The organism is Erythrobacter alti, assembly GCF_037996805.1.
Lineage (GTDB): Bacteria > Pseudomonadota > Alphaproteobacteria > Sphingomonadales > Sphingomonadaceae > Alteraurantiacibacter > Alteraurantiacibacter alti.
The window spans coordinates 281,236-338,469 of the sequence record NZ_JBBNAX010000007.1 but is presented as its reverse complement, the minus strand read 5'-3'; the positions used below and the strand labels follow the sequence as shown (position 1 = coordinate 338,469).

The 57,234-nt window shown below is 62.5% G+C and carries 54 protein-coding genes (1 of these 54 only partly in view); 34 read left to right on the top strand and 20 right to left on the bottom strand.

Translation table 11 applies throughout. The annotated features are described in order from the left end of the window. The first annotated feature begins 410 nt into the window (after window positions 1-410). The 3 genes from gyrB to AAC850_RS09390 all read left to right on the top strand — a co-directional run bounded on the left by gyrB (window position 411) and on the right by AAC850_RS09390 (window position 4,824). On the top strand, window positions 411-2,903 hold the full coding sequence (gene gyrB / locus AAC850_RS09400; RefSeq protein WP_340588558.1) for a DNA topoisomerase (ATP-hydrolyzing) subunit B: 2,493 nt from the start codon (window positions 411-413) through the stop codon (window positions 2,901-2,903). Between the two features lie 25 nt (window positions 2,904-2,928). Continuing rightward, on the top strand, window positions 2,929-4,020 hold the full coding sequence (locus AAC850_RS09395) for an AI-2E family transporter (protein ID WP_340588475.1): 1,092 nt from the start codon (window positions 2,929-2,931) through the stop codon (window positions 4,018-4,020). 78 nt (window positions 4,021-4,098) lie between these two features. Further along, entirely contained in the window at window positions 4,099-4,824 is a 726-nt protein-coding gene (locus AAC850_RS09390) for a M50 family metallopeptidase (protein WP_340588474.1), read from the top strand. Here AAC850_RS09390 and AAC850_RS09385 read toward each other — a convergent pair. From AAC850_RS09385 to AAC850_RS09365, 5 genes are all read right to left on the bottom strand, one after another. Next, a complete protein-coding gene (locus AAC850_RS09385; RefSeq protein WP_340588473.1) occupies window positions 4,808-5,941 on the bottom strand; it encodes an endonuclease/exonuclease/phosphatase family protein in 1,134 nt (377 codons plus the stop codon). The genes AAC850_RS09390 and AAC850_RS09385 overlap by 17 nt on opposite strands. A 31-nt stretch (window positions 5,942-5,972) precedes the next feature. Beyond that, complete coding sequence (locus AAC850_RS09380) at window positions 5,973-6,797, bottom strand: DUF1295 domain-containing protein (protein ID WP_340588472.1); 825 nt, start codon at window positions 6,795-6,797, stop codon at window positions 5,973-5,975. Beyond that, window positions 6,790-7,425, bottom strand: a complete 636-nt coding sequence (locus AAC850_RS09375) for a 1-acyl-sn-glycerol-3-phosphate acyltransferase (protein WP_340588470.1) — start codon at window positions 7,423-7,425, stop codon at window positions 6,790-6,792. Before AAC850_RS09375 ends, AAC850_RS09380 begins: the two co-directional genes overlap by 8 nt. Before the next feature lie 63 nt (window positions 7,426-7,488). Beyond that, entirely contained in the window at window positions 7,489-8,007 is a 519-nt protein-coding gene (locus AAC850_RS09370) for a hypothetical protein (RefSeq protein ID WP_340588468.1), read from the bottom strand. A gap of 88 nt (window positions 8,008-8,095) precedes the next feature. Continuing rightward, window positions 8,096-9,697: a carboxyl transferase domain-containing protein gene (locus tag AAC850_RS09365; protein ID WP_340588467.1), complete on the bottom strand. Its 1,602-nt coding sequence runs from the start codon at window positions 9,695-9,697 to the stop codon at window positions 8,096-8,098. Window positions 9,698-9,885: 188 nt separating this feature from the next. Here AAC850_RS09365 and AAC850_RS09360 point away from each other — a divergent pair, with 188 nt between their 5' ends. Then, entirely contained in the window at window positions 9,886-10,518 is a 633-nt protein-coding gene (locus AAC850_RS09360) for a hypothetical protein (protein ID WP_340588466.1), read from the top strand. 15 nt (window positions 10,519-10,533) lie between these two features. Here AAC850_RS09360 and AAC850_RS09355 read toward each other — a convergent pair whose 3' ends face one another. Next, window positions 10,534-10,842: a DUF1330 domain-containing protein gene (locus AAC850_RS09355; protein ID WP_340588465.1), complete on the bottom strand. Its 309-nt coding sequence runs from the start codon at window positions 10,840-10,842 to the stop codon at window positions 10,534-10,536. After that, on the bottom strand, window positions 10,842-12,008 hold the full coding sequence (locus AAC850_RS09350; RefSeq protein WP_340588464.1) for an acyl-CoA dehydrogenase family protein: 1,167 nt from the start codon (window positions 12,006-12,008) through the stop codon (window positions 10,842-10,844). Before AAC850_RS09350 ends, AAC850_RS09355 begins: the two co-directional genes overlap by 1 nt. A 146-nt stretch (window positions 12,009-12,154) precedes the next feature. On the opposite strand from AAC850_RS09350, the gene AAC850_RS09345 reads away from it, so the two are divergent. The 3 genes from AAC850_RS09345 to AAC850_RS09335 are packed head-to-tail and all read left to right on the top strand — an operon-like array spanning window position 12,155 to window position 15,986. Beyond that, window positions 12,155-13,666, top strand: a complete 1,512-nt coding sequence (locus tag AAC850_RS09345; protein WP_340588463.1) for a PAS domain-containing protein — start codon at window positions 12,155-12,157, stop codon at window positions 13,664-13,666. Window positions 13,667-13,680: 14 nt separating this feature from the next. After that, window positions 13,681-14,445, top strand: coding sequence for an ATP-binding cassette domain-containing protein (locus AAC850_RS09340; protein WP_340588462.1), 765 nt, complete (start codon window positions 13,681-13,683; stop codon window positions 14,443-14,445). Continuing rightward, the gene (locus AAC850_RS09335) at window positions 14,445-15,986 is read left to right on the top strand and encodes an ABC transporter permease/substrate-binding protein (RefSeq protein ID WP_340588461.1); all 1,542 of its coding nucleotides are present in this window, start codon (window positions 14,445-14,447) and stop codon (window positions 15,984-15,986) included. Before AAC850_RS09340 ends, AAC850_RS09335 begins: the two co-directional genes overlap by 1 nt. Here the strand turns inward: AAC850_RS09335 and AAC850_RS09330 are convergent. Next, a complete protein-coding gene (locus tag AAC850_RS09330) occupies window positions 15,983-17,038 on the bottom strand; it encodes a class I SAM-dependent methyltransferase (protein ID WP_340588460.1) in 1,056 nt (351 codons plus the stop codon). The genes AAC850_RS09335 and AAC850_RS09330 overlap by 4 nt on opposite strands. Further along, window positions 17,035-17,970, bottom strand: coding sequence for a prolipoprotein diacylglyceryl transferase (lgt, locus tag AAC850_RS09325; RefSeq protein ID WP_340588459.1), 936 nt, complete (start codon window positions 17,968-17,970; stop codon window positions 17,035-17,037). Before lgt ends, AAC850_RS09330 begins: the two co-directional genes overlap by 4 nt. 158 nt (window positions 17,971-18,128) lie before the next feature. Here lgt and AAC850_RS09320 point away from each other — a divergent pair, with 158 nt between their 5' ends. Beyond that, window positions 18,129-20,897 (top strand): [protein-PII] uridylyltransferase, encoded by a 2,769-nt coding sequence (locus AAC850_RS09320; protein WP_340588458.1) that lies wholly within the window; start codon window positions 18,129-18,131, stop codon window positions 20,895-20,897. Between the two features lie 15 nt (window positions 20,898-20,912). Here the strand turns inward: AAC850_RS09320 and AAC850_RS09315 are convergent, their stop codons facing one another. The 3 genes from AAC850_RS09315 to AAC850_RS09305 form a co-directional block, all read right to left on the bottom strand. Then, window positions 20,913-21,245, bottom strand: a complete 333-nt coding sequence (locus AAC850_RS09315; RefSeq protein WP_340588456.1) for a PilZ domain-containing protein — start codon at window positions 21,243-21,245, stop codon at window positions 20,913-20,915. 110 nt (window positions 21,246-21,355) lie between these two features. Continuing rightward, window positions 21,356-21,835 carry a hypothetical protein gene (locus tag AAC850_RS09310; RefSeq protein ID WP_340588455.1) on the bottom strand — a complete coding sequence of 160 codons (480 nt, stop codon included), beginning with the start codon at window positions 21,833-21,835 and terminating at the stop codon, window positions 21,356-21,358. 93 nt (window positions 21,836-21,928) lie between these two features. Next, a complete protein-coding gene (locus tag AAC850_RS09305; protein ID WP_340588454.1) occupies window positions 21,929-22,609 on the bottom strand; it encodes a YggS family pyridoxal phosphate-dependent enzyme in 681 nt (226 codons plus the stop codon). A 20-nt stretch (window positions 22,610-22,629) separates the two neighbouring features. Between AAC850_RS09305 and AAC850_RS09300 the strand changes: the two genes are divergently transcribed. Next, complete coding sequence (locus AAC850_RS09300; protein ID WP_340588453.1) at window positions 22,630-23,172, top strand: thiamine phosphate synthase; 543 nt, start codon at window positions 22,630-22,632, stop codon at window positions 23,170-23,172. Between the two features lie 110 nt (window positions 23,173-23,282). Next, window positions 23,283-25,634: an FtsK/SpoIIIE family DNA translocase gene (locus tag AAC850_RS09295; RefSeq protein WP_340588452.1), complete on the top strand. Its 2,352-nt coding sequence runs from the start codon at window positions 23,283-23,285 to the stop codon at window positions 25,632-25,634. Between the two features lie 230 nt (window positions 25,635-25,864). Here AAC850_RS09295 and AAC850_RS09290 read toward each other — a convergent pair whose 3' ends face one another. Then, window positions 25,865-26,944: a helix-turn-helix transcriptional regulator gene (locus AAC850_RS09290; RefSeq protein ID WP_340588451.1), complete on the bottom strand. Its 1,080-nt coding sequence runs from the start codon at window positions 26,942-26,944 to the stop codon at window positions 25,865-25,867. A 93-nt stretch (window positions 26,945-27,037) separates the two neighbouring features. Between AAC850_RS09290 and AAC850_RS09285 the strand changes: the two genes are divergently transcribed. The 7 genes from AAC850_RS09285 (at window position 27,038) to AAC850_RS09255 (ending at window position 33,451) form a co-directional block, all read left to right on the top strand. Next, a complete protein-coding gene (locus tag AAC850_RS09285; protein WP_340588450.1) occupies window positions 27,038-27,511 on the top strand; it encodes an ATP-dependent zinc protease family protein in 474 nt (157 codons plus the stop codon). After that, a complete protein-coding gene (gene rimK / locus AAC850_RS09280; RefSeq protein ID WP_340588449.1) occupies window positions 27,508-28,413 on the top strand; it encodes a 30S ribosomal protein S6--L-glutamate ligase in 906 nt (301 codons plus the stop codon). Before AAC850_RS09285 ends, rimK begins: the two co-directional genes overlap by 4 nt. 77 nt (window positions 28,414-28,490) lie before the next feature. Then, entirely contained in the window at window positions 28,491-29,444 is a 954-nt protein-coding gene (locus tag AAC850_RS09275; RefSeq protein WP_340588448.1) for a hypothetical protein, read from the top strand. After that, window positions 29,434-30,606, top strand: coding sequence for a 7TM domain-containing protein (locus AAC850_RS09270; RefSeq protein WP_340588447.1), 1,173 nt, complete (start codon window positions 29,434-29,436; stop codon window positions 30,604-30,606). The genes AAC850_RS09275 and AAC850_RS09270 overlap by 11 nt, the downstream gene beginning before the upstream one ends. Continuing rightward, window positions 30,521-31,294 (top strand): sugar-transfer associated ATP-grasp domain-containing protein, encoded by a 774-nt coding sequence (locus tag AAC850_RS09265; protein WP_340588446.1) that lies wholly within the window; start codon window positions 30,521-30,523, stop codon window positions 31,292-31,294. Before AAC850_RS09270 ends, AAC850_RS09265 begins: the two co-directional genes overlap by 86 nt. A gap of 110 nt (window positions 31,295-31,404) precedes the next feature. Continuing rightward, the gene (locus AAC850_RS09260; RefSeq protein ID WP_340588445.1) at window positions 31,405-31,917 is read left to right on the top strand and encodes an SRPBCC family protein; all 513 of its coding nucleotides are present in this window, start codon (window positions 31,405-31,407) and stop codon (window positions 31,915-31,917) included. Between the two features lie 85 nt (window positions 31,918-32,002). Continuing rightward, window positions 32,003-33,451 (top strand): helicase HerA domain-containing protein, encoded by a 1,449-nt coding sequence (locus AAC850_RS09255; protein ID WP_340588444.1) that lies wholly within the window; start codon window positions 32,003-32,005, stop codon window positions 33,449-33,451. A 4-nt stretch (window positions 33,452-33,455) separates the two neighbouring features. Here the strand turns inward: AAC850_RS09255 and AAC850_RS09250 are convergent, their stop codons facing one another. Then, window positions 33,456-34,763 carry an amidohydrolase family protein gene (locus AAC850_RS09250; protein WP_340588443.1) on the bottom strand — a complete coding sequence of 436 codons (1,308 nt, stop codon included), beginning with the start codon at window positions 34,761-34,763 and terminating at the stop codon, window positions 33,456-33,458. 184 nt (window positions 34,764-34,947) lie between these two features. Here AAC850_RS09250 and ald point away from each other — a divergent pair, with 184 nt between their 5' ends. Further along, window positions 34,948-36,063 (top strand): alanine dehydrogenase, encoded by a 1,116-nt coding sequence (gene ald / locus AAC850_RS09245; RefSeq protein ID WP_340588442.1) that lies wholly within the window; start codon window positions 34,948-34,950, stop codon window positions 36,061-36,063. Window positions 36,064-36,161: 98 nt separating this feature from the next. Continuing rightward, window positions 36,162-37,814, top strand: a complete 1,653-nt coding sequence (locus AAC850_RS09240) for a GGDEF domain-containing protein (RefSeq protein WP_340588439.1) — start codon at window positions 36,162-36,164, stop codon at window positions 37,812-37,814. On the opposite strand, the gene AAC850_RS09235 is transcribed toward AAC850_RS09240, so the two are convergent. Together AAC850_RS09235 and AAC850_RS09230 are read right to left on the bottom strand one after the other, a co-directional pair. After that, window positions 37,811-38,230: an acyl-CoA thioesterase gene (locus AAC850_RS09235; RefSeq protein WP_340588438.1), complete on the bottom strand. Its 420-nt coding sequence runs from the start codon at window positions 38,228-38,230 to the stop codon at window positions 37,811-37,813. The genes AAC850_RS09240 and AAC850_RS09235 overlap by 4 nt on opposite strands. Beyond that, on the bottom strand, window positions 38,227-40,377 hold the full coding sequence (locus AAC850_RS09230; RefSeq protein WP_340588437.1) for a S9 family peptidase: 2,151 nt from the start codon (window positions 40,375-40,377) through the stop codon (window positions 38,227-38,229). Before AAC850_RS09230 ends, AAC850_RS09235 begins: the two co-directional genes overlap by 4 nt. A gap of 116 nt (window positions 40,378-40,493) precedes the next feature. On the opposite strand from AAC850_RS09230, the gene AAC850_RS09225 reads away from it, so the two are divergent. From AAC850_RS09225 to AAC850_RS09200, 6 genes are all read left to right on the top strand, one after another. Continuing rightward, entirely contained in the window at window positions 40,494-42,299 is a 1,806-nt protein-coding gene (locus AAC850_RS09225) for an aminopeptidase P family protein (protein ID WP_340588435.1), read from the top strand. A 71-nt stretch (window positions 42,300-42,370) separates the two neighbouring features. Then, a complete protein-coding gene (locus tag AAC850_RS09220; protein ID WP_340588434.1) occupies window positions 42,371-42,754 on the top strand; it encodes a VOC family protein in 384 nt (127 codons plus the stop codon). Further along, a complete protein-coding gene (locus tag AAC850_RS09215; RefSeq protein ID WP_340588433.1) occupies window positions 42,754-43,149 on the top strand; it encodes a cupin domain-containing protein in 396 nt (131 codons plus the stop codon). The genes AAC850_RS09220 and AAC850_RS09215 overlap by 1 nt, the downstream gene beginning before the upstream one ends. 206 nt (window positions 43,150-43,355) lie before the next feature. Next, a complete protein-coding gene (locus tag AAC850_RS09210) occupies window positions 43,356-43,916 on the top strand; it encodes an EF-hand domain-containing protein (RefSeq protein WP_340588431.1) in 561 nt (186 codons plus the stop codon). Further along, window positions 43,916-44,653, top strand: a complete 738-nt coding sequence (locus AAC850_RS09205; RefSeq protein ID WP_340588430.1) for a response regulator — start codon at window positions 43,916-43,918, stop codon at window positions 44,651-44,653. Before AAC850_RS09210 ends, AAC850_RS09205 begins: the two co-directional genes overlap by 1 nt. 20 nt (window positions 44,654-44,673) lie before the next feature. After that, window positions 44,674-46,101: a sensor histidine kinase gene (locus tag AAC850_RS09200; protein WP_340588429.1), complete on the top strand. Its 1,428-nt coding sequence runs from the start codon at window positions 44,674-44,676 to the stop codon at window positions 46,099-46,101. Here AAC850_RS09200 and AAC850_RS09195 read toward each other — a convergent pair. Further along, the gene (locus AAC850_RS09195; protein ID WP_340588427.1) at window positions 46,098-47,672 is read right to left on the bottom strand and encodes a helicase HerA-like domain-containing protein; all 1,575 of its coding nucleotides are present in this window, start codon (window positions 47,670-47,672) and stop codon (window positions 46,098-46,100) included. The genes AAC850_RS09200 and AAC850_RS09195 overlap by 4 nt on opposite strands. Window positions 47,673-47,729: 57 nt before the next feature. Between AAC850_RS09195 and pabB the strand changes: the two genes are divergently transcribed. From pabB to AAC850_RS09150, 9 genes are all read left to right on the top strand, one after another. After that, a complete protein-coding gene (pabB, locus tag AAC850_RS09190; RefSeq protein WP_340588425.1) occupies window positions 47,730-49,532 on the top strand; it encodes an aminodeoxychorismate synthase component I in 1,803 nt (600 codons plus the stop codon). Window positions 49,533-49,588: 56 nt separating this feature from the next. After that, on the top strand, window positions 49,589-50,707 hold the full coding sequence (locus AAC850_RS09185) for a pyridoxal phosphate-dependent aminotransferase (RefSeq protein WP_340588557.1): 1,119 nt from the start codon (window positions 49,589-49,591) through the stop codon (window positions 50,705-50,707). Continuing rightward, window positions 50,704-51,363, top strand: a complete 660-nt coding sequence (locus AAC850_RS09180) for an RluA family pseudouridine synthase (protein WP_340588423.1) — start codon at window positions 50,704-50,706, stop codon at window positions 51,361-51,363. The genes AAC850_RS09185 and AAC850_RS09180 overlap by 4 nt, the downstream gene beginning before the upstream one ends. Then, entirely contained in the window at window positions 51,360-51,764 is a 405-nt protein-coding gene (gene arfB / locus AAC850_RS09175) for an alternative ribosome rescue aminoacyl-tRNA hydrolase ArfB (protein WP_340588422.1), read from the top strand. The genes AAC850_RS09180 and arfB overlap by 4 nt, the downstream gene beginning before the upstream one ends. A 122-nt stretch (window positions 51,765-51,886) precedes the next feature. Then, window positions 51,887-52,054, top strand: a complete 168-nt coding sequence (gene rpmG / locus AAC850_RS09170; RefSeq protein WP_047006750.1) for a 50S ribosomal protein L33 — start codon at window positions 51,887-51,889, stop codon at window positions 52,052-52,054. Between the two features lie 115 nt (window positions 52,055-52,169). Next, window positions 52,170-52,838 carry a LolA family protein gene (locus AAC850_RS09165; protein WP_340588421.1) on the top strand — a complete coding sequence of 223 codons (669 nt, stop codon included), beginning with the start codon at window positions 52,170-52,172 and terminating at the stop codon, window positions 52,836-52,838. Between the two features lie 242 nt (window positions 52,839-53,080). Continuing rightward, on the top strand, window positions 53,081-53,875 hold the full coding sequence (gene xth, locus AAC850_RS09160; protein WP_340588419.1) for an exodeoxyribonuclease III: 795 nt from the start codon (window positions 53,081-53,083) through the stop codon (window positions 53,873-53,875). 41 nt (window positions 53,876-53,916) lie between these two features. Beyond that, a complete protein-coding gene (gene ribA, locus AAC850_RS09155; protein ID WP_340588418.1) occupies window positions 53,917-54,942 on the top strand; it encodes a GTP cyclohydrolase II in 1,026 nt (341 codons plus the stop codon). Further along, the gene (locus AAC850_RS09150; protein ID WP_340588417.1) at window positions 54,939-55,436 is read left to right on the top strand and encodes a GNAT family N-acetyltransferase; all 498 of its coding nucleotides are present in this window, start codon (window positions 54,939-54,941) and stop codon (window positions 55,434-55,436) included. The genes ribA and AAC850_RS09150 overlap by 4 nt, the downstream gene beginning before the upstream one ends. Here AAC850_RS09150 and asd read toward each other — a convergent pair. The 3 genes in view from asd to AAC850_RS09135 are tightly spaced (at most 55 nt apart) and all read right to left on the bottom strand, a layout consistent with a single transcriptional unit that may run on beyond the window. After that, a complete protein-coding gene (gene asd, locus AAC850_RS09145) occupies window positions 55,433-56,275 on the bottom strand; it encodes an archaetidylserine decarboxylase (RefSeq protein WP_340588416.1) in 843 nt (280 codons plus the stop codon). The two genes, AAC850_RS09150 and asd, sit on opposite strands and share 4 nt — an antisense overlap. A gap of 13 nt (window positions 56,276-56,288) precedes the next feature. Continuing rightward, window positions 56,289-56,552 (bottom strand): DksA/TraR family C4-type zinc finger protein, encoded by a 264-nt coding sequence (locus AAC850_RS09140; protein WP_340588415.1) that lies wholly within the window; start codon window positions 56,550-56,552, stop codon window positions 56,289-56,291. Window positions 56,553-56,607: 55 nt separating this feature from the next. After that, window positions 56,608-57,234 carry the 3' portion of a right-handed parallel beta-helix repeat-containing protein gene (locus AAC850_RS09135; RefSeq protein WP_340588414.1) on the bottom strand. 360 nt of this gene lie beyond the right edge of the window, so 627 of the gene's 987 nt are visible here — the last part of the coding sequence; its start codon lies beyond the right edge, outside the window; its stop codon occupies window positions 56,608-56,610.

Sequence of the window (57,234 nt, the reverse complement as noted above, 5' to 3'; positions counted from 1 at the left end):
TCAGCTCCACGCTGCTGCTCGGCATTCTCTGAACACTGAGTTGCGCAAGACGCAACACTTGTCGACAATTTCTCATTTGAGTAATGATGTTGCGCCAGCTATTTGACGCTCATCCGGCGTGCCAGGGTAAGTGGCGCGCTCGTCGATTGAACCCCTGACCCGGAATTTCTCTCCCCCCTCCCCATTCCGGGTCAACCCATAAATGGCCGTCACCGCCGCCGAAGAGGCCGCGGGGCGGCCATTTTTGGTTTGCACGGCAATAACTGTGGAACAGTGCCGCGGGGTACAGCGTAGTCCTTCCTATTTGCCCCCGGGAAACCTATATCCCCGGTATGAAAAATACCCCGGAAAACACGACCGAAAATATTGCGGAAACCGCGCCCGAATCCAGCCCGAACGGCGGGAAGCGGATGGGCGAATATGGCGCTGAAAGTATCAAGGTTCTCAAGGGCCTCGACGCGGTGCGCAAGCGTCCCGGCATGTATATCGGTGATACCGACGATGGATCGGGCCTCCACCACATGGTGTTCGAAGTGTCGGACAACGCCATCGACGAAGCGCTGGCAGGCCATTGCGACCTGGTGCTGATCGAGCTTAACGCCGACGGATCGGTCAGCGTCGAAGACAATGGTCGCGGCATTCCGGTCGACATCCACAAGGAAGAAGGCGTTTCCGCCGCAGAGGTCATCATGACCCAGCTGCACGCTGGCGGTAAGTTCGAAAACACCTCGGACGACAATGCCTACAAGGTGTCGGGCGGATTGCACGGCGTGGGTGTGTCGGTGGTCAATGCGCTGTCCGAATGGCTCGAGCTGCGCGTCTGGCGCGACGGCGAGGAGCACTGGATGCGCTTCGAGCATGGCGATGCGGTGGAATCGCTGCGCGTGGTAGACGATGCTCCATCGGTGGCCAGCAATGGTGACGACAACGGCCTGAAAAAGGGCACCCGCGTCACCTTCATGCCCAGCACCGACACGTTCAAGAACGTGACCGAGTTCGATTTCGAGAAGCTGGAGCACCGCTACCGCGAGCTGGCTTTCCTCAATTCGGGCGTGCGCATCATGATTCGCGACAATCGCCACGAAGAACCGCTCGAACATGACCTGTTCTACGAAGGCGGGATCGCTGCATTCGTCAAATATCTTGATCGTAACAAGCAGCCTCTCGTTGCCGAGCCGATTTCGGTGAGCGCGGAGAAGGACGGTATCGGTATCGATGTCGCGCTGGAATGGAACGATTCCTATTACGAAAACGTGCTCTGCTTCACCAACAACATTCCGCAGCGTGATGGCGGCACCCACCTTGCCGCCTTCCGTGCTGCGCTGACCCGCACGCTCAACAATTACGCGCAGAATTCGGGCCTGATGAAGAACGCCAAGGTCTCGCTATCGGGTGAGGACATGCGCGAAGGCCTGACCGCCATCGTTTCGGTCAAGCTGCCCGATCCCAAGTTCGGTTCGCAAACCAAGGACAAGCTTGTCAGCAGCGAAGTGCGCCAGCCGCTCGAAAGTCTGATGGGCGAGAAGATGACCGAATGGCTTGAGGAAAACCCCGCCGACGCCAAGGCGATTGTCGGCAAGATCATCGACGCTGCCGCTGCGCGCGAAGCCGCCCGCAAGGCGCGCGAGATGAGCCGGAAGGGCGCGATGAGCGTCGCCAGCCTGCCGGGCAAACTGTCCGACTGCCGCGAGCGCGATCCGGCGAAATCCGAGATCTTCCTGGTCGAGGGTGATTCCGCCGGCGGCTCTGCCAAGAGCGGGCGTGACAGCAAGTATCAGGCGATCCTGCCGCTGAAGGGCAAGATCCTCAACGTGGAACGCGCACGCTTCGACCGGATCATCAGCTCCAAGGAAGTGGGTACGCTGATCCAGGCGATGGGCACCGGCCTGCGCGATGAATTCAACCTCGAAAAGCTGCGCTATCACAAGATCGTGATCATGACCGACGCCGACGTCGACGGTGCACATATCCGCACGCTGCTGCTCACATTCTTCCACCGCCAGATGCCCGACATCATCAAGGCCGGGCACCTGTTCATTGCGCAGCCGCCGTTGTTCAAGGTCGCCAAGGGCAAGAGCGAGGTCTATTTGAAAGATCAGGGCGCGCTCGATCGCTACCTAGTCGAAAACGGCTTGCAGGACCGCGTGCTGGAAACCGCTGGCGGTGCGCGCTCGGGCGCCGATCTGGCCGATTTGGTCGAGAAGGCGCTGCTGCTCAAGAACCTGATGGCTTTTGCCCCGCGCAAGTATAATCCTGCAGTGATCGAGGCAATGGCGATGGCAGGCGCGCTGGAACCCGGCGTTACCGAAAGCGATCGCAACACGCGCCTTGCCCATGCCGCCAACCAGATGCAGCTCAGCGATCCGGAGGCCGACTGGTCGGCACGGGTTACCGAAACGGGTGATGTCCGCTTTGACCGCGTGTGGCGCGGCGTGACCGATGTCCACCTGATCGAAGCCAAGTTCCTCGACAGCGCCGAGGCACGCAAGCTCCACACCCGCGGTGTCGAGCAGGCCGAAACCTATTCCAGCCCCACACGATTGGTGAAGGCGGGCAGCGGTGAGGCGCAGGCGACCGAAGAGGCCGCTGAGGACAGCGATGGCGATACGCCGCCAATCGATCCCGACAATGCAATCACCCGCCCGTCGCAACTGCTCGAGGCAGTGCTTGCTGCCGGGCGCAAGGGCCTGTCGATCAGCCGCTACAAGGGTCTTGGCGAGATGAATGCCGAGCAGCTCTGGGAAACCACGCTCGATCCGGAAAACCGCGAGCTGTTGCAGGTGAAGGTCGAGGATGCCGACGTGACCGACGAGATCTTCACGCGCCTGATGGGCGACGTGGTCGAACCGCGCCGCGAATTCATCCAGGACAACGCCCTCAACGTCGCCAATCTGGACGTCTGACGCGCATGGCAGGGGGGAAGCGCGTATGAAAACCGCAGAGGGTCGCAAATCGCTCGAGAGCGGCAGCTATCTGGTGTTTCTTGCGCTTGTCACCCTAGCCTTCATCGCGGTTATCTGGCCTTTCGTCATGCCGATCCTGTGGGCGACGCTGGCCGCGATCATGTTCCAGCCTTTGTACCGCTGGTTCTGCGAAAAAATGGGCGGTCGCAACCGGGCGGCTATCGCAACGCTCCTGCTCATCACGATTGCCGTCATCATCCCCGCCATTTTCATCGGCGGTGTCGTGGTGGAACAGGCAACTGCGCTCGTGCTCGCCTTTCGCGAAGGCCGGATCGATGTCGCCGGGTGGTTCACCACGGTCCAGGAGGCGCTGCCACAATTCGTGCGCGACAATCTCGACCTCGAAGGGCTGGGAACCGCCGAACTGGTACAACAACGCGCGCAGGAACTGGCGCGGGAAAGCTCCGGCCTGATCGCACGCGAAGCACTGGCGATCACCGGCAGCGCGCTGGGCTTCGTCCTTGCATTCGGCGTGGGCCTGTATGTCGCCTACTTCCTGCTGCGTGACGGACGCGAAATCGGCACTCGCCTGCTCGCGCATATACCGGTGGCGGGCGATATAGCCGAGCGTCTGGCGGAGCGATTCCTGTCGATCGTGCGCGCCACGGTAAAGGGGTCGATTGTCGTCGGACTGGTGCAGGGAGCATTGGGCGCGGCGACATACTGGATTGCGGGCGTTCCCTCGGTCGTCTTGCTCGGCCTGCTGACCGCGCTGTTTTCCCTGCTGCCCGCAATCGGCCCGGCCATCGTCTGGGCACCGGTCGCGATCTACCTGCTGGCGGTCGGCGATATCTGGCAAGGCGTGCTGGTCATCGTTTCGGGCGTGGCGGTGATCGGGATGGCCGACAATGTGCTGCGCCCCATTCTCGTCGGCCGCGACACCGGCATTCCCGACTGGATGATCCTTATTTCCACCCTCGGCGGGATTGCTGCCATGGGGCTGGCAGGCATCGTAATCGGTCCAATGGTAGCAGGCCTGTTCCTTGCGGGCTGGTCGATCCTGTATCTCGAACGCAATCCGCAACTGGCGCAGGCCAGCAGCGTCGAAACCGCCTGACCGCGCAATGCGGTCATTCGTCGATCTGTTACCGCCGGGGACTTGCACCCGAGCCGGTGCGATACCGATATAGCGCGCATGTCAGCATTTCGCGTGTCTCCCGGAAGCCAGGAAGAGCAGGTCGGTCGCCTGATCATAGCAGCGGTGCTGGTCACCGCTCTGCCCAGCCTGCCGCTCGGCAACTACCTCATCTATCCTTTCACGATCCTCACCACGTGGTTTCACGAGATGGGTCACGGTTTGACCGCGCTGGCGCTGGGACTGGATTTCGATCAGCTCGTTATCCTCTCCGATGGCTCGGGCTATGCCGAAAGCGTGAGCCAAGGCGAGGTGTCGCGTGTTTCGAGCGCCTTGATTGCGGCAGGCGGACCGATTGGCCCGTCGCTTGCCGGAGCGTTGTTGATCCTTGCCAGCAGCCGCCATGATTTTTGGAAACCGGCGCTGTTCGCACTGGCGGGCTTCATTGCCTTGTCGGTGCTGATCTGGGTGCGCAGTGCGACCGGGCTGATCGTCTTGCCGCTGGTAGCCGCAACACTGGGGTGGACCGCATGGCGCGGTGCCAACTGGCTCAGGCTTTTCGTGCTGCAATTCCTCGGCTTGCTCGGCGCGATGAGCATGTTCCGCGACTGGGACTACCTTTTTTCCGAAAGCGCCGTGATCGGCGGACGACCGATGCTGTCCGATACCGGCGCGATCGAGGCAGGTCTGTTCCTGCCGCATTGGGTCTGGGCGATTGTGATCATCGCGCTATCGGCGGCAATGATCGGGGCCAGCCTGAAATACGCGCTTAATCGGCAGGGCTGAGCGCCTCGTGCTCATCGCCGTCGTTGATCGGGGTCAGCCGTTCGGCATCCGGTCCTTCGCCGCCTTCTGCCGCATCGTCCAGTTCCTCGCGCGCGTCATCCATCGCTTCGCCGGTCAGTTCCGGCGCCTCTTGCTGCGGAGCGAAACGAGCCGCCTGCTGGCAGAGCTCGACCTCCAGCGGGAAGTGATCTGAGCCCACCGCAGGACCACGAGCGAAGTTGATCACGCCAAAATCGTCGGTGTGGAACAGGTGGTCGAGCGGCCAGCGCATCAGCGGATTGGTCGCGTCGAAACTCGCGTGATAGCCGCGTCCGATGCGCGGATCGATCACCTGGCCGACGCGCTGGAATGTCTCGGTCACATGCGACCATCCGACATCGTTGAAGTCGCCCACCACGATTGTCGGCCTGCCCGATCCGCGTACGAGATCTGCCAGCAACATCAGTTCCGCATCGCGCTGCCCGCTATCCTGACCCGGATGCGGCGGGCGCGGATGGACTGCGAACAAGGTCGGCATGCTGCCGTCCTCACGCCGGATGCGGGCGCGAATGGAGGGCGTGCCGCCTCCGGCCAGTTCGTTGCGTTCCACATTCACCAGTTCGAGCCGCGACCACAGCGCCATGCCATAGGTGTTGTCCTGCGGTATCTTCACCGAATGGGGGTAGTCGGCATCGAGCGCCGCAGAGAGAGCATCAGTCCACGCCTGGTCGTTTTCCATGGCGAGGATGATGTCCGCATCCTGTTCCAGCAAATACGCAATGGCGCGGTCGAAATCGCGATTGTCCTGCAACACGTTGAGCGAGACGATATGCAGCCGGTCCACCGCCGGGCAATTGACCGCGTCGACCGCCTGCTTGGGCGCAAGGGCCGAATAGGGCAGGATCTGGACGAGCTGGTAGCCAAGCGCCAGCACGCCGACGCCAACCCACAGCACAAGCCTTTTTGACTTGGTGGCGAACAGGAGGACAATTGCCAGCGTCAGCAGGATCGACATTTGCAAGCGCGGAAAGTCGAAAACCCTGACCCACCATTTGTCGACTGCCACCATCCCGACAAGCGTGGCGATGGCGATCAGGATGACGATCAGGCGGGCAATGCGGGCTGTCCAGGTGTTCATCGTGCTGCCCTTGCACGTACGGGCTGGCCTGTCACGTCTGATGGCTCTTTCGCGCGCGCTTCGGCGGCATCGGAATGAATGCGGAAGTGCGGCGCACATAGCTGGCGAATTCTTCGCCGTATTTGTCGCGCATACCGATCTCGGTCATCGCTGCACCTGACCATCTGACGAGCGTGAAGGTCAGGAAAATCGGGCCGGCGACGGTCCAGGCTACTGCGGCAGGATCGACAGTCATCGCCACCAGCCAGATACCCCACCACACGCAGGCGTCGCCAAAGTAATTGGGATGGCGGGTGTAGCGCCATAAACCGCGGTCCATGACCTTGCCCCTGTTCTGCGGATCGGCTTTGAAGCGGGCCAGTTGCCGATCCCCGACCCATTCGAAAATCAGGCCGATTGCGTAGAGCGCAAGGCCGGGAAGCGCCCAGATGGACAGCGATTGCTCCGATGTTGCGGCAAGCACGCCAACCTGCATCGGGCTGCTCACGAGCATGATGAGCACGGCCTGCAGCAGCCAGACTTTCCACAGCGATGTCATGGCGAACTGCCGGAATTCGTCCGGCGGTGGCAGGATGTTCCTGTAGCGCTTATCTTCGCCGCTGTTCATGTACCGGCGTAGCAGGTAAATGCCTAACCGCAGCCCCCAGACAAAGGTCATCAGGAACAGGATAATGGCCACATCCGACGGCTTGGCGGTGCGCAAATGGGCAATGATGCTCGCCAGCGCCAGTCCGGCCATGGCAAAACCCCACACCGCATCGACAAAGCTGACTTCGCGCAGGCCCAGCGACACCAGCCACAGCAGCAACATGGCCACCAGAAGCATCGCGAAATTGGCGAGCAGCCCGTCAATCACTGGGCGCTCGCCCGACATCCTCCACTTCACCGCGCGCCTGCGCTGCCAGTATATCGAATCGCTCGCATTCAGGTCGGTTGGCCTTGTAGAATTCGGCGATTCTGGCGAGGTCGGCGTGGAAGTCACCCGTGGTATGAATGGGCTCACCCAGCCCGCCGCGGCGCGCTTCGTGATTGACCCATGCCGGCACGATAGGGATCCCCGCGCCGTGGGCGATATGGTAGAAACCGCTGCGCCAGCGCCCATCGGAGGAGCGGCTGCCTTCGGGCGCCACGACCAGCGCAATATCTTCTGCCTCGTGGATCGCGCTGATCACGTTCTGCACGTAATTGCCCTTGCGCGTACGATCCACAGGGATACCGCCCATGTCGTACATGAAGCGTGTCATCGGCCATTTGAACAGCGTGTGCTTGCCCACGAAGCTGGGACGAATACCCATTTCCTTCACCGCTCCGGCAAAGAAGATGAAATCCCAATTGGTGGTGTGCGGTGCGCCGACAAGGATATACTTCGGGATATCGGGCGCGCGCCCTTCGAGCCTGAAGCCCTGCAACCTGTAGAGCATGCGCAGGATACGCCAGACAATCCGGGAAAGGATCGTCGCTTTGCGGCTATGTGGTGTGACCAAAAAACATACTCCCCGCCGCTGACCTAGCAGCGACGGGGAGGAAATCCACTCAATAGGAAGGGATCAGTCCTGCGGTGCGACCGGGCTGCCCAGCTCGGGCTCGCGTGAGAAAACCACATCGTCATCCTGCGTGCGCGCATAGCGCTGTCCGGACACTTCGGTGTCGGCCTGGATTTCGACATCCTGCTGCAAGCGGATCAGCTCGCCATTGGTGATGGTGAACATGGCCGGCTCGCCATAGAAGTCGGCAACAGTCATGCGGTAACCGTCATTGGCAATCATGTAGCTGCCGCTGCGCTCGGTCCCGTCGAGATCGACGTAACTATAGGTATTGTCGTTCGCATTGAACGAAATGCGCCGCTCGGTTCCATCTGCATCGGGCGCCGAATAGGTGCCCGAGAAGTCACCGGCGTCGGCCATGGCAGTGGCGGTGCCGCTCGCCATCGTGTCATCGGCTGGCGCGGAATCGTCCATCGCGGTGAGGTCTGCATCGGTATCGGCCGATACATCGGTATCGGAATCGCCACATGCTGCCAGCAAGGCGAGCGGGGCGGCGGCGAGAAGAATGGTAAACTTGCGCATGGTGATGTCTCCTTGTTTTGGAGCATCAACCGTCAAGTCACTGCCTTTGTTCCGATTATGGCGGAAATGGGGCGGGACAAAGCGCTAATTACATGCGGAATACACCAAATTGCGGGCGATCGGGATAGGGCGCTTCAAGACACGCAGCCAAGCTGAGGCCGAGCACATCGCGTGTCTGCACCGGATCGATCACGCCATCGTCCCACATCCGTGCGGTCGCGTAATAGGGGTTGCCCTCGTCCTCGTACTTCTGGCGGATCGGGGCCTTGAATTCCTCGGCCTGTTCCTCGGTCCAGCTATCGGCGTCGCGGTGAACGGTGGCGAGCACGCTGGCCGCCTGTTCGCCGCCCATCACCGAAATGCGCGCATTGGGCCAGGTGTACAGGAACCGCGGTGAATAGGCGCGGCCACACATGCCGTAATTGCCCGCACCGAAGCTGCCGCCGATCACCACTGTCAGTTTGGGTACCTGCGCAGTAGCAACCGCGGTCACCAGCTTGGCGCCGTGCTTGGCTATGCCTTCCGCCTCGTATTTCCCGCCGACCATGAAGCCCGAGATATTCTGCAGGAACAGCAGCGGAATACCGCGCTGGCAGGCAAGTTCGATGAAGTGTGCGCCCTTCTGCGCGCTTTCGGAAAACAGCACGCCGTTGTTGGCGAGGATCGCGACGGGCATCCCCCAGATATGGGCAAAGCCGCACACCAGCGTGGAGCCATACTCGCGCTTGAATTCATGGAATTCGCTGCCGTCGACTATGCGCGCGATCACTTCGTGCACGTCATAGGGAGCGCGTACATCGTCGGGGATGATGGCGTAGAGATCGTCAGCGTCGAATTTGGGTTCGCGCGGCTCCCTCAAGTCAAGTTGAGCTTTTGTGGAAGACCCCAGGTGCGACACGATATCGCGCACGATGGTGAGTGCGTGCTCGTCATTCTCGGCAAGGTGATCGACAACGCCCGATTTCTTCGCATGGAGCGCGCCGCCGCCCAGATCCTCGGCACTTATTTCCTCGCCGGTGGCAGCTTTCACCAATGGCGGACCGGCAAGGAAGATGGTGCCCTGCTCGCGCACGATCACGCTTTCGTCGCTCATGGCAGGAACGTATGCGCCGCCAGCGGTGCAGCTTCCCATGACACAGGCGATTTGCGGGATGCCCTTGGCGCTCATGTTGGCCTGGTTATAGAAAATGCGCCCGAAGTGGTCCCGGTCGGGGAACACCTCGGCCTGGAAGGGCAGGTTCGCGCCGCCGCTGTCGACCAGGTAGATGCACGGCAGGTGGTTGGCCTCGGCGATTTCCTGTGCGCGCAGGTGTTTCTTGACCGTCGTCGGATAATAGGCGCCGCCTTTCACCGTCGGATCGTTGCAGGCGATCATCACCTGCCGACCGGAGACGCGCCCGATTCCCGCAATCATGCTCGCGCCCGAAACATCGCCGCCATACATGTCATAGGCAGCGAGCTGGCCAATCTCGAGGAAGGGCGAACCGGGATCGAGCAGCCGCTCGACGCGTTCTCTCGGCAATAGCTTGCCGCGCGCCACATGGCGTTCGCGATGACGTTCGGAACCGCCCAAAGCGGCCTCGGCAACGCGCTCCCGCAATTCGTCGGCAAGCGCCTTGTTGTGTGCAAAGCGCGCCTTGGCTTCGGGCGCTTCACGGTCGAGCGTGGAGGTGAGGACAGGCGCGGTCATGCGGTTTTCTTCGTAATCATGCGCGAAGCTCTAGCGGCGGCGCGAGGCCAAGCCAAGCTTGCCGATTTCCCAGCCAGTGATAATATCGCCAGCGCGCCGTGCACCGTCCGATTGAGTCGGTGCTGGCTGTTTTCATCCGCTAATCGGGTCGCGGAAAGGGAACTGTCATGGCTTGCCAGACTGCTTTTATGTCCAGTTGCAAAACGCTGCACCTTCGCGGGGTTCTCCCGGTACTGTGCGGGGCCACAATGATGCTTGCCAGTCCGTCGGCTGCTCAAGATGCAGATGCGCCTGAACCGACACTTGAGGAGGTCCGCGCCGCGACCGAGCGTTTCCGCGATATCGAGGTAGCGCTGGCCGAGGGGTACATACCCGATCCGATGAACATGTGCGAAGTGGCGACGGACATGGGCTACCCGGCCGAACTTGGGGGAATGGGGATTCACTACTTCCGTCCCGATATGCTCGGCATCTCCGGTCCGCCCGATCCGCGCGTCGATGGCAACGGGACGCATACCGATTTCCGCCAACCATCCATCCTGATCTACGAACCCATGGCCGACGGCTCGCTCGAGCTGGTGGCGGTGGAGAACCTCGTCTTCCGCGAAGGTTGGCACGCGGCGGGCAATGCAGAGCGGCCAAGCTTCCACGGCGTTCCCTACGACATGATGGAGGACGATCCGGAGACGGAAGTTGATGAAGCCCACGGCTTCGCCCCGCATTACGACCGCCACGTGTGGATTTACCGAGAGAACCCGAACGGTGTTTTCAAGCCGTTCAATCCGGCCGTGACCTGCGAGCACCACCACGCGGGGCATTAGGCGTCAGGGAGATTTTCAGCCTGAGGTGGCAGTCCCGTCAAATCCCTCGACCATGATGATGTCGCCTTCGCTGGCATCGATCCGGTGCTGGGCAATGGCGCGATATTCGGGTGACAGCATCCATGCCCGTGCGCTCCGCTTGTCGGGGAATTCAAGGAGCACGGACCGCGTGTGGTTCCACTCGCCCTGCAACACGTCCGGAGACTCATCGGCGCTCAACAGCTTGCCCTTGAACTTGGCGAACACCGTCATGAAGGCGGCATCGTAGCGGTCGTAGCTGCCGCGATCATGGATGGTGAAGCGCGCGATGATATAGGCTGGCATTAGCTTCCGTTTCCAATCAATTCGCGCCCGATAAGCATCCGCCTGATCTCGTTTGTGCCCGCACCGATGTCGAGCAATTTCGCATCGCGCAGGTAACGCTCTACCGGCCAGTCGGTCGTATAACCCGCGCCGCCCAGCGCCTGCACCGCTTCGCCCGCGACCCGGAAGGCGTTTTCGCTCGAGAGCAGGATGGCGCCTGCCGCGTCGAAACGCGTCGTCTGGCCCGCATCGCAGGCCTTGGCCACGGCATAGGCATAGGCACGTGCCGATTGCAGCGCGACATACATGTCCGCCACCTTGGCCTGCATCAGCTGGAAGGTGCCGATGGGCTTGCCGAACTGGGTGCGCTCGCGGACATAGGGGATGACCGTGTCGAGGCAGGCCTGCATGATCCCGATCTGCACGCCCGAGAGAACGACGCGCTCGTAATCCAGCCCGCTCATCAGCACTTGCACGCCCTTGCCCACTTCGCCGAGCACGTTTTCTTCGGGCACATGGCAATCCTCGAACACCAGTTCCGAGGTGATGGAGCCCTTCATGCCCATCTTCTCGATCTTTTGGCCGCAGGAAAAACCTTCCATGTCCTTCTCGATAAGGAAGGCGGTAATTCCCTTGCTGCCGGCATCGGCATCGGTGCGGGCGTAGACCACTAGCGTTTCCGCCGCATGGCCATTGGTGATCCAGAACTTGGTGCCATTGAGCAGGTAACCGCCCTGCACCGCATCGGCTTTCAGCTTCATGCTCACAACGTCGCTGCCCGCGCCCGGCTCGCTCATCGCCAGCGATCCCACGTGCTCGCCGGAGATCAGGCCGGGAAGATACTTGGCTTTCTGTTCGGCATTGCCCCAGCGCGCTATCTGGTTGACGCAAAGGTTCGAATGCGCGCCGTAGCTGAGGCCGAGCGACGCGCTGGCGCGGCTTACTTCTTCCACCGCGATAAGATGTTCGAGATAGCCAAGGCCCGTGCCGCCGTCAGCCTCGCTCACGGTCATGCCGTGCAGCCCCAGTTCACCCATCTCCGGCCAGAGCTCGATCGGGAACCAGTCCTCGGCATCCATCCTGGCTGCTAGGGGCGCGATCCTCTCGTCGGCAAAGCGCGCCACGCTGTCGCGGATCATCTGCGCCTCTTCACCAAGGCCGAAGTCGAAATCTGGGGTGGCACGCATTACGAGTTTCCTTCAATTGTCAGCCGCCCAGATAGCAATAGCGCGCGTCAAGGCAAACAGGTTACACGTGCAACCAGCGCCCTCGGCCCTTCCAATTGGAGCGCGGGGACGCTAATAGTGTGGCGAAATCGGTTAACCACTTGAATTTGAACGATCCTTCGATGCGGGCCTCTGACCCGCACGCGTCTCCCGATTATAGCGAGGAGGCAGCACGCGTGCGCGTGGTCGAAAGTTTCGAGCCTGATGCGCTTGAAGACGACCCCGAACTGAAGGCAATCGTGAAATTTGCTGCGCGGCTGTGCAATGCGCCGGTAGCGCAGGTCACGCTGGTAGAAGAACTGCGCCAGCGTTTCCTTGCGGGCGAAGGACTGGAAGAGCGTGAGACTCCGCGCGAAGTTTCATTTTGCGCTCATGCCATGCTGAAACCGGAACTGATGGAAATCCACGACGCGGAAGACGATGTCCGCTTCGTCGACAATTCCTTGGTCACCGGTCCGCCGGGTGTTCGCTACTATGCCGGGCAGCCCCTCATTTCCGACGAAGGCGCGCCGCTCGGCGCGCTCTGTGTCATCGATACCTCGCCGCATCCCGATGGGCTGACCGACTTCCAGCGCGAAGGCATGGCTGTGCTGGGGCAGGCAGTGATGCGGCGGCTGAATTCGCGACGCGCCAATATCCGCTCCGCCCGGGAAATCGAGGAACGCGAAGAGCGCCTGCGCCGGATGATCGAAGGCGTCCCGCAGATTGCGTGGTCAGCAGATCAGGCCAGCAATTTCGATTACTTCAACGACCGGTGGCAGGAGCAGATCGGTACCGAACCGCCGCGGGTGGCAGAAGACTGGCGCAAATACATCCATCCCGAAGATGCCGACCACGCATTCGCACAATGGGCTGTGAGCCTCGAAAAGGGCTTAAGCTTCGAGGAAGAATTCCGGATGCTCCATGCCGATGGAGAGTATCGCTGGGTGCTCTCGCTGGCAGTCCCGGTGACCGAGGATGGCGGCGATCAGGTCAGATGGTTCGGCACCATCACCGATATCGACGAAGTGCACAAGGCTCTCGAAGAGCGCGACCTACTCGCCAAGGAACTGTCGCACCGCATCAAGAACATTTTTGCCGTGATCATTGGTCTTGCGACGCTGAAGGTGCGCAAGACTCCAGAGCACGAACCCTTCGTCCGCGAACTGACCGACGTGCTGCGCGCATTGGGCAGGGCGCATGAATTCGTTCAGCCCAGCGGCGGCATCGCGCAGGAAAAACTGCTCGGCCTGCTCGAAGCCCTGTTCGCACCTTACGAAGGCGGAGCCGATAAGACGCGCGTGAAGGTCACCGGCGTCGATGCAGACATTTCTGCGCGCGCCGCAACTCCGCTGGCGCTGGTCTTCCATGAACTGGCCACCAATTCGGCCAAATACGGATCGCTTTCGGTCGATGAAGGTCACGTTACCCTGCATGTCGATGATCTGGGGGACGAGCTGGCACTGACGTGGACCGAGTTTGGCGGTCCGCCGGTCGAGGAAAGCGGCGACGAAGGCTTCGGATCGCGGCTTATCGAAATGAGCGTGCGCAGCCAGCTGGAAGGCAGCTTTGACAGGCATTTCCTCAAGACCGGACTGGTCGCCGCGCTCACGGTTTCCAAGGAAGCGATCGCGCGCTAACCTCGCTCGCGCCCATGGAGCGTTCTGCCCCGCCCTTCCTCTGCTTTGCGCAGGTCAGTAAATACTACGGCTCGACCCGCGCGGTGGCAGGTGTTTCGCTTGATATCGCGCAGGGTGAATTTGTCGCCTTGGTTGGAGCCTCGGGCTCGGGCAAGTCGACCTTGCTCAAGACGGTCAACCGGCTGGTTGAACCCGATGAAGGCCGCGTGTCGCTGGATGGTAGCGATGTCGCCAGCATTCCCGCCCCGCGCCTGCGCCACGGTATCGGATATGTTTTCCAGGGTATCGGCCTGTTCTCTCACATGCGCGTGGGAGAGAATATCGCGTTGGTCCCGCGGTTGGAGGGAGAGCGCCTGAGCAGCGACCGCATCGCCGAACTGCTCGAACTCGTCGAGCTCGATCCGGACATGGCGAAGCGATATCCCGATGAACTTTCGGGCGGGCAGCGCCAGCGGGTCGGCGTGGCGCGCGCACTGGCCGGCAATCCGCGCCTTCTGCTGATGGACGAGCCGTTCGGCGCGCTCGACCCGATCACCCGCGATTCGCTGGGTGCGCGGGTCAAGCGATTGCACGGCGAACTGGGGCTCACCACGGTGATGGTCACGCATGACATGGCCGAGGCGCTGTTGCTTGCAGACCGCGTGCTGGTGATGGACGCGGGGCGCATCGTGGCCGATGCCACGCCCGCACAATTGCTGGCCGGCGGCGGCGGCGATGTGGCGCAGGCGCTGGTTGCCGTGCCGCGCGACCAGGCGCGCGCGTTGGCGGAAATGTCCTGATGGAAGGACTGCTTGACGCCCTCTCCGGCCTCGGCCCGCAATTGGCGGAGCACGTCCTGCTCAGCGCCGCTGCGGTTGCTCTCGGCCTTGCGCTGGCGCTGCCGCTCGCGGTCTGGGCCAGCCGCTCACCGCCGGTCGCGCGGCTGTCGCTCGGCTTTGCTAGCCTTGTGCAAACGATCCCGGCGCTCGCCTTGCTGGCGCTGTTCTTCCCCATCCTGCTCGCAGCGCGCGCCGTTTTCGGTGAGGATTTACCGACGCTCGGTTTCCTGCCGGCATGGCTTGCGCTGGGCCTTTATGCCCTGCTGCCGATCCTGCGCAACGCGGTAACTGCCCTCACCAATATCGATGCCGAAGCGATCGAGGCGGCAGACGGGCTGGGCATGACTGGCTGGCAGAAGCTGCGGCTGGTCGAAGCGCCGCTTGCCGCGCCCTATGTGATGGCGGGAATCCGCACCGCCAGCGTCTGGACCATCGGCGCGGCCACGCTTGCAACCACTATCGGCCAGCGCAGTCTCGGCGATCCGATCTTTGCCGGATTGCAGACGCAGAACTGGGTGCTGGTGCTGGCAGGCTGCATTGCCTCGGCCGCTCTTGCGCTGTTCGCCGACGGTCTGCTCGGTCTGGTCGAGCGCGGCTTTGCCCGCCGCCGTCTGCGCTTGTCGATTGCGGGCGCACTGCTCGCACTGACCGGTATCGCCGCAGCCGCGATCAGCCTTGGCGACTGGAATGGTGCCGAGCGGCGCGACAGCGTGGTGATCGGAGCCAAGGGCTTCTCCGAGCAATATATTCTCGCCCGCGCCATCGGCATCACGCTGGAGGAAGCAGGCTATGCGGTCGAATATCGCGACGGGCTTGGTTCGGCAGTGGCGCATAATGCCGTGGCCAGCGGCCAGATCGATATCCTTGTCGATTACACCGGCACGATCTGGACCAACACGCTTGGCCGCACCGACAATCCAGGGCGCGATGCAATGTACCAGGCGATCGTGCGCTGGGAGGCCGAGAACACCGGCGCACTTGTGCTCGGCCGACTTGGCTTCGAGAATGCTTACGGCTTCGCCATGACCAGCGATTCAGCACAGGCGCGCTCAATCACCAGCATTGCCGACCTTGCCGCTACCGCTCCGCAGCTTACGATGGGCGGCGATCCGGAGTGGTTCGAGCGGCCCGAATGGGCAGCCGTGCGCGATGCCTATGGCCTGCGCTTTGCCGAGCAGCGCACATTCTCGCCCACCTTCATGTACAACGCGCTGCAATCGGGTGAGGCCGATGTGATCAGCGCCTACACTTCGGACGGTCGCATCGCCGCCAATGGCCTCACCATTCTTGAAGACCCGCTCGGCGCGCTACCGAACTATGATGCGATCATGCTGCTATCGTCCGGTTTCGCGAGCGATGATGCGCTGGTCGCGGCGCTGCGGCCGTTGATCGGGTCGATAGATGTCGAACTGATGCGCAAGGCCAATCTTTCGGTCGACCGCGATGACGACAAGCAGACACCCGAACAGGCCGCGCGCTGGCTCTTGGAGCAACTGGACTAGGCCTCGGCAAATCCGGCGCCATCGGGCCAATCCGGCGCGGCCAGTCCCATCACCTTGAACAGCTCGCCCATCTGCTCGGGCGCGGTCAGGCGGTCCTTGGCTCCCATCACGGCCTCTGCCTGCTGCGGCGCCGACTGCGCGAGAGAGTGGGCGCGCTGATCGATTCCCAACGCTGTAAGCCATGGCCCTTGCGTCACCGTGCCGAGAACGCGGCAATCCTGCGCAGCCGCGACGCGCTCCATCTGCGCGAAATCGACATGGGCAGAGAGGTCGGCCTCGCCCGGCGCATCGAACACGCCCAGTTTCTCATGCCCCCGCACCGCCTGCAGGCTGGAACCGGTGCGCCCGTCGGCATGGCCATAATCGATAAACAGCGCCGCGCCGCCTTGCGTTGCCAGCCTTGAAGCGGTTTCGGTGACAATGGCAGCGCAGGCGGGGCTGGTCTCGATCACCGTGCCGGGCTGCGCATCGCGATGTTCGTGCGGCACCACTGCATCCATCGGCTGGCGTCCGGGCACTTCGATGAACTCTTCCGATCCGCCGAGCGCGACCATGACGTCACGCCAGCCTTCATCGGTCCTGACCAATTGCCGGACGGGCAGCGCATCGAGGAATTCGTTCGCCACCAGCAGGATCGCGCCATCGGAAGGGATGGTGGACAGATCGTCGTGATGGATAGCGCCGGGCACCGCGGCCCCTTGCGCTTCGCGCAGCCGCGCTGAGGTTTCGACAAGATGCACCTGCGGGACGAGGCCCTGCCGCGCCATGACCCGCAGCGCATCCTTCGCCAGCGTCCCGCGCCCCGGCCCCAGCTCGACATAATGGACCGGCACCGGACTTCCGGCGCGCTGCCAAATATCCGTCAGCCAGAGCCCCACCAGTTCGCCGAACATCTGGCTCACTTCGGGCGCGGTAATGAAATCGGCCGCCTTCCCGCCAATGGCCTCGCGCTCGGCATAATAATGCGCGTTCGATTCCGCCATGTAATGCGCCAGGCTGATCGGCCCGGTGGACGCGATCAGGCGGCGGAAGGTCGCGGCGAGATCGCTCAAGCCGGATCCGTATCGATTTCGGGTGCCGCTCCCTTCACGGTCGGCGCGGTGGTGGTGCCGGGCTTGCCGCTCGCCATTTCGCGGCGGGTCAGCGCCCACACGGTCAGCCCCACGCCAAGTACGAACAGCGGGATCGTGAGCCATTGGCCCATCGACAGGCCGCTCTGCTCGGCCAGCTCGGTCAGTTGCGCGTCGGGCTGGCGGAAGAATTCAACGGTGAAACGTGCCGCCGCAATCAGCGCGGTGAACACGCCAACGAGCAGGCCGGGGCGGAAACGCGCCCGCGTGAGCCAGAACAGGCTCAGCATCACTACCAGCACCAGCAGGCCTTCGCCCGCAGCCTGGTAAAGCTGGCTGGGATGGCGCGCCAGTTCCTGTGGATCGCTCGGAAAGACCATCGCCCATGACACGGCGGATTCAACCGGACGGCCCCACAGTTCGCCATTGATGAAATTCGCCAGCCGGCCGAGCATCATGCCCATGCCGACATTGACGGCGATGTAATCGCACACGCGCAGGAACGGCAGCCCGCCGCGCCAGCTGACCCAGGCGATCGCGGCGACCACGCCGATCAACCCGCCGTGAAAGCTCATCCCGCCATCCCACAAGCGCAGCACGCGCCAGGAGACGAAGCTGTCGGATTCAAACGTGGTCCACAGGCTGGGATCGTAGAAGGTTGCATAACCCAATCGTCCGCCAAGGATAACGCCAAGCGTGCAGTAGAAGAACAAATCGTCGACATGCAGCTGCGCCATCGGTGCGCCCGGCGCCTTGATCATCTTCGACAGGTGCCAATAGGCGAAAATGATCCCCAGCAGATAGGCGAGCGAATAGTATTTCAGCTCGAAGAAGCCGAGATCGATGCCCGGACGAAGGCCCAGCTCGCTCCATTGGATGGCTTCATTCGCTGATGTCGCCAGCATATCCAGCATTGTGTGCGCCCCTTGCTCTATCGGCTGCTGATTTGGCCACGCGCGGCCCGTCGAGAAGGCGCTTTGGCATAGAGCGCGCCTTCGCGAAAGCCTTGCTTCGCTCCGTGCAAGCAAAGCGAGCTTTGCATCGGGCGGCGCACGCGCCTATTTCGGAAAGCATGAGCCTTCCCCGCATCCGCAAGCAGCGCAAGATCATCGATCGACGCCAGCTGACCGCCTCGATTGCCGAGATCGTGGAGGACAAGGGCGCGCAGGCCGGGCGTCAGGATATTGTCGACTTGCTGCGCGGCGCGCTAGACGATGGCCGCGTGGTCCTCGCAAAACGATTGTCCAAAAGGCCGGGAGCCGGCCACGAACACGCGCACGGGCAGGCCTTCCTGATCGACCAGCTGATCCGCATCGTTCACGACCACGTGGTCGATGATGTCTATCCGGTGGGCAACCGGTCGAGCGGGGAGCGGATCGCGCTGCTGGCGGTGGGCGGATATGGCCGCGGCGAAATGGCGCCCTTCTCCGATGTCGACCTTGCCTTCATCACACCTGACAGGCCGACGAGCTGGTGCGAGCAGGTGATCGAGGCGATCCTCTATTACCTGTGGGACCTCAATTTGCAGGTTGGCCACTCTACCCGCTCGCTGGCCGAAGCGCTGCGGATGGCGAAGTCGGACCTGACGATCCGCACCGCGCTGCTCGAATCGCGCTTCCTCTGGGGCGACCAGGACATTTACGACATGGCGCGCCAGCAGTTCTGGAACGATGTCGCCGCCGGCTCCGAAGCCGTATTCGTGCAGGAAAAGCTGGAAGAGCGGAACGCCCGGCACAAGCGCATGGGCGATTCGCGCTATGTCGTCGAACCCAATGTGAAGGACGGCAAGGGGGGTCTCAGGGACCTGCAGACGCTGTACTGGATGGGCAAATATGTCCACCGCGTGAAAAGCGCGGCCGAACTGGTCGAGAAGGGGCTCTTCACCGACAAGGAATACCGCAGCTTTCGCCGCGCCGAGAGCTTCCTGCTGGCCGTTCGCGCGCACCTTCACACGATTGCCAATCGGGGTGAGGACCGGCTGACCTTCGATCTCCAGCGCGAAGTTGCCGCCCGCATGAATTACGCCGACCGGCCGGGCAAGAGCGCGGTCGAACGCTTCATGCAATTCTACTTCCTGCAGGCCAAGCATGTCGGCCATCTGACCGGGGTGTTCCTTGCGCATCTGGAGGAACAGACCTCGCAGACCAGCCGCGTCGCCAGTTTCTTTTCCAACATGTGGCCGGGCAAGACGCGCAAGGTCGATGGCTATCTGGTGGAAGGCAATGTCATTGCCGCACCGTCGGACGACTGGTTCCAACAGGATCCGGTGCGATTGATCGAGATCTTCGCCGTGGCAGAACGCGAAGGGCTGGAAGTGCATCCCGGCACGATCCGCATCGCCCGCCGCGATTCCGCGCTGATCACGGCGCAGACGCGCAAGGATGCCCGCGCCAATGCGCTGTTCATGGAGGTGCTTGCGGGCCGCAAGGATCCTGAAAGCGTGCTGCGCTGGATGAACGAGGCGGGCGTGTTCGGCCGGTTCGTGCCCGATTTCGGCAAGGTCAACGCGCAGATGCAGTTCGACATGTACCACCACTATACGGTGGACGAGCACACCATCCGCGCGATCGGCCTGCTCAGCGAGATCGAACGTGGCACGCTGGTCGAAGCGCACCCGCTGGCGTCCGAGATCCTGCCCAACCTCGCCAATCGCCGGGTGCTGTTCGTTGCCACGCTGCTGCACGACATTGCCAAGGGACGCGGCGGCGATCACTCGGTGCTCGGCGCAGCAGTGGCGAAAAAGCTGTGCCCAAGGTTAGGACTGGACGAAAAAGAAACCGAACTGGTTGCATGGCTTGTCCGCGTCCATCTCCTGATGAGCGCGACAGCTTTCAAGCGCGATCTTTCAGACTACAAGACGATTTCGGACTTCGTGGGCCATGTGCAGAGCCTCGAGCGCCTGCGGCTGCTGACAGTGCTGACCATCGTCGACATCCGCGCCGTCGGCCCGGGGGTATGGAACAGCTGGAAGCGGCAATTGCTCGCCGATCTCTACGAAGCGGGCCAGGAATTGCTGCGGCTGGGTCACAAGACCCATGGCCGCGCCGAAAGGGTGGCTGCGAAGAAGGAGCGTGTCGCGCAAATTCTGGGCGAGAAGTCGGGCCTGGTGGACGAACTGGCCGAAGGTTTCGGCGACACCTACTGGATCGCCGAACCAGAAGACGTGATCGCCATCAACCTGCCGCATTATGCCGCTGCGCGCGACATGGGGCATTCGCTCTCGATCCATGCCGAATATTACCAGGCACTCGGGGCCACGCTGGTCACGGTCATCGCAGACGATCACCCGGGCCTGTTCTTCCGCATCGCGGGTGCCATCCACCTGGCGGGCGGCAATATCATCGATGCGCGTATCCACACAAACCGCGACGGCAAGGCGGTCGACAATTTCCTGGTGCAGGATCCTCTCGGCCAGCCATTCAGCGAAGCGGCGCAGCTGGCGCGGTTGGAAAAGTCCATCGAGGATGCGCTGGCCAACCGCATCGACATCGTGCCCAGGCTCGAAAAGCGGCCGCTGAAGCAGATGCGCGCGGAAAACTTCCGCATCGCCGCCGATGTCGTATTCGACAACAAGGCCTCGAATTACTTTACCGTGATCGAGGTCAACGCCACCGATCGTCCCGCCCTGCTCAACCGCCTGACACGCGCCATGTTCGAACAAAGCCTGCTGATCAATTCGGCGCACATCACCCAATATGGCGAGCGCGCAGTCGACACATTCTACGTGACCGATTTGCTGGGCACGAAAGTGACTTCACCCGAACGCATGAAGAAAGTCGAACGTGCGCTACTGGATGCTATTACCGCCGGTGAGCGCGAGATGGCCGAAGCAGCGGAATAGCCGCTCGACCCGCGCTTATGCAGCAGTGGCCACGATATGGTCGAAGACATAGGGGCTGAGCGGCGTTTCGAACTTGCAGCCCGCCACGTCCCTGTCCGACCAGCAGACTTCGGCATGGAGCAACTGGATCCCGGCAAAGCGCAGGTAAACCGATGTTCCGCGGGCAGGCATGTCGAGGATCGTCACCTGAAATCCGCCGGGGGTAAGATCCGCAATACGCGTCTTGCGCCATGCGCGCGCTCCGACACGGATTTCGCAATTCAAATCGACCTTGACGCGCCCGTTTTCGCGACGGTTCTCGTCGCTCTTGGGCAGCGCGCCGGCCTGATACGCTCGTGCTTCCTGCATCGACAATTCCTTGACCCTCCAGACCCGGTTATCCGGTGCTCTGGCCTGTCGATACGCGTAAAGGGTTAAGGTCCGGTTTTCCCATCATAAAATGATGGTATCTGGCGGACTTAGCGAATTCGCGCCGCGCGAAAATAGCCCGAGCGGCCTTCGAAGCGAATCTCATAGGCGCCACTCCAATGGCGGGTAATCGTGCCCACCCATCCTTCGCGAACACGGTTGCGCAAGGTCGAACCATCGCTCTCGCGCCAGAGCTGCCCGTTGTCGAGCAAGAGCACCTGCGACCGACGTGCGCCTTGCAGCACCTCGCTGACGGTTGCCGTCACCGCGACATCGTCTGCGTCACCATCATCCAGCGCGACGTCCGCCTCACGGAAACCGAATACTTCCTCGCGTTGCTCTTCCTCGCGCGCTGCCCGTTCGGCGAGGACCACCCGCTGCTCGGCATAGGTCGTATCGAAACAGGCGAGCCGCTCGGCATTGTCCTCCAGCGCGGCGCAATCGGCATAAGGATCGTCGCCGGCATGCTGCGCAAGGGCGGGCGCGCCGATCAGGAGTAATGGGGCGGCAAGGGCAAGGCGGATGGTCATGCGGATATCCCGAAGTGAAACTGTCGAACGGGATGTGCCGCGAGGATCACCCCCGCGTCAACTCAATCATGGCGGCGAAAAGCAGTTGCGCGCTCAACCACGCTCGCCGAAGAGTGCCGTACCCACGCGGATATGCGTCGCGCCGAGCATGATGGCGGTGGGGTAGTCGCCGCTCATCCCCATGCTGCGCCCGTCCAGGCCGTGGTCGTCGGCCAGCTTGGCCATCAGCGCGAAATAGGGCGCAGGCTCGATCCCGAAAGGCGGCACGCACATAAGCCCGGCGAGCGGTATCCCGGCATCGCGCGCTGCTTCCAGCAGAGCGGGCAGGTTGGCAATCGCGCAGCCGCCCTTCTGCTCCTCGTCGCCGATATTGACCTGCACGAAACACGGCACCTGCCGCCCCGCCTTGTCGAACGCCTTGGCGAGCGCTTTCACCAGGCTCGGCCGGTCGAGCGAGTGGATGCAGTCGAACAGCGCAACCGCCTCGTCGGCCTTGTTCGATTGCAACTGCCCGACAAGGTGCAGTTCGATATCGGATGCCTGTTCGCGCAGCGCCGGCCATTTGTCCTGCGCTTCCTGAACGCGGTTTTCCCCGAACACGCGCTGCCCGGCCGCGATCAGCGGCGCAATTTCCTCCGCCGGATGCGTCTTGCTGACTGCGATCAGCGTGACATCCTCGGGCTTGCGCCGCGAAATCTTGCAAGCCTTCGCAATTTCGGAATTCACGTCGGCAAGTCGAGTGGCGGGGTCGTTCGCAATGGCGCTTTGGGTCATGAGCGCGCTATAGCTTCCCCATGAGCGGTGAAAACCCCTTGCCGAACCTCTGGCTCCTGTCCGACGAGCGTAACGATGCCGGACTGGAAGCGGCGCTTGCGCGCCTGCCCACGGGGTCGGGCTTCGTTTATCGGCACTATCATCTAGGAAGAGTGGAGCGACGCGGGCGGTTCGATAAGCTCAAGGCAATTGCGCATGAACACGGGCACCGCGTCATCCTGGCGCGAGGGGATTCGGCGCAGCTTGAAGATTGGGGCGCAGACGGCCTGTATACCGGCACCGCCGAAATCGCGGGCCCGCGCCCCGAGGGATATCTCTGGCTCACCAGCGCGCACAATGGAGACGAATTGCGCGCTGCCAATGAAGCGGGAGCGGACGCCGTATTCCTGTCGCCGGTTTTCCCAACCCGCTCGCATTCGGGCGCAACAACGCTGGGCGTCTTCGGTTTCAGTGTCCTCGCCCAGCAATCGCTGATCCCGGTGATTGCGCTTGGCGGCATGACTGCAGAGCGGGCGCAGGAGCTTGGCTGGCCGCGCTGGGGCGCTATCGACGGACTGAGCTGACGACAGGACCAACCGCGCGGCGCGACCGGCAATGCGCCAGACAAACCATTTGACCCCCGAGTCCCGCTGTGGGAATCTCGGTATCGGGACGTATCGCAAGGGGAATTTGCATGGCCAGCAAGGCCAGTCAGAACGCGGATTGGAAAGCCGCCTTTCGTCGCTCGCTGGCGCGCAGTGCGCAGCTTACGGGCGCGGTCGTGCTGTTCGCCTTCACCGCGTTCCTCGCGATTGCCCTGCTCAGCTACAGCCAGACCGACCCCTCGCTCTCTACCGCTGCGGGCGACGTGGTCGACAACTGGATGGGCAAGCCCGGTGCCTTTGTCGCCGACTTGGCGCTGACTTCCTTCGGCTGGGTGTCGGTGCTGTTCCTGCCGCTGACTTATGTGTTCGCGCGCAAGTTGTGGCGCGATGCCGATGAGGAAGAACATTGGGACGGCAAATGGTGGCGCACCGTCGGCGTGCTGCTGGTGGCGATGGCGCTGCTGGCCACCACGCTCTCGCTCGTTTCCAACCCGCGCGACCATAGCTGGCCGGCCGGCTTTGGCGGGCTTGTCGGGCTGCTTGGCGAAGGCGGAATACAGGCGCTCGCGGGGCTGTTGCCCGAAGCCGCCCGTTTCTGGGCAATCCTTGGGGGCGGTATCGCCGCACTGCTGGCCGGCGCCTTGCTGGCAGGACGGGTTTTCGCGCTCGACTGGGCGAGCTTGTTGACCCTGCCCGAAATGATCAAGAACCCGCCACGCCTTTTCGCGCCTTCCAATCCGTTCAAGGCAGAGACGACGCGCAAGCAGCGCCGCCGCCCAGAACAGCTGGATGATGATGACGATGACGAGGTGGCAGAAGCTGGCTCGCCACTTGCCAAGCGGCGCGCACCCGAAATCAGCGATGCCGCGAGCCCGCCCCGGCGTGCGCGGCCCGTAACCAAGACATCGCAGAAAGACCTGTTCGCCGAATACGACCTGCCCTCGATCGACCTGCTCGAAGATGGTCCCGCCAACCAGAGCCCGGCGCTCGACAAGCTCTCGCTCGAACGCAACGCACGTCTGCTCGAAACCGTGCTCGACGATTTCAACGTCAAGGGCGAGATCACCGCGGTCAAGACCGGCCCGGTCGTGACCATGTACGAGCTGGAGCCTGCGCCCGGCATCAAGGCCAGCCGCGTGGTCGGACTGGCCGAAGATATCGCCCGCAACATGAGCGCGATCAGCGCACGTGTCGCGCCCATACCGGGCAAGACGGTAATGGGTATCGAATTGCCCAATGCCGACCGGCAAATGGTCAATTTCAAGGAGATGGTCGCCTCCGAAGCCTTCGTGAGCTCGAAAGGCGGTCTGCCGATCATCCTTGGCAAGGGAATTTCGGGCGACCCGATCGTGGCCGACCTTGCTGCCATGCCGCACTTGCTGGTGGCGGGTACCACGGGTTCGGGCAAGTCGGTTGGCCTGAACGCGATCTTGCTCAGCCTGCTGTATCGCTTCACGCCTGCAGAATGCCGCCTGATCCTGATCGATCCCAAGGTGCTCGAGCTCAAGAGCTACGACGACATCCCGCACCTGCTCGCCCCGGTGGTGACCGAACCGCACAAATCGGTGCGTTCGCTCAAATGGGCGGTCGAGGAGATGGAGCGGCGCTATCGCATGATGAGCGAGATCGGAGCGCGTAACCTCAGCGGGTTCAACGAGCGCGTCTCTGCTGCGGCAGCCAAGGGCAAACCGCTCAAGCGCACGGTGCAGACCGGCTACGACCCCGAAACGGGCGAGGCGGTGGTCGAGGAAAAGGAACTCGATTACGAAATCCTGCCGCAAATCGTGCTGATCGTGGACGAGCTGGCCGATCTGATGGTCACCGTCGGCAAGGAAATCGAGGTGCTGATCCAGCGCCTGTCGCAAAAGAGCCGCGCGGCTGGCATCCACCTGATCATGGCGACGCAGCGCCCTTCGGTCGATGTCATCACCGGCGTCATCAAGGCAAACCTGCCCACCCGCATCAGCTTCAACGTCACCAGCCGCATCGACAGCCGCACGATCCTGGGCGAACAGGGCGCCGAACAATTGCTCGGCAAGGGCGATATGCTGTTCAAGCCCAATACCGGTGCGCTCAAGCGCGTTCACGGTCCTTTCGTGTCGGATGAAGAGGTAGAGAAGGTTGCCGATCACTGGCGCGGACAGGGTTCGCCCGCCTATGTCGACAGCGTGACCGAGGAGCCGGAAGATGGCGGTGGGTTAAGTTTCGAGGACGAATTAACCGCATCGGATAATCCGGAAGAACGCAAATACCGCCAGGCTTGCCAGATCGTGGTCGAGAACCAGAAGGCGAGCGGCAGCTGGCTGCAACGCCAGATGGGCGTTGGCTACAACACGGCGGCCAAGTGGATCGAGCGCATGGAAAGCGAAGGGCTGGTCGGCCCGGCGAACCATGTCGGCCGCCGCGAGATTTTCCGCGACCGTGATGGCAATCCGCTGTAACCAAAAGATTTTCACACCCCACCCGATTGGGTGGTGTCACGTTTGCCCTTCCCCGCTAATCCGTCGTCAAGGATCGATTGCGACCCGCCGGTTCCACCATGAACCGGATCGATCCTTAAAGCTGCCGCCGGGTGTTCCCGATCGGTCCGGCAGGTGTGGGGGCAACGGGAATGGGGGGCCGGTCCGCACGATGCGGGCCGGTCAATCCCCACGCTCCTTTCCGGTGAAAATCAACCGAGATTGCTGAGATCGTTGGCGCGGGCAGCCTCGACAAGCTTCTGCGCGCCGGGATGCCCGGTCTTGGCGCAAATGTTCTTGACGTGCCAGCGCGCCGTTTCGACCGAAATGCCCAGAATTTGTGCGGCTTGCGGAACCGTGTCGGTCTGCGCGAGCGAATCGAGCACCAGCGCTTCTTTCGGCGTCAGGCCGAAGCTTTCGCCAAATATCGCAAAGTCATGCTGCCCCGCCGAAACTTCGCGCGCAATCGTCAGGAAGACCTGGTCGCTGCCGGCGCAATACCAGGCGATGGCCGGAGGTACAGGATCAAAGCGGAACGATGCCGACCCATGCCGCAGGGTCGTGCTGATACCCTGCCGAGCCCGCTCTGCCGCGTGTCTGATCGCAGCCATGATTTCGCGATTGCCGCACACCAGACGTCCGCCGGCGATCTCGCACTTGCCGAAGCGGTACTGTGAACCCGGCTCGCCACCCGCGAGCAGGTGGAGGTCGAGTGACGGATCGAGCAGGCCGTACAAGATATCGCTTCCGCCGCGATCATCCGCAAGGGCCCGCGTAACGCGAAGGCTATTGCGCATCGCCGCATCGAGTGCGGGCAGCAATTCGCGCAGTTTGGCGGCTTCGTTCCTGCCGAAGAATTCCTGCGAAAAGCCGCGTTGCAGGCTGATTGTGCGGCGCCCCATCTCCAGATCGTTGCTGATGACGCCGAATACCGAATCGGCAATATCGCCCGCTCTGCTTATCGCGTCGAAATACTCGGTTTTCGCAATACTGCTGTTGGGCACCAGCGCCTGCCCCAGCCGCGTCTCGCCCACCGGCACCCGCATGGAGGGCGCAGCGCGCGGGTCAAACCGGTTGTAATGATGATTGTAGGACCGGGCGACATCCTCATCGATATTGAAGGTACAGGAATAGGAGTAGCTTCCGGCATCGTTGCCGCCGAGGAGGATACCGCGGATGCCTCCCATACTCGCGGCGACCTGCTTCAGGACATCGGTCCAGGCGGTATCGCCGAAGGCTGCCGCTTCGCAAGTCCGTTTGACCGCTTCGACTGATGTTTGCGAACCCTTCATTTCCCGGCAGCCTAGCGCGGCTCGCACTTTTGTGAAACCCCGCCGGAATCGGCACTGGAAGCGCGCACAAAGGTGCTCTAATCCTTGCCGAAGATGACAACCAGAGACAAACCGAATGCAAAGCAGCGATTGCGTACCGTCGGCTGGCGCGAGCTGGTCGCGTTGCCCGAATTGGGCTTGCACGGCATTCCTGCCAAGATTGACAGCGGCGCGCGCACTTCCTCGCTCCACGCCGATATTCTCGAAGAATTCGAACGCGACGGTGAAAAGTTCGTGCGCTTTTGCGTCGATTGGGGCGGAGAGCGGCACCATTGCGAAGCAGTGCATGTCGATATCCGCGGCATCACCAGTTCGAACGGACAAACGCAGCGCCGCTATGTCATCAAAACCCCGTTGAAGATTGGCAAGCTTACATTTCGCGCGGAGATCAGCCTGGCAAACCGATCGGAAATGAAATTCCCCATCCTCATCGGTCGTTCGTCGCTTCGGCGGCGTTTCCTCGTCGATTCAGGCCATTCCTGGCTGCAAACTCCCGGCATGGGGCCGGCCAAAGGACAAAAACAATGAAAATCGCAATGCTGGCTCGCAACCCCAACCTCTATTCGCACAAGAGGCTTGTCGAAGCAGCCGAGGAGCGCGGACATACGCTCGACATCCTCAACACCACGCGCTGCACGGTGAATATCGCCAGCCATCGCCCGACAATTACCTATAATGGCGAGACAATTTCGGGGTACGAGGCGGTGATACCGCGTATCGGTGCATCGATCACCAATTACGGCCTCGCGGTGCTGCGCCAGTTTGAAATGGCAGGCGTCTGGCCGCTGAACGAGAGCGTCGCCATCGGCCGCAGCCGGGACAAGCTGCGCTCGATGCAGATCCTGGCAAAGCACGGCCTGGGCCTGCCGCTGACCGCCTATGCCAACGATCCCAAGCAGGCAGAGGAAATCATCAAGGCGGTCAACGGCCCGCCGGTGGTCATCAAGCTGCTCGAAGGCACGCAGGGCATCGGCGTGGTGCTGGCCGAAACGATGAGCAGCGCCAAGTCGGTGATCGAGGCGTTTCGCGGCGCAAACGTCAACATCCTGGTGCAGGAATTCATCAAGGAAGCGGGCGGCACCGATATTCGCGCGCTCGTCGTCGGCGGCAAGGTCGTTGCCGCGATGAAACGCACCGGTGCGGCTGACGATTTCCGCTCCAACCTGCACCGTGGCGGCAGTGCACAAGTCATCAAGATAACGCCCGAGGAACGCTCCACCGCCGTACGCGCCGCCAAGCACATGGGACTGAACGTATGCGGCGTCGACATGTTACGGTCCAACCACGGCCCGGTCTTGATGGAAGTCAACTCCTCGCCCGGCCTCGAAGGTGTCGAGAAGGCGACCGGCATCGATGTGGCCGGAAAGATCATTACTTTCCTGGAAGATAACGCAAAAGCGGGGAAGACAAAGACGCGCGGCAAGGGCTGACGAGCAGCCGCAAATGTAAATTCCTGCGTTTTAGGGTTAGCGTTTCGTAAACCACCACCTGCGTAGAAGCCCTGAGCATGATCGGGGTCAAAACTCTTCGCGCCATCAACGCCATGCGTTGGGCTGCCTGCACCGGCTTTGCTGCCGCGCTTCTGCATGTCCCTTCAGCGGCGCAGGATGATGCATCGGGCTGGTCGCTTGATCCCTATGCCCGCGCCGAGATCGGCGTGGTGCTGTCAGAAAGCGAAGACCGTGATGACGAGCTGATCATCAATGGCAATGGCGGCTATTTGCGCGGACAATTCGGCGTCACCATTGGCGACGATGTCACCGAGGTGCGGCTCGAAGCCGACCGCATCGAAGTCGAACGGTTTGGCTCTGCCACCGGGCGCGACAGCTTCAACCGCGACCGCCTGACCGCATCCATCACGCAAAAACTCGATGATGACTGGGAAATCGAACTGCGCGCTCGCATGTACGATGACCTGGTCTCAGTTGAATTTGTCGATACCGATGAATTCCAGGCTTCCGTGCAACTCGAATACGAACCCGAGCGCGCGCACCGCTTCCAGCTTCGCGCCACCTGGCGGGACCGCGAATATGACGATGGCGACGGCCCCGGCGGCACATCGACGCATGGTGAAGGCGTGCGCGTGGACGCGGGCTACCGCCACCGCATGGGACGCTATCACTATATCAATTTCGACCTGCGCACCGAGGATATTAGTTCCGACAACCCGCAGCGTGGCTATTCGCGCGATTCGGTCAGCGCGTCTTACACCCGCCCGATCACATCCGATCTGCGTGTCCGCCCTGCGCTGGAGCTGCGGCAGACATCTTTCGACGGGCGACTGACGCCCGGCAATGAACTGCGCGAGGACACGCAGATCGTGCCGGAATTCGAATTGCTTTGGTGGCCGGGTAGCTGGCGGATCGAAGCCGAGGCCAAGTATATTTTCGCCGACAGCAACGACCCGGTGCGCGACCGGCGCGGCTATCGCTTCAGCCTGAGTGTCGGCCATGTCTTTTAGAATGCTGCGCATGTGGCGCTTGAGCCGCTGGCGCAAGCTCCGAAAAGTTCTCTCCAAGGCTACTCCGCAGGTCAAGCGCCCGGCGCTGATCGGTGCCGGCGTGATCGGCATTATCCTGCTGCTGGCCTTCCTCGGTGTCGCCAACACCAACGATCCGTTCCAGATGCCGTCCTCGCTCGGAAAGCGTGCGGTATCTTACGCCGTCTGGGGAATGAAGCCGTCCAACCTGCTGATGGCGCTGCCGATCGGGGCGTTCCTCGTGGTGCTGGCGCGCAGCTTCGTCGGCATGAAGGCTTTCGGCCTGTTTACACCCATGCTGATCGCTATCGCCTTCCTCCAGATCGGACCGATTTTCGGACCGGTCGTGCTGATTTCGGCAGTTGGCGTCGGGATGATTGCAGCACCGGCCCTGCTCAAGCTGCGCATGACCCGCGTCGGCTTTCTTGGCGTGCTGATTTCCTTCGTGGTGTTCGTGCTGGCGGGCCTGCAGGTGTTGCTCGACACCGAATTGCAGGTCGATGCCTTCCCCGTCGTGGTGACCGCGCTGGTGGTCGAACGCTGGCACCGCCAGTGGGAGAAAGACGGGGCCAAGGAAGCCGCCAACATCGCGTTCCAGACGCTCATCCTCGCGCTGCTGATCCAGTTTGTCATGGTCAGCCACGTCGCGCTTACGCTGATCGAGATTTCACCGCTGGTGCTGCCCGGCTTTGCCGGTCTCGCGATTGCCCTGCTGGGTCGATATCGCGGCTTGCGCATGTCGGAAATCAAACGTTTCGCCCCTATCTGGCTTGAAGGAAGACGCAATGGCAAGCTTCTCACATCTCTTGACGAGCGTGATGAAATCGCACGCGAAAACGACGAGCATCCGGAAGCCATCATTCCCAAAGTCGATATCCCCGTTCTTCCGCGGCCGGCCTTCGGCAACGGCTGGAACATCAAGACTCAAACCGCCTTCGCAAGGCTCGCCCTCGGTGCCGCAGGCCGGGGATTTGGACGAGATCCTGGGAATCAACCTGCGCAATTCGATCATCGCGAAATACAATCCGCGCTGGGCAATCGAGGAAGCGCGCGACAAGGTGGCGGCGAAAGTGGCGCTGAACGCTGGCGGGGTCGTAACTACCGGAACGATATGCGTCATCTCCAGCTATGGGGATCTGCTTGAATTCGACCCGGTCCGCGACCTGCCGGACAGCTGGGCGATCAAGCCGGCACGCGGTAGCCAAGGCGACGGCATCCTGCTGGCGCTACGGCGCGAAGGGAATGACTGGTTCAAGGGATCGGGCACTAGGCTTACCCCCGGAGACGTGATGCATCACGTACGCCGCATCGTCGATGGCGGCTTCTCCGGTGATTCCGCAGCCGAGGATGCTGCGCTGATCGAGCCGCTCATCCGGGCCGATCCGCGTATCACGAAACTGGTGCCGGAAGGCCTGCCCGACGTGCGCGTCATTTCGCTGCGCGAACATCCGCTGATGGCGATGATGCGCATCCCGACCAACGCTTCGGACGGCAAGGCCAATTTGCACCAGCGCGCCATCGGGGCGGCGGTGGATATCGAGACAGGTATCATCACCAGGGCCATGTGTGTCGGACACGAACTCACCCATCATCCGGATTCCGGCGCACTGCTGATCGGATTCCAGGTGCCCGAATGGGACAAGGTTCTGGAAATGAGCTCCAAATGCAGCGCCGCCATCGGCCTTGGTTATCTCGGCGTCGATATCATTCTCGACGAGAACGATGGTCCGATGATCCTGGAGGTCAATGCCCACCCCGGTATCGAGATCCAGAACATCAACCAGAAGGGCCTGCGCCGCGCGATGGCGCTGGCGGGCGAGAAGTTCGACTGAATCGCGCTATTGCGCGCCGCGTGAGCGTAAGCGCCGCATTAACCCTCTTTGCGCAATCACCCTTAAGTGCGCGCCCTTATGCCGGAGGGTGATGCAATGAGGGAATGACCATGTTCGGATTATTCGGGTCAAAGCCCGCTCCCGAGGGACCGGCGCAATTCGAGGCGGTTGCCGACGTGGATTGCTCCGCCGAAACCATGTTCGGCCTGCTCGACTTGGCCGATGCGCGGTACTGGAAACGCAATGTCGGCTCGGTAGAGAATGTCGCCAAGGGCCGCTTCCGCCTGCATGTCGACATGGTACCCGACCATGCCTTCACCGTGGTCGTGACCGACGCGGAACCCGCCCGGCTCTATGCTTTTGATAGCCAGGCAACGCCCCGCCTCGGACGGCTCGTGCAAACGCACGAACGCTACGAGATCGTGCCGACTGGTGACGATGCTTGCCAGATTCGTCTCCTCGTGAAAGCGCAATTCGAGATCGGCATGACCATGCGCGAGTGGAAACGCGAATGCGAGATGACGGGAATCGGTGTCGCCAACGCGCTCACGAAACTCAAAATCCACGCGGAAATGGGCGTCGAGGCAATCCGCGGGATCGAGGAAATCCAGCGCGCCGCGTGATATCGACGGTCATTTCCAAACACATCGCTGGATAAGCGTCAACGCGAGCTAGGCTGCAGCGCAGGCTTCGCTTATCGCTTGGCAAGTGACCACCCAGATCGAAATCGGCAAGGACGCGCACGGCACGCCGGTGCCTATCGACGTCGAGGAATTGCTCGCCACGCGCCTGCTGGTGCAGGGCAATTCGGGCAGCGGCAAATCGCACCTGCTGCGACGGCTGCTCGAACAGAGCGCGGGCCTCGTGCAGCAAGTGGTGATCGATCCCGAGGGTGACTTCACCTCGCTCGCCGATCATTTCGACCATGTGGTGATCGAGGGGGCGAGCTATTCGCCGCGCGAGATCGAGGCGCTGGCAGGCCGTATCCGGCAGCACCGCGCCTCCGTCGTGCTGGCGCTGGAGGATCTGGAAGTGGAACAGCAAATCCGCTGCACGGCGCAGTTCCTCACCGCGCTGTTCGATGCTCCGCGCGAACACTGGTACCCGGCGCTGGTGGTGGTGGATGAAGCGCAGATGTTCGCGCCCTCTGCGGCAGGTGAAATGGCCGAAGACACGCGCCGCATGACGCTGGCCGCGATGACCAACCTCATGTGCCGTGGGCGCAAGCGCGGGCTGGCCGGGATCGTCGCCACGCAGCGACTTGCCAAGCTTGCCAAAAACGTCGCGGCCGAAGCCAGCAATTTCCTGATGGGGCGCACTTTTCTCGATATCGATATGCAACGCGCGGCAGACCTGCTGGGCATGGATCGCAAACAGGCGGAGCGTATCCGCGACCTGCAGCGCGGGCACTTCCTCGGGCTTGGTCCGGCAGTCAGTCGCCGCCCGGTGGCGGTGCATATCGGTCCGGTCAAATCGGGCGGAAAGAATGGCGCGAGCGCGCTTACCCCGCTGCCGCAGGCCGATGCCGAGGAAATGGGCGCGCTGCTCCATGCCGAACTTGCCGAAGAGGCTGCGGAAACCGTGCACCGTCCGCCACCACCTGCGCCGCCGCCGCCTCCCGATGTCGATGCGCTGGCCGAGACCTTGGCGGCAAGGGCCGAAACCGTGCCGCCCAAGCCTGCTTCTGCCGATGCCGCCACATCGGGCAGTGTCGAGGATGTGCTGCGCGAACTGGCAGCAGAAGAAGGCGCAAGTTTCCGCCCCGCAGCAACGCTGTTTCGCGACTTTGCCACCCGCTGCCGCACGCGCGGCATTGCCTCGGCCCATATCGACATGCCCGCATTCCGCCGCCAATTCGCCTTTGCCAGCGCCGGGATCGACCGGCTGGACGAGGCGCAACGCGCCGCCATCGAACGCATGGCGCAGGGCGTGGCAGACGATGTGCTTGCGCCCTATCTCGCGATCGTCATCGCTGCTGCCGAAGGCAAGCGGGCGCCGGATGAAGACCACCTTGCCCGAGTCTACGGCACCGCCTCACCCGGCCGCATCCGCCGCCTGCTCGAACATCTCGAGAAGACCGGACTGATTTCGGTGCACGAAGATTTCGGCGGCGAACGCACGATCACCGTGCCGGGCATCGAGGACGTGATGGCATAGCGCGCTATTCGCGCGGAACCTCCACACCATCGGCAAAGACATGAGCCACTGCCTCAAGCGCAGCGAGGTCACGCGTCGGATCGCCTTCCACCAGCAGCAGATCGGCTTCGTAACCGGGAGCAATCCGTCCGGTGCGACTTTCGATTCCGAGGGCATGGGCGTTGTTCCAGGTCGCCGCAGCCAGCACGCCGGGAAGCGAGACGCCGCATTCGTGCAGTCGCCGCAACTCCATCATGAACATATCCCCCTCGCCGCTGAAATCGGTGCCCGCGCTGATCGGCACGCCCGCGCGCCATGCTTCACCCGTGGCTCGGCACGCCCAGTCGCGCAGCGCCAGCATGGGCGGCGGCAAATCGCGCCCTTGCGCCAGCGCCATGTCGCCATCGGCCACCAGCGAGGGATCGAGCATGATCCTGTTTGCGCTCATGACGGCGAACAATTGCAGATAAAATGGTCCTGTCGGATCGCGCTCTGTGAAAGGGATAGTCGGAACGTATTCACCAATTCCTTGCGCGAAGTTATCCGGCAGTCCCGTGTCGTCCATGGACGCGAGGCCTTTGGTATGAATTATCTGGTCTGGCCGCGCCGCAACAACATCGGCGGCGTTGGCGGGGAAGATGACCGAATGCATCCACACCTGTATCCCCTGCGCATGCGCCTCGCGTGTGAGAGCGATCAGCAAATCGGGTTCGAGAGACGCATAGACCTTGATACCGCTCGCCCCGGTGGCGCGCGCTTCGGCGATGATCGTAGGCAGGTCGCTGTCGGCAGTCACCGCGCGCATCCAGGGCGCATCGCCCGGCTCATATCCCTGCGAAGAGAACACCGCGCGCGGATCGCCCATCAATTCCGGGCCGGCAATCAGCGCGGAATAGACCAGTTCGGGCAGCACACGCTCACCGGCAATGCGTTGCCGCTCAAGCTCGGCCAGCGGGCGGGCATCGCCTGCAAGGTCGCGCACGCTGGTAATGCCCATCGCCAGCATACCTTCCAGCACGGCCGCCGCATCGGCATTGCCGGTGAGATGGATATGCGAGTTTATAAGCCCCGGAAGCAGCGTGTGGCCGCGCCCGTCGATGATGCGCGCACCCGCTGGCGCACTGTTTTCGCTTGCTGGTTCGATCGAAACGATACGTCCATCGGCTATCGTGACATCTTGCGCTGCAATTACCCTTCCCTCGGGTGCACCGAAGACATCCACCGCTGTGAAGAGGGTCACATCGCTATATTGTGCGGAATGATCTGGCGTGCTGGCACAGGCTGACAATGCAAGAAGCAGCGGTGCAGTTGCAGTCATGTATTTGCGAGACATGAACAAATCCCCCTTCGCCCATCATGCGCGTTCGGCAACCGGTTGCCAAGCGGGCGCTACCGGGGTCCGGCGTTGAAGGCTGCCCTTGCCCGATGTATCTCGTCAAAAGACTCCGGTCGCACGGGATTGCGCCGGAAAAGTTTCAACTGTAACGGCTTTCCCAGCCCTCAGACAGGAGATTCCCATGCGCATCGGTTGCCCTCGCGAAATCAAGAACCGTGAATATCGTGTCGGCCTGACACCCGAAAGTGCGGGTGAGCTGGTCGCCAATGGCCACGAGGTATGGGTCGAGGCCGGGGCAGGCGAAGGCATCGGTGCATTCGACAGCCATTATACCGAACGCGGCGCGAAGGTCGTCGCATCGGTCGAGGACATTTTCGCGCAATGCGAGATGATCGTGAAGGTGAAGGAACCGCAGCCTGAGGAAATCGCCCGGCTGCGCGAAGGCCAGGTGCTCTACACCTATCTCCACCTCGCTCCCGATCCCGAACAGACCGAAGGACTGGTCAAGTCAGGCTGCACTGCCATCGCCTATGAAACCGTCACCGGCCGCCATGGCGGCTTGCCGCTGCTGACGCCGATGAGCCAGGTCGCTGGCCGCATGAGCATCCAGGCGGGCGCCACGGCGCTCGAAAAAGCGCATGGCGGACGCGGCGTGCTGCTGGGCGGCGTACCGGGCGTGATGCCGGGCAAGGTCGTCATCATCGGCGGCGGCGTGGTCGGTTTCAATGCCGCGCAAATGTCTGCCGGACTGGGCGCTGATACGGTCATTATGGACCTTGATCCCATGGTGCTTGAAAAAGTCGGCACCCATTTCGAAGCCCGCGCGAGCACCCGCTTCGCTTCCAAGGCCAATGTCGAGGAAGCCGTTGCCGAAGCCGATATGGTCGTTGGCGCGGTTCTTGTCCCCGGCGCTGCTGCGCCCAAGCTCGTCAGCCGCGAGATGCTCAAGACAATGAAGCCTGGCGCAGTGCTGGTGGATGTCGCGATCGACCAGGGTGGCTGTTTCGAAACGAGCAAGCCCACCACGCATGACGATCCGACCTACGTCATTGACGATATTGTGCACTATTGCGTGGCCAACATGCCCGGCGCGGTCAGCCGCACCAGCACCTATGCACTCAACAACGTGACTCTTCCCCATGCCCTGAGGATCGCCAATCTGGGCTGGAAAGAAGCGATGCGCGCCGACCCGCATCTGGCACAAGGCCTGAACGTCCATGCCGGGCGAGTTACCTATCCGGCGGTGGCAAGCGAGCTGGGTTACGATCTGCTGCCAATTTCAGAGGCAATTGCCTGAATTTGCGGGAATTAACCTGTTCGCAGTAACATTCGCTTAATCCGTCTCTCATGTGGCGGGTATTTGTGGGAATATTAATGCCCCTGATGGGCGCTTTTATGGCGGTATTTCTGCCTGCGCAGGCCTATGCTCAGGACACGCGATGCCATGCGGCGATGCCGACAGGGATGGCCGTAACCGATCTGCCTGCAGCCCAGCTTGATTGGCATTGCGATGAATCCGACCCCGACCTGACGGTAACGTCCACGGTCCTGCGTTTTCAGGCGGAGGACCCGGATGTGCGGTTCTTCCAGGCTCGCATCGGCAAGTTTTCCAACATCACCTTGCTTTCAATAGGCGCAGACGGTGCGCAGGAATCGCGGGCATGGCGTGCGTCCGAGATCGATCCGCTAATCAGCGACCGGCTGTTTGCTCTTCCTTTGCCCATTACGGGGACAGAAGCTTCCACTCATTACGCAGTGTTCGAACGCGTCAACCATCCCTCCACTGTCACGCAGGCAGAGCTGGTCGTAGCAACGGGAGAGAATGCCAGCGGCAATCTCGCAGGGATCCTGCTCGTTGCGATCATCGTCGGCTTCCTCCTCCTGCCGATCCTGATCGACCTCGCCTTCTACCGCGTATTGCGCGCGCGCTTCCTGCTGTGGCACGCGGGGCTGGCATTCAGCATGGCGATCTATGTCATGAGCAGCGGCATCATCGTCGCCTTCGTTCCACTGACCGTGTCGCAACTCAGCTTCCTGTCGGTCGTCGCATTCAGCGCGGTATGCATCACGTGCCTGATGTTTTTCAGCCGCTTCGTCGAGCCGGACCGAATCAGTCCGCAATTGCGGCAATTGCTGGCGCTCGGCGCGGCGCTCATCGCCATGGTGACGATCGTTCGCCTCGTGGGCATGGAAGCGCTGCGGCCCTATGCGGTAAAGCTGTATTTTGCCGCATTCCTGCCGATCCTCATCCTGATGGCGTGGGGCATGATCGAAGGCGCGCGCAATGGCAGCAGGGCTGTGTGGTTTCAGATCGTCGCCTGGACCCCCTTGCTGCTGCTCGGCCTTGTCCGCATCTTCTCCATGGTGGTGACACAAGTGCCCTACATTGAAGGAAGCTGGATCTTCCGCGTCGGCGCGGCTTTCGAGGTCGTGGTGACTGCGCTGGGCGTGGTTGACCGTGTGGTCGCGATCAAGCGGCAGCGCGATACCGCGCAGGCACACGCCGCAATCCTCGAGAGCGAGGCAGAGCGCGATGCCCTTACCGGCCTGTATAACCGCCGCTCGATTGAATCGCGCTTCGCAGCCTTGGCGCAGGACGGCTTTGATACCGTCGCAGTGCTCGATCTCGATCACTTCAAGCAGATCAATGATGATTTCGGCCACGGCGTGGGCGATGATGCCCTGCGAGCGGTTGCCGTGGCGCTAGAGCCCGATGAAGATACTCGCGTCATCCGGCTGGGCGGCGAGGAATTCGCCATCATCCTGCGTGGCAAGAAGCCCGTAGAACGCGCCGAACGACGCAGGCAGGCCATTCCCCGCCAGGTTGCCGCCATCACGCAGGTCAATCGCCCGGTTACAGCCAGCATGGGCGTGGTTCACGCGCCCGACGGCGAGCACTCGTTCGAGACGCTCTACCGGCTGGCCGACAAGCTGCTCTATGAAGCCAAGGTCAACGGACGCAACCGCATGTTGAGCGAGCGGCTGAAGGTTTTCGACCCGCGCCAACGCGATGATCGGCGCGGTTCCGACCGCCGCGCAGCTGCCTAGTCGGGTTTGCTCCAGCCGCTTTCAGGCATGAACGGTGCGGCAACCTCGCCCGGCACACGCATCAGCTTGCCGCTCGCCTTGGCCATCATCGCCCACGTCGTCTTGGCGCGCACCAGTTCCTTGCCGCTGGCATCGGTGAAGCTGAAATGCCGGTTGAAACGCGGGCCGCGCGGCGCTTCGCGGATCACGGTTTCGCCGGTCACCTGCTCGCCTTCGGCAATGTTGCCGCGATAATCGATCTCGTGCCGCAGCACGAGCCAGACGAACTGGTCGATATGCTCGGGCAGCGCCTGCGCTTCCCAATGCGCGCCCGACAGATCCTCCATCCAGCGCAGCCAGACGGTGTTGTTGACGTGCCCGTTCATGTCGATGTGTTCAGGTAGCGCGGTGAATGTCAGGGAGTAACTGTTGCTCAATTCTCGACACCCAACTGCCACAGGATGAAGGCCACTTCTTCGGCCGTTTCGCGCAGCCCCTCGAACCGGCCGGAGCGGCCGCCGTGGCCGGCACCCATATTGGTTTTCAGCAGCAGGATATTGTCGTCGGTCTTGAGTTCGCGCAGCTTGGCGACCCACTTTGCTGGCTCCCAATAGGTGACGCGGGGATCGTTGAGCCCGGCGGTCACCAGCATCGGCGGATACTCCTGCGCCACCACCTGATCGTAGGGCGAATAGCTCAATATATGGGTGAAGGCGGCCTTGCTCTCGATCGGGTTGCCCCATTCGGGCCATTCGCCCGGTGTGAGCGGGAGCGTGTCATCAAGCATGGTGCCCAGCACATCGACAAAGGGCACATGCGCCACGACTGCGCCGAACAGTTCGGGCGCCTGGTTGATCACCGCGCCCATCAGCTCGCCGCCAGCCGATCCGCCGCTGGCCGAGATCCTGCCTTCGCCGGTCAACCCGCGCTCCACCAGCGCCCGCCCGACATCGACAAAGTCATTGAACGTATTGGTGCGCGCATCCAGCTTGCCTTGCAGATACCAGTTGCGCCCCAGATCATCCCCGCCGCGGATATGCGCGATGGCATAGGCAACGCCGCGATCGACGAGCGAGAGGCGCGTCGTCGAAAAGCCCGGCGGAACGGCATAGCCATATGCGCCATAGGCATAGAGGTGCAGCGGGCCACCCGGCTCCCGGTCGCTGCGGTAGAGGATGCTGACCGGCACCATCGCCCCGTCACGCGCCCGCACATTGATCCGCTCGACCGTGTAGAGCGAGGGATCGAAGCCGCTGGGAATCTCCTGCACCTTGAGCGTTTCCAGCTCGCCCGATGCGACGTGGTAATCGAACACCGTGTCGGGTGTGATCGGGCTTTCGTAACCCAGCCGTAGCTTGTCCATCGCCCATTCGGGGTTGTTGCCTAGCCCCGCCGAATAGGCGCTTTCGGGAAAGGCAATCGTCTCGATCCGCGAAGGATCGTCGTAATAGCGGATTTGCACCTGGTCGAGGCCAGCGAGCCGCCCTTCGGTGACGTAGAAATCGCGGAACAGGTCGATATCGGTGAGGTAGAACTCGTCCGACCCGGCGATCAGCGTGGTCCATTCGGCGGGACGGTCCATCGGTGCGGTGGCGAGGCGGAAATTGACGTGGTTGTCATTGGTCAGGATGAACAGCTTATCGCCGCGCACGTCGACATCATATTCAACGCCTGTCTCCCGCGCGCGTACCAGCAGCGGCTCGGCCAGCGGGTCGGATGCGGGCAGCAGGCGCACCTCGCTGGTCTCATTGTCGCCCGTCGAGATGATCAGCCATTCGCGGTTGGAGGAAAGGCCCGGCGAAGCGGTGAAGCCCAACTGCTCCTCGTGATAGATCTGCATATCCTCGCCGCTATCGCCGATACGGTGGGCAAAGATGCGGTCCACCCGCCATTGCTCGTTCGCACGGCCATAGACGATCACCGCATCGTCCGCTGTCCAGATCAGGGAGGAATTGATGTTCTCGATCCGGTCGGGCAGCAGTTCACCGCTTTCCAGGTCCTTGATGAACGCGGTGTAGAATTCGCCGCCCGTCGTATCGGTCGAATAGGCGAGATAGCGCCCGTTCTCGCTCACCGAGAGCGCGCCGAGGCTGAAATATTCAAGCCCATCGGCAAGCGCGGGCCCATCGAGGATCAGTTCGCGATCCTGGCTGCCGACCGGACGGCGGTAATATTTGCGATACTGCCCGCCCGTTTCGAACTCGGACCAGTATTCATAATCGCCATCGCGCTGCGGGACGGTGGCATCGTCTTCCTTGATGCGCGCGCGCATTTCGGTGAACAGCTCTTCCACCAGTTCCTGCTGGCCCGCCATCTGCGTTTCGAAATAGCTGTTCTCGGCACGCAGGTATTGCAGCACGTCCTCGTCATCGATCTTGGGATAGCTCTGGTCGCGCAGCCAGTGATACGGGTCGGAGATCGTGATGCCGTGGCGAGTATAGCTGTGCTCACGCTCTTCGGCGCGCGGCGGCTGGATGCTGGTATCGTAGTTCAAGGGATCGCTTTCGGTTTGCTGGGCGAGCGTCGGTTGCGAGGTAACGGTACAGAGCGTGGCGGCAAGGATCATCGTACTGAAAAAGCGCATCGCGTGTCCTCTGGCAGGCTCGTCTTGCCCCGCCACGGCTGGAAAGCTGTGCGGCAAAGGACTATGTCGGGGCTCTATTACCGAATGAAACCAGTTTAAACCGGAAAAAGTACGCCATGTTGATGCAAACCCACGAAGCCCGCCTGTCAGCCCTGCGCGAGGAACTAGCCCGCCGCGAGCTTGATGGCTTTGTCGTTCCGATCAGTGACGAGCATCTTTCCGAATATGTCGGCGCTTATGCCCAGCGCCTGGCCTGGCTGACCGGCTTTGGCGGCTCTGCCGGCAGCGCGGTAGTGCTGAAGAACCACGCGGCGATGTTCGTCGACGGGCGCTACACCATCCAGGTGCGCGACCAGGTGGATGGCAAGCTGTACGACTATAAATCGGTCCCGCAGGACAATATGGGCGACTGGATCGCGGACAACGCCGCAGAGGGCGCGCGCATCGGTTTCGATCCATGGCTGCACACGCGCGGCTGGGCGAAGGCGATGGCAAAGCGGCTGGAAAAAGCCGGAGCAGAGCTAGTCCCGGTGCAAGGCAATCCGATCGATGCCGTCTGGTCCGACCAGCCCGAACCCTCGCCCGCTCCCGCCTTCGTGCAGGATGAAGCCCACGCAGGCCGCTCAAGCGCCGCCAAGCGCGGCGATATCGCCAGCTGGCTGAACGATGAAGGCCTCGATGCTGTCGTCATCAGCGCGCTCGACTCAGTCGCCTGGACGCTCAATATTCGCGGCGCCGATGTCGACCATACACCCGTTGCCCTGTCCTATCTGCTTGTGCAGTCAGACGGCACGGCGGACTGGTTCATCGCTCCCGAAAAAGTTACCGATGAGGTTCGCGCCGCTCTCGGCAATGCCGTACGCATCCGCCCGCGTGACGAATTCTCCGCCGCCTTTGCGCAACTCGCGGGCAAGCGCGTTGCCGCCGATCCGGAAAGGTCGGTCTACGCAATCTTCGACCGTCTGGACGAGGTCGGCGCCGATGTCGCGCTGGAAACCGATCCCGCAGTTCTGCCCAAGGCCATCAAGACCCCAGCCGAACAACAGGGACATCGCAATGCGCAATCCCGCGACGGGGCGGCGGTAAGCCGGTTCCTCACCTGGCTTGGAAAAGAGGGCCCCAAGGGCACCGTCGACGAGCTTTCCGCTGCTGCAAAGCTGCAATCCTTCCGTGAGCAGAACCCCGAACTGGTCGACCTCAGCTTCGATACGATCTCCGGGGCCGGATCCAACGGTGCGCTGTGCCATTACCGGGTGAGCGAGGAAACTTGCCTGCCGCTCGAACCCAACAGCGTCTACCTCGTCGATTCGGGCGGCCAATACAAGGACGGCACAACCGACATCACCCGCACGGTCTGGATTGGGCCGGATGCACCTTCCGCCGAAGTGAAGGACCGCTTCACCCGCGTCCTGAAGGGACATATCGCGCTCGACCAGGCGATCTTCCCGCCCGGCACCGCAGGCTCCGCGCTCGATGTGCTGGCGCGGCAGTTTCTCTGGCAAGCGGGCGTCGATTATCCGCATGGTACCGGCCACGGCGTTGGCAGTTTCCTCGGCGTGCACGAAGGACCGCAGCGTATCGCCAAGGGTCGCGGCGGGCAGGCCGGGACCGACCAGGAATTGATGGCGGGAATGATCCTCTCCAACGAGCCGGGTTATTACAAGGCCGGTGAATACGGCATCCGCATCGAGAACCTCGTGCTGGTGGAGAACCGCGAGATCGACGGGATGGAAGGCGAATGGTTCGGCTTCGAAACGCTCACCCTTGTCCCGATCGACCGCACGCTGGTGGAACGCGACATGCTGAGCGAGGCTGAAATCGGCTGGTGGAACAACTATCACGCCAAGGTGCGCGACGTTCTGGCTCCGCAGCTCGACAGCGAAGCGCTCGAATGGCTCGAGGCCGCCTGCCAGCCGCTTTAGGCCTCTCCTTGTAGCCGACGTCATGTTCCTATAATGTTCCAGGCGCGACTCGGAACAGGGAAGGAACTGACATGATCGGCTACGTTACACTTGGCACCAACGACCTCGACCGAGCGGCCGAATTCTACGACGCCATCGCAAAGGAAATGGGCACCGGCCGGATGATGGAGGAAGAGGGATACTTCATTGCCTGGGGCGACATGGGCGGCGGCGCAGGGATCGCGGCCACAAAGCCTTTCGATAAGGGCAAGGCCAGCGTCGGCAACGGCACGATGGTCGCCCTGCAAGCCAAGGACCCCTCGCAGGTCGATCGCATCCATGCTCTGGCGCTGGAGCTTGGCGGCACGGACGAAGGCGCTCCCGGCCCGCGCGGCGAAACTTTCTACGCGGGCTATTTCCGTGACCGCGACGGCAACAAGCTCAATGCGTTCTGCATGGTCGGCGGGGAAGGCTGATGGCGGGCAAGAAGCTATCCGAAAACTGGATTCACCTCGGCCTCGGCGCGACCGCCCAGCCGCAGCCGCCGTTCGACGGGATGGAGTGGTATCAGCATTACGGCCAGCGCCATTCCGCCGACGGGGCGGAAGGACGCCTCGTTTCGCAGCACCGGTTCAGCGAAAACTGGGACGTATGGGAAATGCACCCTGAAGGCAGCGAAGTCGTCGTCTGCACCGACGGCGAGATCACGCTGGTTCAGGAACTGGATGGCGAGCACGTGCGCACCACGCTCACCAGCGGCGAATATGCCATCAATCAGCCGGGCGTGTGGCACACGGCCGATGTTACGGGCGAAGCCGAAGCACTTTTCATTACCGCCGGTATCGGCACGCAGCACCGCCCGCGAGACTGAACGCCAGCTAAACGCAAGATAACGCGCGGCTGAACACGCTTCTGCCAGCGCGACAATCTGCGACAATTCTCCTGAAAACGGACAAAGTCCTGCGACAGCGGACCTCTAGAACAGGTTTCAAGAGTGGCGAGGCGCCGGGTCTCCTCCCTCCCCCTTCTAACCGGCGCTTCGTTGCTCTACCTATGAACCGTAATCGGAGAGAATTGATGAAAAAGTCCCTTATTATCGCGCTGGCAGCAACCGGCCTTACCCTTGGCGGCGCAGCCGTGGCGCAGGACCAGATGCGGGGCGGCGGCGACATGACCCGCGCCGATGTTGAAACCCGCACGGCAGAACGGTTTGAGCGCATGGATGTGAACGGTGATGGCCAGCTCAACGCCGCCGACCGCGAAGCCCGCGCGCTTGAACGCTTCAACGAAACCGACACCAACAACGACAACATGCTGAGCTTCGAAGAAACGCAGGCTGCTCGTGAAAACCGTCGTGAGCAACGCGAGGCACGCCGTGCCGAACGTGGCGAACAGGCCGGTGAACGCCAGGGCCGCCGCGGACACCGCATGGGTCGCCGTGGTGGAATGCACGGAATGCATGGCCAGATGATGCAGCAGGCCGACACCAATGGTGACGGCTCCATCAGCCAGGCCGAATTCACCGCCGCAGCTCTCGCACGCTTCGACAGCGCCGATGCCAACAATGATGGCACGCTGACTGCGGAAGAACGCCGCGCCCAGCATGGCGAACGTCGCGGTGGACGTGGCCAGCGCTAATGAATGAAGAGCAGGTGAAACTGCTGCTGGTGGATGATGAAGCCAGCTTGCGTGAACCCCTGGCCGAGTATCTCTCGCGCCAGGGGTTTGCCGTTACGCAGGCCGCCGATGCATCCAAGGCGCGGGCAGTGCTGATCGACGAAGTGCCCGACCTTGTCCTGCTCGACATCATGATGCCGGGCGAGGACGGGTTGTCGCTGTGCCGGCATCTGATCGAAAGCCGCAACCTCCCGGTGATCTTCCTCACCGCCAAGGCGGAATCCACCGACCGGATCGTCGGGCTGGAAATCGGGGCGGACGATTATGTCGTCAAACCTTTTGAGCCGCGCGAACTCGTCGCCCGCATCCGCTCGGTCCTGCGCCGCGCGGGCAAGGGCGCGCCCGCAGCGGAAACGCAGAGCGAGGCACATTACGAATTCGATGGCTGGCAGCTCGATCCGCTCAAGCGGCGACTGACCGATCCCGAAGGCACGATTGTGCCGATATCGTCTGCCGAATTCCGCCTGCTGGTCGCACTGCTCGACCACCCGCAGCAAGTCATGGACCGCGACCGCCTGCTCGATCTGGTGCAGGGGCGCGAGGCGCATCTGTTCGACCGTGCGGTCGACAACCAGGTCAGCCGCCTGCGCCGCAAGATCGAGGAAGACAGCCGCGATCCCAAGCTGATCCAGACCGTGTGGGGCGGCGGCTACCGTCTCGCCTGCGAAGTTCGCCGCGCCGTGCCGGAAAGCGACTGAACCGGGCGATGCGACGCTCCTTGCCAAAAAGCCTGCTGGGCCAGATGTTGCTGGCGGTGGCGCTTGCGCTGCTGGTGGCTCAGGCGCTTTCGGTGATCCTGCTTTATCGCGCGGAACAGAACCGTATCGAAGGCGCGCTGGTCAACGACCTTGCATTCCAGCTCGTCGCGGATCGGCGGGCCAACGGGACTGGATCGGCGCAAACTGCCGATCCCCGGGGCCGGATGATGCGGCCCGAGCGAGGGCGAAGGGACGAGGGCAGGAGAGGACCCCGCCGGATGCGGCTCGAACGCGCACTGGAATCACCACTGGTCCAGGGCGAAATGCGCGATGCCGAACGCGAGACTGCGCTGCAGGCCGTGCTCGAAAGGCAGGATGTCCAGATCGCCGAGCTGGTGGTGCTTTCGCGCCAGATTTCACAGGATCCCTACATCATCCAGCGGCTGGAGCAGAACCCGCGCTTCCTTGCGCGGCGCGGGTGGGATCCCGACGGCGAACTGATCATCGCTGGCCTCAAACGACCGGGCGACGAAAACTGGACGATTGCCCGTGCACCCCGGCCGCCTCGCACGCGCGGAGCTTTGGCCGGAGTCATCATTCAGACGCTGATCCTCTATGTCGTGCTGGTCGGCGGACTCGCCTTCCTCTTGCGAAGACTGACCCAGCCACTCGCGCAGCTCACGAAGCGTGTCGAGGGATTCGGTGGAACGCTGGGCAGCGAACCTCCAATCGAGCCATCAGGGCCCGATGATGCCCGCCGCCTGATCACCGCGCACAACGCCATGGAGGCGCGCATCGCCGCGCTGCTCGATGAAAAGAACGTGATGCTCGGCGCGATCGGGCACGACCTCAAGACCCCGCTTGCCGCCTTGCGCGTGCGGATCGAAAGCGTCGAGGACGAGGACGAGCGTGCGCGCATGGCCGCCACCATCGAAGACATCACCACCTCGCTCGACGATATCCTCTCGCTGGCCCGCGTGGGCCGCCCGACCGATCCGCTCGAACGCACCGACCTGTCCGCGCTGGTCGCTTCGGTGGTCGAGGAATATGAGGACATGGGCGAGAACGTCACGCTGGGCGACACCGCCCGCGTCGCGCTTCCACTGCGCGCCACCTGGCTTCGCAGGGCGCTGCGCAATCTGGTCGGCAATGCGCTGCGTTATGGCGAACAGGCAAGAGTGGCATTGGTGCGTGAGGGTGACGAGGCTGTCATTCGCATCGCAGACAGAGGCCCCGGCATACCCAAAGCGCAGATTGCCGCCATGATGGAGCCGTTCGCGCGCGGCGATACATCGCGCAATCGCGAGACGGGCGGCGCGGGCCTTGGCCTCACACTGGCGCGCGCGATTGCCGAACAGCATGGCGGCACTCTGGTGCTGACCAACCGTATTGGAGAAGATGGCAGCGTCGCCGGTTTGTTGTCCGAACTGCGGTTGCCGATAACCTAACGCATCAATCCGCCGACAATATTGCGCACGAAGCGCCCTACCAGCGGACCGCCCAGATCGCTTGCGATCGACCCTGCGGCTGAGGTCATTGCTGTGCGTGTCGGGTTGGCGCGGCTGCGACGGCCAGTCACCGCAGCAGCGGCGACGGAAGCCATCGAACCGGCGGCGGCGCCCATCGCGCGGTCGCGGGCCTTCTGCCAGATGCTCTTGGACTTGCGCGGCTGCTTGCGCACTTCCTCCTCGCCCTTTTCGGCCACTTCCTCTGCGGTCTTGGCTGCATCTTCGGCCTTTTGTGCGAGCACTTCCTCGGCGCTTTCGCGGTCGACCAGCTCGTCATACTTGCCTTCGTGCGGGCTGATCGACTGGATGATCGCACGTTCCTTTTTGTTCACCGGACCAAGGCGGCTGCGCGGCGGCTTTATCAAGGTGCGCTGGACAATGGTGGGCGCGCCATCGTCGTCCAACGTGGAAACCAGCGCCTCACCCACTTTCAGCTGGGTGATGGCCTCTGCAACGTCGAGATCGGGGTTGATGCGGAAAGTCTCTGCCGCGGCCCGGATCGCGCGCTGGTCCTTGGGCGTGAATGCGCGCAATGCGTGCTGCACACGGTTGCCCAATTGCCCGGCGATTTCCTCGGGGATGTCGATCGGGTTCTGCGTGACGAAGAACACGCCCACACCTTTCGACCGGATCAGTCGCACCACCCGCTCGATTGTGTCCTCCAGCGCCTTGGGCGCATCGTCGAACAGCAAATGCGCCTCGTCGAAGAAGAACACGAGCTTGGGCTTTTCCGGATCGCCCACTTCGGGCAGCGTCTCGAACAATTCGGCAAGCAGCCACAGCAGGAAGGTGGCGTAGAGCTTGGGGCTACGCATCAACTTGTCGGCGGCGAGGATATTGATGATGCCGCGCCCCTCCTCGTCCATCTCGAGGAAATCGTCGATTTCCAGCGCCGGCTCGCCAAAGAACTGATCCGCCCCCTGCGATTCGAAGCTCAATAGTTGCCGCTGGATCGCGCCGACCGATTGCTTCGACACATTGCCATATTCGCCCGAAAGCTCCTTCGCATTGTCGTAGGCCCAGGCGAGCATCGAACGCAGGTCTTCGAAATCGAGCAGCAGCAGGGCGTTGTCGTCGGCGTAGCGGAAGATGATCTGCAACACGCCTTCCTGCGTGTCGTTCAAGTCCAGCAAGCGCGAGAGGAGCAGCGGACCCATTTCGGATACCGTGGTGCGGATGGGGTGGCCCTGTTCGCCGTACAAATCCCAGAACACCACCGGATTGTCCGAATATTCGTAGTCCTCCATGCCCAGCTCCTTCGCCCGGCCTTCCAGCTTGTCGGCATGTTTGAAGCTGGCGGAACCCGGCATGGCGACGCCCGACAAATCGCCTTTCACATCGGCTACGAAGACCGGCACGCCCTGAGCCGAAAAGCTTTCCGCCATGCCCTGCAAGGTCACCGTCTTACCCGTGCCGGTCGCGCCCGCGATCAATCCGTGACGATTGGCGCGGCCCAGGTCGAGCGCCTGCCGGTTGCCATCAAGGTCGTTGCCGAGGAAAATATCGCCCATTTGTGATGCCCATCTCTGTTATTGCCCGATTCCACAACGGACCCTAGAGCGGGGCTGATGGATGGCAAGACCCCCTTCGTCCTGCTCGACGATGCACGCAGCGAGGGCGCGAGCAATGCGCATTACTTCGCGGGCCCTGCGGAAACCTTCGTTGCACGGCGACCCGAGGAGGTCGAAGCGGTGCTGGCGGCGGCCGAAGCAGCACGTGTAAAATCTGGCAAACAGCTTGCGGGCTTCATAGCCTACGAGGCCGGACTCGCGCTGGAGGAACGCCTGGCGCCGCTTTCTGATAGTCGCAACGGTGCCGATGGCCCGCTTGTTTGGCTAGGTCTGTTCGACGATCCGGAGATCATTCCTGCCGGTGACATGCCGACTTGGCTAGCTGCGCATCAGGGAGCCGGCGGCGAAGCGAGCATCGGGCCGCTCGATCCGCAGATCTCGGCAGGAGCCTATTGCGAAGCTTTCGAGCGATTGCAGGAAGCGATCCGCGCAGGAGACATCTACCAGGCCAATTTAACATTCCCGCTCGCCGGACCGGCACGCGGCGACCCGGTGGCGCTGTATTCCGCGATCCGTCCGACGGCGGCGGCAGGCTATGGCGGGCTGGTGTTCGACGGCTCGCATTACCTGCTCAGTTTCAGTCCGGAGCTGTTCTTCTCGCTCAAGGGCCGCGAGGCCAAGGTCAAACCGATGAAAGGCACGCGCCCGCGTGTGGCAGACCCGGCAGACGATGCCGCAATGCGCAAGGAACTGGCGCAGTCGGTCAAGGACAAGGCCGAGAATTTGATGATCGTCGACCTGATGCGCAACGATCTCTCGCGCGTGGCCGAGGCGGGCAGCGTGCGGGTGGACAATGCCTTCGCGGTCGAAACCTATCCCACCGTGCACCAGATGGTCTCCACCGTCTTTGCGCGGTTGCAGGACGGCAAGGGTGCGGTCGACATGCTGCGCGCGCTGTTCCCCTGCGGATCGATCACCGGCGCACCCAAGATCCGCGCGATGGAACTGATCGACCAGGTCGAACGCGATCCACGCGGACCATATTGCGGTGCGATTGGTCGCATCGATGCGAGCGGTGATGCCGCTTTCAACGTCGCAATCCGCACCATCCGCCTCACGCCGGGAGAGAATTTGCGGCACAAGGCGGTGCTGGGCGTGGGCGGCGCAATTGTCGCCGATAGCGACGCCATGGGCGAGTGGCGCGAATGCCTGATCAAGGGCGCTTTCACGCGTGGCCCGGCGGGCGGTCACGATCTGATCGAGACGATGCACTTCGATCCCGAAACCGGCATCGCGCTGCTCGAAATGCATCTCGAACGGATGAAGGCGAGCGCGGCGGAACTAGGCTTCTCGTTCGACCGTCACGAAACGCGCAACCGCATCCAGGCGCTGTGTTTCGAACTGGAGAAAGCCGTAAAGGTCCGCCTCGTGCTGTCGCGCGGTGGCGCGGTGACGCTGGAAAACGGGCCTTTGCCGGACCCCCTGAAAGAGCCAGCAAGCTGCATCGCCCTGCCGCATCCAACCGTCGCGCATGATTGGCGGCTGCGCCACAAGAGCACTGACCGCAGTTTCTACGAAGCCGCGCTCGAAGCGGCGCGCGAGGCGGGCGCGGCAGAGGCGCTGCTGGTGCGCGATGATGGCCTGCTGACCGAGGGTAGCTGGACCAATGTCTTCGTCATGGGGAAGGACGGCGTCCTGCTAACTCCCCCTGCGTCGCTTGGCCTGCTGCCCGGCGTGCTGCGCCGCTCGCTGCTTGAATCGGGTGAAGCGATGGAGGCCGAACTTACGCTCGACGATCTTTCGGGCGGCTTCTTCATAGGTAATGCCTTGCGCGGGCTGGTGCCTGCGGTGCTCGCGTGAGCGTGCCATCGCTCAGCCAGGCGCTCGAACGTATCGAGGCGAGCCCGACAACCGCCATGACCGATCGCGCCAGCGCGCTGCGGGCCGAGGGGCGTGACATCATATCGCTCAGCGTGGGCGAGCCGGATTTTGAAACGCCCGCGCATGTGATCGAAGCCGCCAAGGCTGCGCTCGATGCTGGCGAAACGCGCTACACGCCGGTCGCGGGAACCGCGCGGTTGAAAGAGGCCGCCGCGCTGCATTTCCAGCGCGATCTCGGTATCGCCACCCAAGCTGCAAACATCATCGTGACCGCCGGCGGGAAGCAGGCAATCTTCGAGGCCATGGCGGCAACGATCAGCGCAGGCGACGAGGTGATCGTGCCGTGTCCGTGGTGGGTCAGTTACCCGCAAATGGTGCGCTTTTGTGGCGGGCGCTTAGTGCCGCTTATCACCCATCCCCGCGATGGCTATTGCTTCGATCCGGGTGATTTGGAGGCGTTGATCACGCCCTCGACCAATTGGCTGATGCTCAATTCCCCCGGCAATCCTACCGGCGCGGTCTATCCGCCCGATATGCTGCGCAGCCTCGCCGATGTGCTGCGCCGCCATCCGCATGTGATGGTGTTGAGCGACGATATCTACGCCCCGCTCACTTATACCGGCCAGCCGCACGCTACTCTTGCTGCACTCTGCCCCGATCTCGCTGACCGCATATTGACCGTCTCGGGTGTTTCAAAGAGTCACGCTATGACCGGCTTTCGCATCGGCGTCGCCACCGGGCCGGACTGGCTGGTTGCTGCAATGGCGCGACTGCAAAGCAATTCAAGCGGCAATGCGGCCAGCATCAGCCAGGCCGCTGCGGTCGCGGCTTTCGAAGGACCGCAGGAGTTTCTCACCGACTGGCGCGAGACGTTCCGCCGCCGCCGCGACACGGTGGTGGGGCGGTTGAACGCCATCCCCGGCCTGTCCTGCCCAGTTCCCGACGGCGCCTTCTACTGCCTCGTCGATGCCACGCCGCTGATGGACCGCTTCGGCGGCGATGACGGAAAACTGGCGCTGCACCTGCTCGAAGCGGGCGTCGCGGTTGTTGCCGCGAGCGCGTTTGGCGGACGCAATGGCTTCCGTCTGAGCTTTGCCGCGAGCGAGGAAAAGCTGGACGCGGCGCTCGATCGCATCGAAAGCGCGCTGACATGACTCATATTCCTATTCTTTACGAAGACGGCGAAGCGCTGGTGATCAACAAGCCTGCGCGCCTGCCGATCGAAACGCCGCGCAAGGGCGGACCTGCGCTCAGCGACCATCTCGACACGCTCAAGCTCGGTTTCCAGCGCGCGCCGCAGGCGGTGCACCGGCTCGACACCGATACCTCGGGCTGCCTGCTGCTGGCGCGCAACCCCAAGGCGTTGAAGCGCTTCAATGCCGCGTTCGAGGCCAAGCTGGTGTCGAAGACCTATCTCGGCATCGTTGCCGGACCGGTGGCGGAGGATGAGGGCACGATCGATCTTGCCCTCACCAAGATCAGCAGCGCCGAAAAGGGCTGGCGCATGATCGTGGCAAAGAAGGGCAAGCCCTCGATCACGCACTGGACCAAGCGCGCCGAACTCGAAGGCGGGCTGACGCTGGTCGAATTTCGCCCCGAAACCGGGCGCACCCACCAGATCCGCGTCCACGCCGAACACGCTTTCGGTCACGCGCTGCTGGGCGATCCGGTCTATGGCCAGAAAGACCCGCGCGTGGGGCGCACCATGCTCCACGCCAGCGCGATCACCATGCCGCGCGAGGGCAAGCCCGACATTACCGCCGTTGCGCCGCTGCCGAACGACTTCACTGCGCTGGGCGCCGAAGAATGACCAGCATCCTCGACAAGGCGAGTGCCATTGCCGAGGAGAGTTTCATCGCCGCCTCCGGTCCCGGCGGGCAGAACGTCAACAAGGTGGCAACTGCGGTGCAGTTGCGCGTCAACATCTACCAGTTGGGGCTTACGCCGCGCATCTTTCACCGGTTGAAGGACATTGCCGGCAATCGGCTCAACTCGGCCGGCGAAATCGTGATCGATGCGCGCAATCACCGCACGCAGGACGCCAACCGCCGCGAAGCCCGCGCTCGGCTTGGCGAAATGATCGAAGAGGCCCTCAAGGAGCCGAAGCGGCGCGCCAAGACCCGCGTCAACCGGGTCGGCAAGACAAAACGGCTCGCGGGCAAGAAGGCGCAGGGCCAGAAAAAGGCGCTGCGCGGCAAGGTCGAATTCTAGCTGCGAGCCTTGACTTTTCCCCGACTCTCGCGCAGAGGCGCGCGCTTGGAGGGCGGCGCATGGCGTCGCCTCATATTTTTTCGGACCGCTATGGTCCCTCACGAACATCTGGAAGCAAGACCATGGCGAAGCCCGCAACCATCAAGATCCGTCTGAACTCGACTGCAGACACCGGCCACTTCTACGTGACCAAGAAGAACCCGCGCAATCACACCGAGAAGTTCGTCTTCCGCAAGTATGATCCGATCGCGAAGAAGCACGTCGAGTACAAGGAAGGCAAGATCAAGTAAGTCGCGACCACGCGACCCGGATCAGCCTGCCGCAACTGAAACTCGTCGGAACCTGAATGCCGGGAACCGCCACAGTTCAGTGACAGTTCAACGCTGCACACCTAAGGAGTGGAGCATGAACGCAATGAAACGCTATCTCACAAAGCCCGTCGCCGCCGCCATGATTGGCGCGGCCACTCTGGCTATCCCCGCTTCGATGGCTGTGCCGACTGCTTCGGCAGTGGCCCAGCCACAGGCCAACCAACTCGACCGTGCGGTGCGCGCCCTGAGGGCTATCACCACGATGCGCGCCGACTTTACGCAGACAGACCGTGCCGGCAATTCGGTTTCGGGACAGCTGACCCTGCGTAATCCGGGTCGCATCAGGTTCGAATACACCGATGACGTGAACATGCTCGTCGTATCGGACGGAAGTGCGCTGACGCTGGTCGATTACGATGTAAACCAGGTCGAACGCTGGCCGATTCGCAATTCGCCGCTGGGCGCACTGCTCGATCCGAATCGCGACATGCGCCGTTTCGGCACTCTGCAGCCGTCCTCGACCAACAATGTCATCAGTGTTCAGGTCCGTGACCCCAACCGGCCCGAATTCGGCGTGATGACGCTGGTTTTCGTCGAAAATGCCAGTGCCCCGGGCGGGCTGGAACTGGCAAGCTGGGTGGCACTGGATTCGCAGAATACGCGTACAACCGTACGCCTGCGGAACCATCGTTATGGCATGTCCGTGCCCGATAGCGCCTTCCGTTATCGCGATCCGCGGCGTTCGTCCCGTCGGCCTGGATAACCCGATCAGCGTTGGTTCGTTGTAAATTTGCGACAAACGACCGTGGTTATTCATTGGCGCGACAGCCGAAAACCCCTAGTTTGTATTAACAAGACGCGGTGAGGCCGGGTTTCCCCCCTGTTGCCCTCCCTCGTAAAAAGCCCGTCTTGCGAAGCGTGACGAACGCTTATTAGGAAACCCCCACCGCAATGCCCCCGCGGTGGGGGTTTTTTTATGCCGGAAGCGCGACTAGGTGATTCGTCATGATCTCTATCGCCACCTGGAACATCAACTCCGTCCGCCTGCGTATGCCGATTGTCGCGCGATTCCTGCAGGAGGAAGCGCCCGACGTGCTGTGCCTGCAGGAAATCAAGTGCCAGGAACACCAGTTCCCGTATCAGGCCTTCGCCGATCTGGGCTATACGCACACTGCGGTCCACGGCCAGAAAGGCTATCACGGTGTCGCCACGGTCAGCCGCGTTCCGCTTACCGAATTTTCGCGCCACGACTGGCAGGATAATGGCGAGGCTCGCCATGTCGGAGTGGAAATCGGCGGCGCCGGCAAGGGCATGATCCTCGAGAATGTCTATATCCCGGCAGGGGGCGATGAACCGGACCGGGAAGTGAATCCCAAATTTGGCCAGAAGCTCGACTTCTTCGAACGGATGACCCGCTGGGCCGACGCGATCGATCGTCCCACGCTGATCGTCGGCGATTTCAACGTCGCCCCGCTCGAAAGCGACGTGTGGAACCACAAGCAATTGCTCAAGGTGGTCAGCCACACGCCGATCGAGGTGGAAACGCTGCAACGCTTCAAGGATGCGCACGGCTGGACCGATATCGGGCGCGAACATATCCGCGATCCTGAACGCTATTACAGCTGGTGGAGCTACCGCGCGAAGGACTGGCAGGCCAATGATCGCGGGCGGCGGCTCGATCATATGTGGGCGAGCGCCGATCTGGCGGCACAGAGCACGCGCCACTGGCTGCGCGAGGATGCGCGCGGCTGGGAAAAACCGAGCGATCACGTGCCACTGATCACGGAGTTCGATCTCTGAACGAGCCTGCGCCTTCCCCTGAACGGCGCGTGGCGCAGGCGGTGGACGCATTGCGCCATGGCTGGCCTATCCGAATCGGCGAAGCGCCCGTCCTGCTGCCCGTTGAAACCGCTCCGCTTCGCACACCGACAGCCACACACCTGCTGATCTCGGCCGCGCGTGCCGAAACACTGCGGCTGACCAACCAGCGCGCCGCCGCCGATGGACATTCTCCCGCGCTCATCCGTGCGGCAGAGCCGCTCGACCTCGATGCTGCGTTGCCCGTTGCCGATCCGGCGCTCGACAATGATCACCCGCTCAAGGGGCCGTTCAAGGCAGAGGAACTGGAATGGCGCACCGCCGCAAGTGCAGCGTTGGAACTGGCGCGCATTGCCGGAATCCTGCCCGCCTTCATGGTTGATCCCGAACCTGCGGGAGAGGCGGTGACACTCAAGAGCGTGGACCTGGCAGCATGGGCCGATACGCAGAATCTTTCCATCGCAACACGGGCGCACCTGCCGATAGCGCATGAGGAGGAAGCCGAGATCGTCGCCTTCCGCAGCGTCAATGACATGCGCGAACATGTCGCCATCGTGCTGGGCGAGCAGACATCGGACCGTGCGCCGCTCGTGCGCCTGCATTCCGAATGCCTGACGGGCGACATCTTCGGCAGCCTGAAATGTGACTGCGGCCCGCAGCTCGATGCGGCGCTTACTGCCATGTCAGCGGAAGTTGCCGCGGGCGGCTGGGGCATTGTGCTCTACATGCGGCAGGAGGGTCGCGGGATTGGACTGGTGAACAAGCTGCGCGCCTATCGCTTGCAGGATACCGGTGTCGACACGCTGGAAGCCAACCGCCGCCTCGGCCTGCCCGAAGAAGCACGCGATTTCCCGCTGGCTGCACGAATGCTCCATTTGCTGGCGGTTGGACAGGTACGGCTGATGACCAACAATCTCGAAAAGGTTGCCGCACTTGAAGATGCGGGCGTGAAGGTCGCCGAGCGTGTTCCCCACGAACTGCCCGCCAATCCGCACAATATCCGATATCTCGCGACCAAGCGCGACCGGGCCGGACATTTGCTCAAATGAGCTGGACCATCCGCCAGGAACGCGAGGGCGACGAGGCAGCCATTCGCGCGCTGGTAGGAGATGCGTTCGAGGACCATGCGCATTCGAGCGGCATCGAACCGGAGATCATCGAACGCCTGCGCCAGGATCGCACGCCCATGCTCTCGCTGGTGGCCGTGCTGGATGATGCTGTCGTCGGCCACATCGCCTTCAGCCCGGTTACGATCAGCGACGGGACGCAGGGCTGGTACGGCCTTGGCCCGCTCTCGGTGGCCCCGGCCAGGCAGAGAGGCGGCATTGGTATTGCACTGTGCGAAGCGGGGTTCGACCGGCTGCGCGCCGATGGCGCGGCGGGGTGCGTGGTGCTTGGTGATCCGGGCTATTACGGGCGGTTCGGCTTCGAGCACGATTCGACGCTCGCATATCCCGGCGTGCCGCAGCATCTGTTCCAGCGTCTGATTTTCGCCGGGAATCCACCTGCAGGCGAAGTCACCTACGCGCCCGCTTTCGGCTAGAGCCAGCGCCCGAGCGACTGCCCCATGCGCACGCTGTCACCGGCCTTGAGCTGCGTGTTCCACTCTACGCGGCCCGGCTCGAATAGCAGCACGACTGTCGAGCCGAGGAAGAAGCGGCCCATCTCGTCTCCGGCGGCGAAATCATGCTCTCCGGCAGCGAAGTCATGGTGGACCAGCGTTGGATTGTGCGCTTCGACGCGCCCTGACCAGACGGTTTCGATCCCCGCTACGATCATCGCGCCGACCATCACGCTGGCAAACGCGCCGTGCGGTCCGTCGAACATGCACGCCAGCCGTTCGTTGCGCGCGAACAGTCCGTCGACATGCTCTGCCGTAACCTGGTTCACGCTGAACAGGTCGCCGGGCACATAGGTCGTCGAACGCAGCGCGCCCTCGGCCGGCATGTGGACGCGGTGATAGTCTTTCGGGCTGAGATAGATCGTCGCGAAACTGCCGCCCGCAAACCGCTCTGCTGCTGCCGCGTCGCCGCCTAGCAATTGCAGCGCGGTGAAGTGGCGGCCCTTGGCTTGGAAGATTCGCCCCTCCTCTATCGTCCCGATCTGGCTGACAGCCCCATCGGCAGGAGAGAGAATTTGAGTATCGCTATCGGCCAGCGGACGCGCGCCGGGTTTGAGCTCGCGGGTGAAGAAGTCGTTGAAGCTGGCATAGGCCTCCACCGGCCGCGCCGCTTCGCTCATGTCGACATCATAGGCGGCGATGAAGCGGCGGATCAGGCGATCCTTCAGCCAGTGCTTTTCGCTACCTGCGAACTTGCCGGCAAGGCGGGATATGCCGTGGTGCGGCAGGGCGTGCTGGAGACGTATGAAATTTTTCGACATGCAATGGAGCTGCCTAGCGCAGCTGGCTATCCTTGGATCCGCGGCGGTTGATGGCCGAATGCTTCACATCCGCGTCTCGCCCCGATTGGCATTCGATGCAAGTGCGAACACCCGGCACCGCCTGTCGGCGCTTCTCGGGAATATCCTCTCCGCACAGGTCGCAATACTCGGCGCTCTCGCCGCGCGGCAGGCGCGAGCGCGCTGCGGCGACGGCATCGTTCACGCTATCGTCTATCTGGTCCTGAACCGCGCCATCGCGCGCCCATCCACCGGCCATATGCTTGTCTCCTCGGGAGATTAACGAGCCGCAGGCCGCCAGCGTTCCTGAAAGATCAGCGGACCTCGTATCGCGTGAGACCGCGTCCGAGCGTATTTTCACCGATCCCGCCCATTTCGCCCGACCAGTCCGCCACGAAGACGGTGTTGCGATCCACGCCCGGAGCCAGCCGAGCAACGTTTCCGCTAACGACCAACCCGCGCGAATCATGGCTTCGACCTTCGGCAGCCACCGCGATGAAGGCGGAATGGTTTTCCTTGTCTGCGCCCTGCACGAACCAGTTGTTGGTGATCTGGCCGCTGGCTCCGCCCGGCAGGTCGATCATGTAATTGGTGGCACGCCCCGCGGCATCGTCAAAGCTGCTCGCGGCGATATCGACACGGGCGGCGCGCGATTTGACGTAATGGCCGCCGCGACCCTGTTCGAACCGGCTGTCGGTGATCCGCACATGCGCCAGATCGCCGGTATAAACCGAGTGCGCACAGCCGCCCGCACCCTCGCAAGTGCCGAGACGCGTGAAGGTGGAACGGTCGATGACCATGCGCGCCGACGTGTCACTTGCAGTCAGGATGCCCTGCTGGCTATCGCGGAACCAGCTTTGCGCCACCGTCAGATCCCCGGATTCCAGCCGAATGCCAGCGCCGTTGAAATCGGGCACGCGCATGTTCTCGAAAATCAGCCC

Coding starts and splice junctions, on each gene's coding strand:
- AAC850_RS09270 (WP_340588447.1), top strand. CDS start 29,434: ATGTCTTTTAGAATGCTGCGCATGTGGCGCTTGAGCCGCTGGCGCAAG.
- AAC850_RS09215 (WP_340588433.1), top strand. CDS start 42,754: ATGGCGGGCAAGAAGCTATCCGAAAACTGGATTCACCTCGGCCTCGGC.
- AAC850_RS09220 (WP_340588434.1), top strand. CDS start 42,371: ATGATCGGCTACGTTACACTTGGCACCAACGACCTCGACCGAGCGGCC.
- AAC850_RS09340 (WP_340588462.1), top strand. CDS start 13,681: ATGGAGCGTTCTGCCCCGCCCTTCCTCTGCTTTGCGCAGGTCAGTAAA.
- AAC850_RS09365 (WP_340588467.1), bottom strand. CDS start 9,697: ATGACCGCGCCTGTCCTCACCTCCACGCTCGACCGTGAAGCGCCCGAA.
- AAC850_RS09290 (WP_340588451.1), bottom strand. CDS start 26,944: ATGAAGGGTTCGCAAACATCAGTCGAAGCGGTCAAACGGACTTGCGAA.
- AAC850_RS09385 (WP_340588473.1), bottom strand. CDS start 5,941: ATGAACACCTGGACAGCCCGCATTGCCCGCCTGATCGTCATCCTGATC.
- AAC850_RS09165 (WP_340588421.1), top strand. CDS start 52,170: ATGAACGCAATGAAACGCTATCTCACAAAGCCCGTCGCCGCCGCCATG.
- AAC850_RS09250 (WP_340588443.1), bottom strand. CDS start 34,763: ATGTCTCGCAAATACATGACTGCAACTGCACCGCTGCTTCTTGCATTG.
- AAC850_RS09185 (WP_340588557.1), top strand. CDS start 49,589: ATGACCGATCGCGCCAGCGCGCTGCGGGCCGAGGGGCGTGACATCATA.
- AAC850_RS09305 (WP_340588454.1), bottom strand. CDS start 22,609: ATGACCCAAAGCGCCATTGCGAACGACCCCGCCACTCGACTTGCCGAC.
- AAC850_RS09350 (WP_340588464.1), bottom strand. CDS start 12,008: ATGCGTGCCACCCCAGATTTCGACTTCGGCCTTGGTGAAGAGGCGCAG.
- AAC850_RS09275 (WP_340588448.1), top strand. CDS start 28,491: ATGATCGGGGTCAAAACTCTTCGCGCCATCAACGCCATGCGTTGGGCT.
- AAC850_RS09360 (WP_340588466.1), top strand. CDS start 9,886: ATGTCCAGTTGCAAAACGCTGCACCTTCGCGGGGTTCTCCCGGTACTG.
- rimK (WP_340588449.1), top strand. CDS start 27,508: ATGAAAATCGCAATGCTGGCTCGCAACCCCAACCTCTATTCGCACAAG.
- xth (WP_340588419.1), top strand. CDS start 53,081: ATGATCTCTATCGCCACCTGGAACATCAACTCCGTCCGCCTGCGTATG.
- AAC850_RS09205 (WP_340588430.1), top strand. CDS start 43,916: ATGAATGAAGAGCAGGTGAAACTGCTGCTGGTGGATGATGAAGCCAGC.
- AAC850_RS09355 (WP_340588465.1), bottom strand. CDS start 10,842: ATGCCAGCCTATATCATCGCGCGCTTCACCATCCATGATCGCGGCAGC.
- AAC850_RS09390 (WP_340588474.1), top strand. CDS start 4,099: ATGTCAGCATTTCGCGTGTCTCCCGGAAGCCAGGAAGAGCAGGTCGGT.
- ald (WP_340588442.1), top strand. CDS start 34,948: ATGCGCATCGGTTGCCCTCGCGAAATCAAGAACCGTGAATATCGTGTC.
- AAC850_RS09260 (WP_340588445.1), top strand. CDS start 31,405: ATGTTCGGATTATTCGGGTCAAAGCCCGCTCCCGAGGGACCGGCGCAA.
- AAC850_RS09285 (WP_340588450.1), top strand. CDS start 27,038: ATGACAACCAGAGACAAACCGAATGCAAAGCAGCGATTGCGTACCGTC.
- asd (WP_340588416.1), bottom strand. CDS start 56,275: ATGTCGAAAAATTTCATACGTCTCCAGCACGCCCTGCCGCACCACGGC.
- AAC850_RS09195 (WP_340588427.1), bottom strand. CDS start 47,672: ATGGGCGATATTTTCCTCGGCAACGACCTTGATGGCAACCGGCAGGCG.
- arfB (WP_340588422.1), top strand. CDS start 51,360: ATGACCAGCATCCTCGACAAGGCGAGTGCCATTGCCGAGGAGAGTTTC.
- AAC850_RS09310 (WP_340588455.1), bottom strand. CDS start 21,835: ATGACCATCCGCCTTGCCCTTGCCGCCCCATTACTCCTGATCGGCGCG.
- AAC850_RS09225 (WP_340588435.1), top strand. CDS start 40,494: ATGTTGATGCAAACCCACGAAGCCCGCCTGTCAGCCCTGCGCGAGGAA.
- AAC850_RS09395 (WP_340588475.1), top strand. CDS start 2,929: ATGAAAACCGCAGAGGGTCGCAAATCGCTCGAGAGCGGCAGCTATCTG.
- AAC850_RS09320 (WP_340588458.1), top strand. CDS start 18,129: ATGAGCCTTCCCCGCATCCGCAAGCAGCGCAAGATCATCGATCGACGC.
- rpmG (WP_047006750.1), top strand. CDS start 51,887: ATGGCGAAGCCCGCAACCATCAAGATCCGTCTGAACTCGACTGCAGAC.
- AAC850_RS09180 (WP_340588423.1), top strand. CDS start 50,704: ATGACTCATATTCCTATTCTTTACGAAGACGGCGAAGCGCTGGTGATC.
- AAC850_RS09210 (WP_340588431.1), top strand. CDS start 43,356: ATGAAAAAGTCCCTTATTATCGCGCTGGCAGCAACCGGCCTTACCCTT.
- lgt (WP_340588459.1), bottom strand. CDS start 17,970: ATGCTGGATATGCTGGCGACATCAGCGAATGAAGCCATCCAATGGAGC.
- AAC850_RS09150 (WP_340588417.1), top strand. CDS start 54,939: ATGAGCTGGACCATCCGCCAGGAACGCGAGGGCGACGAGGCAGCCATT.
- AAC850_RS09295 (WP_340588452.1), top strand. CDS start 23,283: ATGGCCAGCAAGGCCAGTCAGAACGCGGATTGGAAAGCCGCCTTTCGT.
- pabB (WP_340588425.1), top strand. CDS start 47,730: ATGGATGGCAAGACCCCCTTCGTCCTGCTCGACGATGCACGCAGCGAG.
- AAC850_RS09240 (WP_340588439.1), top strand. CDS start 36,162: ATGGCGGTATTTCTGCCTGCGCAGGCCTATGCTCAGGACACGCGATGC.
- AAC850_RS09370 (WP_340588468.1), bottom strand. CDS start 8,007: ATGCGCAAGTTTACCATTCTTCTCGCCGCCGCCCCGCTCGCCTTGCTG.
- AAC850_RS09230 (WP_340588437.1), bottom strand. CDS start 40,377: ATGCGCTTTTTCAGTACGATGATCCTTGCCGCCACGCTCTGTACCGTT.
- AAC850_RS09300 (WP_340588453.1), top strand. CDS start 22,630: ATGAGCGGTGAAAACCCCTTGCCGAACCTCTGGCTCCTGTCCGACGAG.
- AAC850_RS09140 (WP_340588415.1), bottom strand. CDS start 56,552: ATGGCCGGTGGATGGGCGCGCGATGGCGCGGTTCAGGACCAGATAGAC.
- AAC850_RS09315 (WP_340588456.1), bottom strand. CDS start 21,245: ATGCAGGAAGCACGAGCGTATCAGGCCGGCGCGCTGCCCAAGAGCGAC.
- AAC850_RS09335 (WP_340588461.1), top strand. CDS start 14,445: ATGGAAGGACTGCTTGACGCCCTCTCCGGCCTCGGCCCGCAATTGGCG.
- gyrB (WP_340588558.1), top strand. CDS start 411: ATGGGCGAATATGGCGCTGAAAGTATCAAGGTTCTCAAGGGCCTCGAC.